The sequence below is a fragment of the Nonomuraea bangladeshensis genome, from assembly GCF_039529455.1.
GTDB classification, from domain to species: domain Bacteria; phylum Actinomycetota; class Actinomycetes; order Streptosporangiales; family Streptosporangiaceae; genus Nonomuraea; species Nonomuraea bangladeshensis.
Genome location: NZ_BAAAMV010000005.1, coordinates 52,804 through 105,975 on the forward strand (window position 1 = coordinate 52,804; position 53,172 = coordinate 105,975).

The following is a 53,172-nucleotide window of genomic DNA, read 5'->3' on the forward strand; positions in this document are numbered from 1 at the left end:
GGCAGGCCCTCAGGCGGGCCCTCAGGTGGACGCCTCGAACGCCTCGGCGACGACCTTGCGGACCTCGTCCATCGAGGCCGTGCCCAGCTCGCGCTGGAGCGAGGTCATGTCGACGTCCGGCATGCCGCAGGCGATCGCCCAGTTCCACGGCGTGAGGTCGCCGTCGACGTTGAGCGCGAAGCCGTGGCTGGTGACGCCGCGGCTCTGCCGCATGCCGATGGAGATGATCTTGCGGCCGGTCTCGGAGGTCCAGACGCCGGTCAGCAGCTCGGAGCCGGGCGGGGTGTCGCGGCGCTCGGCCGGGAGCCCGAGCTTGCCGAGCGCCTCCACCAGGCGCAGCTCCACCTCGCGCACGTAGTCGACGATGCCCTCGTCCTCGGCGAGCTTGACGATGAGGTAGCCGACGAGCTGCCCGGGGCCGTGGTAGGTGAGCTGCCCGCCGCGGCCGGTCTCGGCGACCGGGATGCCGTGCGAGGGGTCGGGCAGGTGGGCGGCCGGGGTGCGGCGGCCGACGGTGTAGACGGACGGATGGCTGAGCAGCCAGAGCGTGTCGGGGCGTTCGTCCCGCTGGCGCTGCCCGACGAGGTCGGTCATGCGTTCCATCGCGGGGTCGTAGTCGACGAGATCGTCCTGGAGGAGTGTCAACGGCCTTGCCCTCATGGTTCGAGGATATGCCGCCGCCGGAACGCCGCGGACGCCAGGGACGCCTGCCAGAATGCCCGCCATGCCGACTTTCGCCGCCCATGACGGCACCACCCTCGCCTACCACGTCCACGGCTCCGGGGGCCGGCCGCTCGTCTGCCTGCCGGGCGGGCCGCAGGCGTCGGCGTACCTGGGCGATCTCGGCGGGCTGTCCGCGCACCGGCGGGTGATCACCCTGGACCTGCGCGGCACCGGTGACTCGGCGACGCCGGCCGACGCGGCGTCGTACCGGTGCGACCGGCAGGCCGAGGACGTCGAGGCGCTGCGCGCGCACCTCGGCGAGGACCGTCTCGACCTCCTCGGTCACTGCGGGGGCGCGAACCTCGCGGTCCGGTACGCCGCCCGCCACCCCGCCAGGATCGCCCGCCTCGTCCTCGTCACCCCCAGCACCCGGGCGGTCGGCGTCGACATCGCCGGGGAGGCGCGGCGCGAGGTCGCCCGCTCGCGCGCCGCCGAGCCCTGGTTCGCCGAGGCGTACGCGGCGCTGGAGCGGATCACGGCGGGCGAGGGCCGGCCCGGCGACGGCTCGCTCATCGCCCCCTTCACCTACGGGCGCTGGGACGCGCCCGCGCGGGCCCACCACGCCGACGGGGAGCGGCGGCTGAGCCGGGAGGCGGCGGCCGGGTTCGGCGCCGAGGGCGCCTTCGACCCGGCGGCCACGCGCGCCGCGCTCAAGGCACTCGACGCGCCGGTGCTCGTGCTGGCCGGCGAGGTGGACGTGGCCGGCCCGCCTGCCGCCATGTCCGAGGTCGCCGGCCTGTTCCCCCGTGCCGGGCTCGTGGTGCAGCCGTCGGCGGGCCACTTCCCGTGGCTCGACGACCCCGCCTGGTTCGCGGAGGCCGTGCGGGCCTGGCTGGATCAGACGGTGCGGTAGCCCTTGGGCTCCTCCGGGACGAGGATCCACATGGCGACGTAGACGACCCACAGCGGTCCGGGGATGAGGGAGAGGAGCAGCCAGAGGATCCGGACCAGCGTGGGGGGCATGCCCGTCTTGTCGGCGATGCCGCCGCAGACGCCGGCGAGGATTCTGTGCTCTCGGGAGCGGTACATGGTGTTCCTTCCGTTTCTCTCGACCTACTGGGCCAACGGACGGGGCCGCGCTCAGGACTCCCGTCAGGAACCCTGAGAAAACCCTGTAAGGGTCAGCCACTCCCATGCAGTGCCCAGATGACCGCTGGTCAGTCCGTGTGCGGGATCCACGTGCACGAGCAGGAAATCGCCGACACCCTGATGGACCCTGAGATACTCCTCGTCCTCGGCCCACACCTGATCGTCGAACCAGACGAACGGCCGCCGCCCCGCGTACGCCGCCACCGCCGGGGTCTTGAACATCTCGCCGTGCTCGCTCACCGGGGCGACGGGGGCATTCACCGTGACGACGGGCAGCGAGGGCAGGCCGATGCGCGGGGCGATCCAGTCGTTGGCGTGCTCCTCCCAGGTCGTCGCCCACACCAGCTCCGCCCCGGTGGCCTCGGCGAGGTCGAGCAGCTGCCGGCCGTGACGGGGGTTGAGGCGCACGACGTACGTCTCGCCGTCGACGACGCAGCGGTAACGCCGGTGGCCCGGGGGCGGGCGGCCGATCGGGTTGAGCACGCCGTCCACGTCGAGCAGCAGCAGCGGTCTCACTCGACGGCTCCGGCCGGCTGCCGCCGGTATTCCTGGGGGCTCACGCCGCGTACCCGTTTGAAGGCCGCGCTCAGCGCGAACGGGCTGCCGTAGCCGACCTTGCGGGCCACCGCCCCGATCGTGGCGTCGGGCTCGCGCAGCAGGTCGGCGGCGAGCGCCAGCCGCCAGCCGGTGAGGAAGGCCATCGGCGGCTCCCCCACCAGGTCGGTGAAGCGGCGGGCGAGCGCCGCCCGCGATACGCCGACCTCGGCGGCCAGCGCGGCGACCGTCCACGGGTGGGCGGGATTGTGGTGCAGCATGCGCAGGGCCTTGCCCACGACGGGGTCGCCCATCGCGCGGTACCACGCGGGGGCCTCGTGGGCGGCGAAGTGCGCCCGCAGCACGGCGATGAGCAGCAGGTCGAGCAGCCGGTCGAGCACGGCCTCCTGCCCCGGCTCGTCCTTGTCGATCTCCGCGCCGAGCAGGCCGATGACCGGGCCGCCCGGCCGCACGACGAGCGGCGGCAGCGCCTCCAGCAGCCGCCTGCTGACCTCGCCCTCCATCGTGTACGTGCCCGTCAGCATCACGGTCCCGCCGTCGGCGGCGTTGCCCCAGGTCCGCACCCCCAGGTTCATGGCCTGGTGGAGGGTGCTGCCGTCGAGCGTGGTGCAGCGCTGGCCGGGGTGGATGACGATCTGCGGCGAAGTGCCGGGCCGGTCGGCCACCACGTACGGCTCCGGCCCCCGGTTGATCGCCACCTCGCCCGGTCCGAGGCGTACCGGCTCGCCGCCGTCGGGCAGCACCCACGCCTCGCCGCGCACCAGCGCGGTCACCGACAGCGGGGCCTCGTCCCGCACCAGGATCGACCACGGCGGGTCGAGGACGCAGCGCAGCAGGAAGGCGCCACGGGCCCGCGGGCCGTCCAGTAGCGCCGCGAGCTGATCCATGGGTTAGACGATCGCATATGCCTGTGCGCTTCTCAACCATGGAGAGTCTTACGGGCAGGCGGCTTACTGGACGCATGACGATTCTGGTTCTGGGCGGCACGGGCAAGACCGGCCGCCGCGTCGCCGACCGGCTCACCGCCCGCGGGCTGAGCGTGCGCGTCGGCTCCCGCTCCGCCACGCCGCCCTTCGCCTGGGAGGACCGCTCGACCTGGCCCGCCGCGCTGGAGGGCGTGACGGCCGCGTACGTCTCCTACTATCCCGACCTGGCCTTCCCCGGCGCGTACGACGACGTGAAGGCGTTCACCGAGCTGGCCGTGCGCTCCGGGGTGCGCCGGCTGGTGCTGCTGTCGGGCCGGGGCGAGCCGGAGGCGCAGGCGAGCGAGCGCACGGTTCAGGAGTCCGGCGCGGAGTGGACGATCGTGCGTTGCAGCTGGTTCATGCAGAACTTCAGCGAGGGCTTCATCCTGGAGCCGGTGCGCGCCGGCGTCATCGCGCTGCCGGCCGCGGACGTGCCGGAGCCGTTCGTGGACGCCGACGACATCGCCGACGTGGCCGCGGCCGCGCTCGCCGGGGACGACGGCCACGCGGGCCAGGTGTACGAGCTGACCGGACCGCGGCTGCTGACGTTCGCCCAGGCGGCCGAGGAGCTGGCGGCGGCCGTCGGCCGGCCGGTCGTCTTCGCCCGGGTGACGCCCGAGGAGTACGTGGCCGGAGCCGTCGCCCACGGCGTGCCGCGAGAGGCGGCGGAAGGGCTGTCGGCGCTGTTCACCGGCATCCTGGACGGCCGCAACGCGAGCGTCGCCGACGGCGTGCCGCGGGCCCTCGGCCGGCCGGCCCGGGACTTCGCCGACTTCGCCCGCGCCAACGCCCACCGGTTCCGCTAGCCTCGCCTTCGTCACTTTGCACGTTCTGGAGGGGTGTCCGCGTGATCGGCTGGCTGGAAGCGGTGATCTTGGGGTTGGTCCAGGGGCTCACGGAGTTCCTGCCGATCTCCTCCAGCGCCCACATCCGCGTGGTCTCCGCCTTCGCCGGCTGGCCCGATCCCGGCGCGGCGTTCACCGCGGTCATCCAGCTCGGCACCGAGGCCGCGGTGCTCATCTACTTCCGCAAGGAGATCTGGGAGATCATCTCCACCTGGACCAGATCCCTGTTCGACAAGGAGCTGCGCGGCCACTGGGCGGCCCGCATGGGCTGGTACGTCATCGCCGGCACGCTGCCCATCGGCATCCTCGGCCTGCTGCTGAAGGACCAGATCGAGGGAGTCTTCCGCGACCTGCGGCTGGTCAGCACGACGCTGATCGTCTTCGCGGTCATCCTGTGGTTCGCCGACCACACGGCCCGCAACAAGCTGACGCTGGAGCGCCATCTCAGCTTCACCCACGCCATCGTCTACGGCTTCGCCCAGGCGCTGGCGCTGATCCCCGGCGTGTCCCGCTCGGGCGGCACCGTCACCGCGGGCCTGCTGCTCGACTACCGCCGCGAGGACGCCGCCAAATACTCGTTCCTGCTGGCCATCCCCGCCGTACTGGCGTCGGGGCTGTTCGAGCTGAAGGACATCGGCGAAGGGCCGGCCCCCGACTGGGGGCCGACCATCCTCGCCACCGTCATCTCGTTCGCCGTCGGCTACGCGGCGGTGGCCTGGTTCCTGCGCTACATCAGCACGCACAAGTTCACCGGTTTCGTGGTCTACCGGATCCTCCTGGGACTCTTCATCCTCTTCGCGGTCAGCATGGGCTGGCTCGACCCTCAGGCGGGCGCGCCCTCGGTCACGGAGGCGGGCACCGGCGCCGGGTAGTACGCCGCCCAGGCCGCGTCCCCCATCCGCAGCACCTTCACGCCCACCCAGCCGAGCGCCGCGGCGGGCGCGACCCAGAACGGCACCGTGAGCGGGCCGTAGGCGACGCCGAACGAGCCGACGTAGCCGACGCCGACGACCAGCGGCACCCACCAGTGCACGGCGCCGGCCCGCCAGACCGCGAGCAGCACCACCGGCAGGCCGAGGAGGCCGAAGAACATCCACGGCATCTGGAAGCCGAAGATGACGCCGGGCAGGTTCAGCATCTCGTCGAGGATCTTCTGCGCCTGCTCGGGGGAGTTGTGCTGCCCGAGGTACCACTCGACGGGGTCGATCATCAGCAGCGCCGACAGCGCGAGGTAGCCGAGGATCGTCAGGCCGCCGCTGACGTGCCCGAGCACGCTGGCCCTGCGCCGGGTGAAGTGCACGAGCCCGAGCACGGCGACGGCCATGAGCATCCACGACCAGTGGTAGAGGGCGGACTGGACCTGCGCGAGCGCGGGGTTGTCGCCGAAGCTGACCGCCTCGCGGTCGTCGCCCCAGGTTCCCGGGTCGACGACGACGGCGATCGCCTGGAGCAGCGGGGCCACGATCAGCAGGACGCCTGCCGTGACGCGGCGGAAGGTCACCTGGTTCTTCAACATGCCGCGAACGGTAGGCGCCGCCTCCGCGGGCGGTCGTCCACCTGCCGGACGATCCGCCGTCCGCTGCCGGAGTGAGAAGATCGCCCGGCGGGCGGGGTCAGGCGGCCGGCACCGGCGTCCGCGCCGGCCGGTACGTGGCCACCGTGACGACCAGCGCCGCCACCCCGAACGCGGTGGCGACCACCGTCACCCCGGTCCTGCCGAACCAGTCGAGCGCCGCGCCGCCCGCCAGCCCCGCCACGAACAGCCCGAGGTACTGCGCGGACGACAGCAGCCCGAGCCCGATCGGCACGTTGTCCGGCACCGCCGCCACGGTCCTGAACTGTTGCGGCGGGGCAATCAGCCAGCCGAGCGCGCCCCACAGGAACGCCCACACCAGCGCGACGGGCAGGGCCAGGTTGGCGACCGGGATGAGGGCCAGGAAGACGGTGGACGCGGCCAGGCCGAGAATGATCATCCGGCGGGGGCCGTACAGGTCGGTGAGCCGGCCGCCGAGCTGGTTGCCCGCGACGCCGCCGAGCCCCCACGCCCAGAGGACGGCCGTCAGCGGCAGGTCGAACAGCGACCCGATGTAGGTGTAGGCGGTGAACCCCGCCGCGAACATCAGCAGCTGCGTCGCCAGCACCGCCAGCACCGGCCGTTCGGCCAGCGGCGCGAAGCGCTCGCGCAGCCGCCCGGACACGGGCATCCTGACCTCGGGCACCACGGCGGCCACCCAGGCGAACCCCAGCACGCCGAGCCCGGTCACCATCCAGAGCGTGGCCCGCCAGCCGGCCTCGCCGCCCAGCCAGGTGCCGAGCGGCACGCCGATCGCCGACGACACGCTCAGCCCGCCCATCACCAGCGCCAGCGCCCGCCCGCGCCGTTCCGGCGTGCTCAGCGCGTTGGCCACGCCGGACGCGGTCGGGGTGAACATGGCCGCGCCCGCCGCCGCGACCACCCGCGTGGCCAGCACCAGCGCGTACGTCGGCGCGAGCGCGGTCAGCACGTTCCCCGCCACGAAGACGGCCATGGCGAGCAGCAGCAGCCGTTTGCGCGGCAGGCGTGCGGTTAAGGCGGCCAGCAGGGGTGAGAGCACCGCGTACGCCAGCGCGAACACCGTCATGAGCTGCCCCGCGGCCGAGCGCGAGACGCCGAGGTCGGCCGAGATGGGCGGAAGCAGCCCGGCGGTGACGAACATGCCGGTGCCGAGGGCGAAGTTCCCGACGGCCAGGGGGTAGAGCCGCGCGCTCAATGAAGCCTCCAACGACACAACTATTGGACGTTCATCAAACTGACTTATAGTTGGATTGTTGTCAAACCATTGGACGAAGGTAGGGTTCCAGCCATGCGCCTGCTGCCTCACCCCGCCACCGAGGACATCGAGCTCACCGAGGTGCTGCGGGCGCTGTCCGACCCCGTACGGCTGGAGATCGTCGCCCGGCTCGCCGTGGCGGGCGAGATGACCTGCACCGTGGCCGGCGACGACCTCGGCGTCCACAAGTCCACGGCCTCGCACCACTACCGCATGCTGCGCGAGGCGGGCGTGGTGCTCACCAAGCAGGTGGGCAGGCTGAAGTACATGAGCCTGCGCCGCGACGACCTCGACAGCCGCTTCCCCGGCCTGCTCGACTCGGTGCTCAACTCCGTGCTGGGCGCGGCCCGCCCGTGACCGCCGGCACGCTGCCCATCCGGCACGTCCTGCCCGATCTGCTGAGCGTTCTCGACGGGCCGGGGACGGCCGTGCTGACCGCGCCGCCCGGCACCGGCAAGACCACCGTGGTCCCGCTCGCCCTGGCCGAGGCCGGGATGCGGGTGCTGGTGGCCGAGCCGCGCCGGCTCGCGGTGCGCGCCGCCGCCCGGCGCATGGGCGTCAGCTACACCATCCGCGGCGAGCGCCACGCCGGGGCCAACCCGATGGTCGAGGTGGTCACCACCGGCGTGCTGCTCCAGCGCCTCCAGCGGGACCAGGAGCTGGCCGGGATCGACGCCGTCATCCTGGACGAGTGCCACGAACGGCACCTGGACGCCGACACCGCGCTCGCGTTCCTGCTCGACGTGCGCGCCACGCTCCGCCCCGACCTGCGGCTCGTCGCGGCCTCGGCCACCGCCGACGCCGGGCGCTGGTCCGGCCTGCTCGGCGGCCCCGTGGTGGCGGCGAGCGGCGTGGCGCACCCGGTCGAGACCGTCTGGGCGCCGCCGCCGCGCCCGGTCGCGCCGCCGCACGGCCTGCGCGTCGATCCGGCCCTCCTCACGCACGTCGCCGCCGTGGTCAGGCGGGCGCTCGCCGAACGCGAGGGCGACGTGCTGTGCTTCCTGCCGGGCGTCGGCGAGATCGCCAGGGTGGCCGGGCTGCTCGCGGGCCTCGACGTGGACGTGCTCCAGGTGCACGGCCAGGCGCCCGCCCACGTGCAGGACGCCGTGCTCGCCGCCGGCGCGGCCCGCCGCGTGGTGCTCGCCACGTCCGTGGCCGAGTCGAGTCTGACCGTGCCCGGGGTGCGGGTGGTCGTGGACTCGGGGCTGGCGCGGGAGCCGCGCACCGACCACGCGCGCGGGCTCGGCTCGCTGACCACCGTACGCGTGTCGAAGGCGGCGGCCGGGCAGCGCGCCGGCCGGGCGGGCCGCGAGGCGCCCGGAGCGGTCTACCGCTGCTGGACCGAGGCCGAGCACGAACGGCTGGCCGAGCAGCCGCGGCCGGAGATCGCGCTCGCCGACCTGACCGGCTTCGCGCTGCAGGCCGCCTGCTGGGGCGATCCGGACGCGAGCGGCCTCGCGCTGCTCGACCCGCCGCCCCCGGCCGCCATGTCGGCCGCCGCCCGCACGCTCGCCGCGCTCGGCGCGCTGGACGCCGCCGGCAAGGTCACCGGGCGGGGGCGGCGGATGGCGCTCGCGGGCGTCCACCCGCGACTGGCCCGCGCGCTGCTCGACGGCGGGCCGCGCGCCGCCGAGGTGGTGGCCCTGCTCTCCGAGCAGCTGCCGAGGGACGCCGGCGACGACCTCGTGGAGGTCTGGCGTACGGCGCGGCGCGGCGGCACCGGCTTCGCCGCCCGCTGGCGCCAGGAGACCCGCCGCCTCCGCCGCACCGCCTCCCCCAGCCCGGAAGCGCCCGACCCGGAGGCGCCCGCCGCTCCCGGCCCGGCGGCGCCCGCCGCTCCCGGCCGGGGGGCGCCCGCCGCTTCCGGCCCGGAGGCGCCCGCCGCTCCCGGCGCGGCGTCCGATGACGTCGTGGCCGGGCTGGTCGTGGCGCTGGCGTTCCCCGAGCGGGTTGCGCGCCGGCGCGGCGGCGGCTACCTGATGGCCTCGGGCACCCAGGCCCTGCTCCCCGACGGCTCCCGGCTCCAGAGCGCGCCGTGGCTGGCCGTCGCGGTGGCCGACCGCCCCACGGGCGCGGCCTCGGCGCGGGTCCGCCAGGCGGTGGCCATCGACGAGGAGATCGCCAGGCTCGCCCATCCGGTCACGTACGAGGACGAGGTCGAGTGGCGGGTGCCGCCCGGCGGGCGGCGCGGCGACGTCGTGGCCCGCACCGTCGAGCGCCTGGGCGCGATCGAGCTGTCCGCCGCCCCGATCGAGGGCGCCGACGTCCGCCCCGCCCTCCTGCACGGCCTGCGTACGGAGGACGTGCTGACCTGGACCAGGCAGGCCAAGGAGCTGCGCGACCGGCTGGCCTTCTGCCACCGGGCGCTCGGCGACCCCTGGCCGCCCGTTGACGACCTCGTGGCCCTGGCCGACCGGTGGCTGGAGCCCGAGCTGTCGCGCGCCCGCCGCCGCGCCGACCTGGAGCGCATCGACGTGGCCCAGGCCCTGCGCCGGCTGGTCCCGTGGAGCGAGCGCCTGGACGTGGCCGCGCCCGAGCGCGTCGAGGTGCCGAGCGGGTCGCACGTGCGCGTCGACTACTCGGGCGAGCAGCCGGTGCTGGCGGTGAAGCTGCAGGAGCTGTTCGGCCTGCGGGAGACGCCGCGGATCTCGGGCGTGCCGGTGCTGGTGCACCTGCTGTCCCCGGCGGGCCGCCCGGCGGCGGTGACGGCCGATCTCGCCTCGTTCTGGGCGGAGGGCTATCGTGCCGTACGCGCGGAGCTGCGCGGCCGTTATCCGAAGCATCCCTGGCCGGAGGACCCGCTGACCGCGCCGCCCACCCGCCGTACGAACCCCAGGAACCGCCCATGAGCATCGCCGAGCTGGCCGCCCGCGACAACGCTGAGTGGTGCGACACCATGTGCCGCGCCCACGGCATCGGCGGCGCGTTCGCCGAACGGGCCTGGACCAGCGCCGTCAGGACGCCGCCGTACTATCCCGACGCGGTGACGCTCTCCCCCGCCGCGACCGCCGCCGACGTGCTCGGCGTCATCGACGCGGGCTCCGGCGCGAGCGTCAAGGACAGCTTCGCCACGCTCGACCTGCCGGGCTTCGACGTGCTGTTCGAGGCCCAGTGGATCCACCACCCCGCGCCGGTGACGCGCCCGTCCCCGGTCGTGTGGGAGGAGGCCACGCCGGACACGCTGCCCGCGTGGGAGCGGGCGTGCTTCGACGGCGAGATGAGCGGGCTGTTCCCTGCCGCGCTGCTCGCCGAGGTGAGCGTCCTGTACGGCCGGATCGACGGCGAGCCGGTCTGCGGCTGCGTGCTCACGCCGCGCGAACGGGTCGTCGGCGTCTCCAACGTGTTCGCCACGGGCTGCGACGAGGACACCGTCTGGGCCGCCGTCGTCGCGGCGGCGGCCGCCCGCTTCCCCGGCCGCCCGGTGGTCGGCTACGAGCGGGACCCGTCCACCCCCCTGCGCCACGGCTTCCGCACCGCGGGCCCGCTGCGGGTCCTGCTGAAGGGCTAGCGCAGGTCGTCCAGCGTGGGGTTCTCGGTCACGGGGAAGGTCCGCGCGCCGACGCCGAGGTCCTTGAACCCGCTGGAGGTCGCGACGCACACCACCGGCCCGTCGAACGCGCGCCCCAGCCTCCGGTACGCGGCCAGCCCCGCCGCCCCCGACAGCTCCTGCCACAGCCCGTGCCGGGCGAGGTCGCACTGGGCCGCCCGCAGGTCGTCGTCGCTCACCCTGACCGCCTCGCCGCCGCTCTCCCGCACGGCCAGCACGCCCCGGTGGCCGCCGACGCCGCTCAGGATGCTGTACGCCGCGCTCGGCCCGGTCTCGACGATCGCGGCGGGGGCGCCGGTGTCGAGGGCGTGCGCGTGCGGGCCGCCGGCCGCGCTCTCGCAGGCGTACATGCGCGGCGTCGCCTCGCTCAGCCCGAGCAGCCGCAGCTCCGTGAAGCCCTTCCAGATGCCGAACAGCAGCTCGGCGTAGCCCGTGGGCGCGAACACCGCCGCGGGCACCGCGCCGAGCTGCAGGAACAGCTCGTAGGCGATGGTCTTGTAACCCTCGGGACCGAACGGGTGCCCGGTGTGGGTGACGGTCTGGTTGCTGACCGGGTGGTAGCCGAGCCGGTCCACGATCTCGCGGAGCAGCGGCCAGCGCCGTTCGACCGGGACGGAGAGGACGCGGGCGCCGTACGCGCGGACGAACGCCTGCACGGCCGGCGGCGACGCGGCCGAGGCGAGCACGATCGCGGGCAGCCCAGCGCGGGCGGCGTAGGCGGCGGCCGAGGCCCCGTGGTTGCCGGAGGAGGCGACGACGACGCCCGGCGCGCCCGCGGCGACGGCGGCGCTCACCGCGACCCGGGTGAGCCGGTCCTTGTGCGACCAGGTCGGGTTGCGGGACTCATCCTTGACGAAAACACCCTCCAGCTCCACCAGCGGGGTGCCGCCCTCGCCCAGGGTGGGCGCCGCGAGCGGCGGCAGCAGCGGCGCCCAGCGCGCGAGGTCGGGGCCGGGCTCCTGGTCGAACAGGCGGCGGTCGACGCGGTCGTAGTCGTAGACGACCTCGAGCGGGTAAGCGAGCTCGCCGGTGCTGGTGGCGGGGCAGCCGCGGGTCAGGGGCGGGAACAGCGGGTGGACGGTGTCGCGGTCGCCGAGTGAGCGCTGGCCGGTGGCGAGCGAGGTGGTGCGGATCACATGTTCGGATCCTATCGGTTGCTATCTGGGGGCCATCTCGCGCAACATCTCGCGACAATGAGTGAAACCCTGCACACTCTAGACATGTTGTGGGCAGGCAGGTCCGCCATCGAGATCGCGACGGCCGTCCGGCAGGGAGAGGTCACCGCCGTCACCGTCGTCGAGGAACATCTGCGCGTCATCGCGGAGCGTGAGCCCGGGATCGGGGCGTTCCGGCTGGTCCGCGAGCAGGTCGTCGAGGAGGCGCAGGCCCTGCAGAAACGGCGCGACCTGGCCGAGCTGCCGCTCGCCGGGGTTCCGGTGGCCGTCAAGGACAACCTGGAGGTCGCCGGCGAGCCCACCCGGCACGGCTCGGCGGCGAGCCCGGACACGCCCGCGGCCGAGGACCACGAGACGGTCGCCCGCCTGCGCGCGGCGGGCGCGCTCGTCATCGGGCTGACGAACCTGCCGGAGCTGGGGCTGGTGGCGGTGGGCGACAGCGCGTACGGCATCGTACGGAACCCGTGGAACCACGAGCGCACCGCGGGCGGCTCGTCCTCCGGCGGCGCGGCCGCCGTGGCGGCCGGCATGGTGCCGCTCGCGCTCGGCAACGACGGCCTCGGCTCCCTGCGCATCCCCGGCGCGGCCTGCGGCGTGCTGGCCGTCAAGCCCGGCCCCGGCCTGGTGCCCCCGCCGGCGCAGGACTGGGGCGGACTGACCGAGAACGGTCCGATCGCCACCACCGCCGCCGACCTGGCGCTCGCGCTGTCGGTGCTGGCCGCCGACCCGTCGCTGGCCGAGGCGTGGCGGACCGGGCGGCGTACGGACCCGAGCCCGCCCATGCTGCGCTCGGTGTGGGCCGACGACGCCGAGGTGTGGCAGCCGCAGCCGCCGCCCTCCGGGCCTGAGCCGTTCGACCTGCGGGTGGCCTACGCCCCGCAGCCGCTGCCGGTCGGCCTGCCGGTGGACAAGGAGTTCCAGGCGGCGGTGCGCGCGGCGGCCGAGACGCTGCGCGTGGCCGGGCACACGGTGGTCGAGCACGCCCGCAGGCTGCCCGCCTGGCTCGGCCCCGCTACGGTGGCCACCTGGCTGCGCCAGGCCGCGCTGACGGCCGAGGGCCTGGACCGGGACGGGCTGGAGCGGCGCACCAGATCACTGGCCCGCGCCGGCCGGGCGCTCGCCGCCATGCGTGCGGACGGTGAGCGGGGCCGCGAGCGCTGGCGCGCCTACGGGGCCGACCAGTGGTTCGACGACGCCGACGCGCTGGTCATGCCGGTGCTGGCGACCCTGCCGCCGCGGGCCGAGCGGTGGGGCGAGCGCGGGCTGCTGCGCAACCTGCTGCTGAACGTGCGCTTCGCCCCCGGCGCAGGGCCGTGGAACATGTGCGGCTGGCCCGCGCTCACCGTGCCGGTCGCCACGCACAGCGGCGGGCTGCCGATCGGCGTGCAGCTCGTCGCCCCGCCGGGCGGCGAGCCGCACCTGCTCGGCCTCGCCGCCCAGCTCCAGGCCGCCCACCCTCTGGTGCGCCCGCCCGGTTACGCCTGAAAGCCGGTCAGACGCCCTTGGGGTGCCAGACCGTCTTGGTCTCCAGGAACCGGGTCATGCGCCCGATCCCGGGATCGGCCGTCCAGTCCTCCTGGACCGGCCGCAGGACCCGCTTGAGGTTCTCCGCCGCCTCCTGCTCGCAGCGCAGCGCCAGGTCGGCGTCCGTCACCCCGGTGAGGTCGAGCCCGTTGACGTCCATGTGGGCCGCCAGCCAGGGCGCCAGCTCCTCCTGCCGCCCGGTGAGCAGGTTGACCACGCCGCCCGGCAGGTCGGAGGTGGCCAGCACCTCCGCCAGGGTGATCGCGGCCAGCGGCGACGGCTCGGAGGCCACCACCACGCAGGTGTTGCCGGTCACGATCACCGGCGCGACCACGGACACCAGCCCGAGCAGCGGATCGGCGGGCGCGACCACCGCGACCACGCCGGTCGGCTCGGGCGACGACAGGTTGAAGTAGGGGCCGGCGACCGCGTTGGCCGCCCCGTGCACCGAGGCGATCTTGTCGGACCAGCCCGCGTACCAGACCAGCCGGTCCACGGCCGCGTCCACGGACTCCAGGGCCGTGCGCTTGCCGCCGCCGTGCTCCTCGGCGAACTGGGCGCGCCGCCCCTCCAGCATCTCGGCGACCCGGTAGAGGATCTGCCCCCGGTTGTAGGCGGTCGCGCCGGACCAGCCGGGGAACGCCTTGCGCGCGGCCACCACCGCGTCGCGGGCGTCCTTGCGCGAGGCCAGCGAGGCGTTGGCGAGGAAGTCGCCCTTGGCCGAGGTCACGGGGTAGGACCTCCCACTCTCCGAGCGCGGGAACGCCCCTCCGATGTAGAGCTTGTAGGTCTTTCTGACGGACAACCTACTCATCGCCCCGCCCCCTCCACGTGGACTCCTGCGACATCTGGACCGGCACGAAGACCTGGCCGCACCGGCTCACGCCGCAGCGGTGGGCGTACCAGCCGGTGCGTACGGGCCGTCCGGCGCGGGCGAAGGCGTGGCCGCGCGTGGCCTGCGCGCGCCGCTTGGCGCGGCCCGCGCGGCGGTGCTCACACGTCAAGGTAGGCCTCCAACCCGAGCAGACCGCCCTCACGGCCGTAGCCGGACTCCTTGTAGCCGCCGAACGGCGAGGCCGGGTCGAACTTGTTGAAGGTGTTGGCCCACACCACGCCGGCACGCAGCCGGTCGGCCATCCACAGGATGCGCGAGCCCTTCTCGGTCCAGATGCCGGCCGACAGCCCGTACGGGGTGTTGTTGGCCTTCTCCACGGCCTCGGCCGGGGTGCGGAAGGTCAGCACGGACAGCACCGGGCCGAAGATCTCGTCCCTGGCGATCGCGTGCGACTGCGCGACGCCCGTGAAGACGGTCGGCGCGAACCAGAAGCCGCGCTCGGGCAGCTCGCACGGCGCCGACCAGCGCTCGGCCCCCTCGGCCTCGCCCAGCTCCGACAGCTCGCGGATCTTGTCTAGCTGCGCGGCCGAGTTGATCGCGCCGACGTCGGTGTTCTTGTCCAGCGGGTCGCCGACCCGCAGCGTCGCCATGCGGCGCTTGAGCGCGGCCAGCAGCTCGTCATGGACCGACTCCTGCACCAGCAGGCGCGAGCCCGCGCAGCAGACGTGGCCCTGGTTGAAGAAGATGCCGTTGACGATGCCCTCGACGGCCTGGTCGAGCGCGGCGTCCTCGAAGACGATGTTCGCGGCCTTGCCGCCCAGCTCCAGCGTCAGCTTCTTGTCGGTGCCCGCCACCGTGCGGGCGATCAACCGGCCGACCTCGGTGGAGCCGGTGAAGGCCACCTTGTTGACGTCGGGGTGCGCGACGACGGCCGCGCCGGTCTCGCCCGCGCCGGTGACGATGTTGACCACACCGGGCGGCAGGTCGGCCTGCCGGCAGATGTCGGCGAACCAGAGCGCGCTGAGCGGCGTGGTCTCGGCGGGCTTCAGCACCACGGTGTTGCCGCAGGCCAGCGCCGGGGCGATCTTCCAGGCCAGCATGAGCAGCGGGAAGTTCCACGGGATGACCTGCCCGGCGACGCCGAGCGGCTTGGTGCCGAACCCGGCGTACTCCAGCTTGTCGGCCCACCCCGCGTAGTAGAAGAAGTGGGCGGCGACCAGCGGCAGGTCCACGTCGCGCGACTCGCGGATGGGCTTGCCGTTGTCGAGCGACTCCAGCACGGCCAGCTCGCGGGCGCGCTCCTGGATGATGCGCGCGATGCGGAACAGGTATTTGGCCCGTTCGGCGCCGGGCAGGGCGCTCCACACGCCGAACGCCTTGCGCGCGGCCTGCACCGCCCGGTCGACGTCGTCGGAGGTCGCCGTGGCGATCTCGGCCAGCGGCTCCTCGGTGGCCGGGTTGACGGTCTTGAACGTGGGGCCGGAGCCGTCGGTGAACTCGCCGTTGATGAACAGCCCGTAGGCCGGCTGAAGGTCGACGACGGCGCGGGACTCGGGGGCGGGGGCGTACTCGAAGATCGCCATCATCAGTCCAACGTGAAGTAGTCGGGGCCGGCGTACCGTCCGGTGGTCAGCTTCTGCCGCTGCATGAGCAGGTCGTTGAGCAGCGAGGACGCGCCGAGCCTGAACCACTCGGGGGTCAGCCAGTCGTCGCCGGCCGTCTCGTTGACCAGGACCAGGTGCTTGATCGCGTCCTTCGTCGTACGGATGCCGCCGGCCGGCTTGACGCCCACCTGCCGCCCCGTGGCGTCGCGGAAGTCGCGCACCGCCTCCAGCATGACCAGCGTCACCGGCAGCGTCGCGGCCGGGGAGACCTTGCCCGTCGAGGTCTTGATGAAGTCGGCGCCCGCCAGCATCGCCAGCCAGGACGCGCGCCGCACGTTGTCGTAGGTGGACAGCTCGCCGGTCTCCAGGATGACCTTGAGGTGGGCCTGCCCGCAGGCGGCCTTGACCGCCACGATCTCGTCGTACACCTTCAGGTAGTCGCCGGACAGGAACGCGCCGCGGTCGATGACCATGTCGATCTCGTCGGCGCCGGCGGCGACGGCCAGGGCCGTGTCGGTCACCTTGACCTCCAGCGAGGTGCGCCCGCTCGGGAAGGCGGTGGCGACCGAGGCCACCTTGACCCCCGAGCCGCGCAGCGCCTCGACGGCCACGGCGACCAGGTCGGGGTAGACGCAGACGGCCGCCACCTTGGGCGCGCCGCCGCCGGGGCGCACGGCCTTGGTGCACATCGCGCGCACCTTGCCGGCCGTGTCGGCGCCTTCCAGGGTGGTGAGGTCGACCATGGAGATGGCGAGGTCGATGGCGGTGGCCTTGGCTGAGGTCTTGATCGAACGGGTGCCGAGCGTGGCCGCCCGCTGGTCGGCGCCGACCCGGTCGACGCCGGGCAGGCCGTGCAGGAAGGCCCGCAGCGTCGCGCCGGACGCGGCGACGTCCGCGAGCGAAGTCGTCATAGTTGACACCATCACAGCATCGCCGACCGGTCCCGCGACCTCCAAACCGATCGCCTAGGGCAGAACGGCGGGATCCCTAGGTATGCCCGGCGGGGGCGGGTCCTGGAGATAAGGCATCCACCCGATGTGCGGGGGTGCACCTTAGCCCGATTCTTGAAGATGTCAGCAAGACACGAAATGTCAGGAGACACGGGCATGAATCCCGAAATCGAGTTCGAGCTCATGAAGAGCCACGCGAACGAGCTGCGCCGGGCCGCCGCCCAGCACCGCCGCGTACGCGAGGCGGAGCGCGTCAACAAGGCCGAGCGCCGCTCGGTCTTCGGCAAGCGCCGCACGTCATGACCATCCCACGAGAGCCCGGCCACCACCTCCCTCGTGGCCGGGCCTCGCTGCCTCCCTGACGCCTCCCTCATCGCTCACAAATCCGTCGAAAGCACTGATAAGGCATGACATGCTGGATGACATGCGGGGACGAAGCGTCAGTCCCGTCTTCGTCGGGCGGGAAGAGGAACTGACGGCCCTCTCGGAGAGCTTCGAGGACGCACTCAAAGGCAAGGTGACAGCCGTCCTGCTGGGGGGCGAGGCAGGCGTCGGCAAGACCCGGCTGGTCCAGCGCTTCGCCGAGCACTGCGCGGCCGGCGGGGCACAGGTGCTGCTCGGCGGCTGCGTCGAGCTGTCCACCGAGGGTCTGGCCTACGCGCCCTTCACCGCCGCACTGCGCCAGCTCGTCCGCGAGCAGGGCCCCGCCGCCGTCGTCGCGCTGCTGCCCGAGGGCGCCGAACGCGACCTCGCCCGGCTGCTGCCCGAGTTCGGCGAGCCGGTCGGCGACGGCGAGACCGACACCGGCCGCGCCCGGCTGTTCGAGCAGATCCTCACCCTCCTGGAACGGCTGGCCGACGCCCGGCCCACCGTGCTCGTCATCGAGGACATCCACTGGGCCGACCGGTCCAGCCGCGACCTCATCGCCTTCCTCGCCCGTAACCTGCACATCCCGCAGGTGCTGATCCTCATGACGTACCGCAGCGACGACCTGCACCGCCAGCACCCGCTCCGGCCCGTGCTGGCCGAGCTCGGCCGGGTGCAGGGCGTGCACCGGCTCGACCTGCCCCGCCTGTCGCGCGACGAGGTAGCCCAGCAGATGACCGCCATCCTCGGCCGCGTCCCCGAGTACGCCAAAGTCGAGAAGGTCTACGAACGCAGCGAGGGCATCCCGCTGTTCGTCGAGGCCATGCTGGAGAGCGGCGAGGACTGCGGCTTCCCCGAGTCCATGCAGGACCTCATACTCAACTCGGTCGAGCGGCTGCCCGAGGAGACCCAGCGCGTGCTGCGCATCGCCGCCGCCGGCGGCATCCGGGTCGGCCACGCGCTGCTGGCCGCCGTGAGCGGCCTGTCCGACGTCGAGCTGGAGACCGCGCTCCGCCCCGCCATCGCCGGCAACGTGCTCCAGGTCGCCGACAACCGGGCCTACGTCTTCCGCCACTCCCTCATCCAGGAGGCCGTGCACGACGAGCTGCTGCCCGGCGAGCACCAGCGCCTGCACTCCCGCTACGCCGAGGAGATCTCCAAGGACCGCGCGCTCGTCCCGCCCGGCCGCGCCGCCGTCGAGCTGGCCCACCACTGGTACGGCGCCCGCAACGACCTCTGGGCGCTGATCTCGGCGTGGGAGGCGGCGCGCAAGTCGTTCAAGGCGTTCGCCTACACCGAGGCCGTGCCGCTGCTCGAACGCGTGCTCATGCTGTGGGACCGGGTGCCCGACGCCGCCGAGCGCATCGGCGCCGACCACACCGCCGTGCTCGAACGCGCCTCCGAGGCCGCGCACGCCGGCGGCGACGTCGACAAGGGCATGAAGTTCGTCAAGGCCGCGCTGAAGCAGCTCGACGAGGCCACGGAGCCGGCCCGCGTGGCGCAGCTCATCGTCCGGCGGGCCGTGTTCAAGAGCTCCAAGGGCCACATGGGCGTCATCGAGGACCTGCGGGACGCCCTCCGGCTCGTCCCGCAGGACAGCCTCGAACGTGCCGAGGTCGTCACCAACCTCGGCCGCCACCTCATGCTGCGCGGCCGGATCGCCGAGGCGAGCGAGCTGATCAACGAGGGCCTGCGCCTGGCCAGGCGGCACGGCGACCGCTGCCTGGAGAGCGACCTGCTGATGAACCTCGCGCTCGGCCACTCGCTCAACGGCGAGACCGAGTCCGTGTTGGCGCTCAACGAGCAGGCGCTGGAGATCGGCCGCGAGGAGCAGTCCCACCGCATCATCCTGCGGGCGATCGCCAACAACATCGACTCCCTCATCGAGATGGGCCGCCACGAGGAGGCCCTGGCCGTGTCCGAGCAGGGCTGGGAGACCGCCAGGAAATGGGGCAGGCTGCGCGGCAGCGGCCTGTTCATCATGAACAACTGGGCCGAGGTCCTGGAGGTCATCGGCCGCTGGGACGAGGCCATCGAGATCGTCGAGGCCGCCCTCGCCTACGGGCCCGCCCTCCGCACCCGCTACGCGCTGCTGCGCGTGCGCGCCGACATCGCGCTCGGGCGCGGCGAGGTGGAGCTGGTCGAGAACATCCTGTCCGAGGTCGGCGTGTTCAAGGACCGCCCCGAGGACTTCGTCCAGGACATCACCAACAACGCGCGGCTGCGCATCGGCTGGCACCTGCTCAGGGGCGAGCCGACGCAGGCGCTGGCCGCGGCCGAGCAGGTGCTCGCCCTTCCCACGCGCTCCAGCAAGGGCAAGCTCGGCTGGCGGCTGCTCTCCCTGCTGCGCAACGTCTGCGACGCCGCCGAGGCCGCCGAGCCCGAGCGCACCGCCGCCGTACGCGCGCGGGCCGCCGAGGTCGCCGCGCAGCTGTCGGTCATCGGGCCGGTGGTGGAGGCGTACCGGCTGTCGTACAGCGGGGACTTCGACGCCGCGGCGGCCGGCTGGGAGCGGCTCAACCGCCCCCACAACCAGGCCAAGGCGCTGCTGCGGGCCGCCGCGGACGCCGCCCGCACCGGCGACCGCGAGGGCGCCGCGGCCCGGCTCAAGGTCGCCCTGCCCCTGGCCCGTTCCCTGTGCGCCACCCCGCTCATCGAGGACGTCGAGACGCTGTCCCGCCGGGTCGGCGGGAGCGCCGCGCCGCAGTCGCAGGAGCCGTCCGAGCTGCTGACGCCGCGCGAGCTGGAGGTGCTACGCCTGGTCACCCAGGGCCGCACCAACCGCGACATCGCCGCCGAGCTGTTCATCTCGGCCAAGACGGTCAGCGTGCACGTGTCGAACATCCTGGGCAAACTCGGCGTCACCACCCGAGGCGAGGCAGCCGCCGCCGCCCACCGCCTCTCGCTACTCGCCTGACCCGCGTTCCTGGGGCAGCACGGACCGCACGGCCTCCTCACTCCGCCCCACCACCGCCGTGCCGTCATCGGCGGTGATGATCGGCCGCTGGATGAGAACCGGATGCGCGGCCAGCGCCTCGACCCACCGCTCCCGCGCCCCGGCGTCCTTCGGCCACTCCCCCATCCCGAGCTCCACCGCCACCGGCTCCCCGGTCCTCGCGATGTCCCACGGCTCCAGCCCCAGCCGCCCGAGAACGTCCCTGATCTCGTCCGCGCCCGGCGGATCGTCGAGATAACGCCGTACGGTGTAGTCGGCCGCCTCGGCATCCAGCACCGACAACGCCGCCCGACACTTCGAACACCCCGGATTGATCCAGATCTCCATACCGCCTGTCACCCTTTCGATGTGGTCGTGCCTGGAGAGAGCCAGACCTCGAGGTCGAGGTCGGGCCCTCTGTGAAGTTGCCGGATGGCTCACCGCCGGCATCAGCAGAGCGAAGTTCCCAGAGTCCGGCGATGTGCTCAGCATCCGACGTGTAGATCGCCGCCTCAGGAGGGGGCAGGGGCCGCGAGCATCCCTGCCGCCATGACGTGCAGCGACGCGGCCAGTCGCGGGGCCTCTCCGCACTCCAGCAGCCGCAGGACCGGTTCGCTTTGAAGGCTGCCCAGCAGGATGTGCGCCAGCAGCTCTCCGTCCAGGTCGGGGCGCCGCTCGGCGATCAGTGCGCTGGTGTGGCCGTGCCAGAACCGGTAGACGGGATGGTCGTCCCGCGAGTCCGGAACGTGGTCACCGCCCCGGTGCTCGCCTTGCTCCTTCCACTCCGGCCTGGGCGCCGCCGTGGCGGCGTGGCCGAGCGCCGCGAGGAGCCCCTTGTTGCGACCGACGACGTCGACGATCGCGTCCAGGAAGGCCATCAGCCGTTCCTCGGGCGGGGCGCCGGGCCCCAGCGGCGGAGGTCCGCTCGCCACGGCCTCCTCCAGCGCGTAGGCCCGCTCCTGCATCAGTGCGACCATCAGTCCCATCCGGCTGCCGAAACGGTGGAACACCGTGCCCTTACCGACCCCGGCCGCGGCGGCGACCTGTTCCATGGAGATCTGCTCGGGCCGGTGTCGGGCCAGAAGGGCCTCGGTCGCCCGCAGGATGGCGCGACGGTTGCGTGCCGCGTCAGCGCGTTCGCGACGCTCCTCGGTCATCGGCTCCCCTTTCCGTGGACAACTGGACCGCCGGTCAAGTACGCTCCCATCGAACTTGACCACTGGTCCACTTTATCCCCGATGAGGGAGGACGGCATGCGCCGAATCCGTTATCACGCCTATGGCGGCCCCGAGGTGCTCACCATGGAAGAGACGGAGATCCCCCGCCCGGGCCCCGGTCAGGTGCGCATCCGCACCGAGGCGATCGGCGCCAACTTCGTCGACGTGAAGTTCCGCCAGGGGCCGGAGACCGGCGGGATCTACCGGCGCGACCTGCCCGCCGTGCTCACCGGCGACGTGGTCGGCACGGTCGACGCGGTGGGGCCCGGCGTCGACCCCGGCCTCACCGGCCGGCGGGTCGCCGCGCTGGCCGAGGACGCCTTCGCCGACCAGGTCCTCGCCGACGCCGAATGGCTCGCGCCCGTACCGGAGGGAATCGACGACGCCACCGCGAGCATGCTGCCGATGGGCGCCCCCGTGGCGCTGGGCACGTTGCGCGCCGCCCGGCTGTCGCCCGGCGAGACCGTGCTCGTTCACGCCGCCGCGGGAGGCATCGGCCACCTGGCCGTACAACTCGCCAAGATCGCCGGTGCCGGCACCGTGATCGCCACAGCAGGCTCCCCCGCCAAGCTGGACTTCACCCGCACGCTCGGCGCCGACGCGGCCGTCGACTACTCAGCGGAGGACTGGCCCGACCAGGTGCGCAAGGCCGCACCAGAAGGGATCGACGTCGTCCTGGACTCCGTCGGTGGCCGCATCCTGGTGCGCAGCCTCGACCTCCTGGCACCGTTCGGCCGGGCCGTCGTCTACGGAGCAGCCGGCGGCGGGGCCACCGACATCCCGCTGACCAGCCTTTTCGCGATGAGATCGGTAGCGGGGTTCTCACTGCTCGCCTGGCGCGCCGCCGCACCGAAGCAAGCACGCGAGGACATGGACCAAGTCACGCAGCACGCGGTCGAGGGGAGACTCCGCGCCAGGCTGCACGCCCGGCTGCCGCTCGACCAGGCGGCCGAAGCGCATCGGATCATGGAAAGTCGCTCCCAACTCGGCCGCGTCCTCCTCGTGCCCTGAGCGCGATCATCGACGCGTACCAAGCCCGGGGCCGTGCGGGGGTGCGACGGCATGGTCCGAAACAGGGGTCCTCGGCGGGCTACTCCGCGTACGGCTGGTCCTTGCCCTGGGCGCTGTAGCCGAGGCTCCAGATGTAGCCGTCCGGGTCGGCGAAGGTGCCGCCGTAGCCGCCCCACGGCAGAGCGCCGGCGGGCTTGAGCACCGTGGCGCCGGCCTTCTCGGCCTCTGCCATGATCTCGTCGACCCGGGCCTCGCTGCGGACGACGTAGGTGAGGACCAGTCCGCTGAAGCCGTGGCCCTCCGGGCTCGTGCCCACCTGCTCGGCCAGGCCTTCCCGGGCGTAGAAGCCGACGGGCGAGGCACCGTCCGACTCGAAGAAGACCGAGATGCCGTAGTCGTTCTTGATCTTCCAGCCGAGGCCGTCCCTGTAGAACCGCTTGGCCCGCTCCATGTCCTGGACGCCGAGCAGGATCGAGCTCACGTGCGCTTTCATGGTGTATCCCCAGTTCGTAGCGTAGGTGGATGTCACATCAGCGTGGATTCGCCGGTCATTTCGTATGACAGGCCGAGACGGAGGAATGTGACACATGGTGGAGCAGGACTGGCTGAGCGAGCGGTTCGCCGAGCACCGGGACCGCCTGCGCGCGGTGGCCCACCGGATGCTCGGATCACCCGGCGAGGCCGAGGACGCCGTGCAGGAGACGTGGCTGCGGGTCACCCGCGCCGACACCGGCCAGGTGGAGAACCTGGCCGGCTGGCTGACCACGATCACGGCCCGGGTCTGCCTCAACATGCTGGAGTCACGCCGGGCCCGGCGTGAGGACGCGGCCGGGGCGCTGCCGCCCGAGCCGCCCACGGACACCCGTGCGGGCGGCCGGGCCGGCCCCGAGGACGAGGCGCTGCTCGCCGATTCGGTCGGGGTCGCGCTGATGGTGGTGCTGGACACGCTCACGCCCGCCGAACGGCTCGCGTTCGTCCTGCACGACGTCTTCGCCGTGTCGTTCGGCGAGATCGGCGAGATCATCGACCGCTCCCCGGCCGCGGCCCGGCAACTCGCCAGCCGCGCCCGGCGCCGGGTGCAGGGCGCGGCGGACGCGTCCGAGGCCGCGCGGTCGGCGAAGCGGGACATCGTCGCCGCCTTTCTCGCCGCCTCCCGTACCGGCGACTTCGCCGCCCTGCTCGACCTGCTCGATCCGGACGCCGTGGCCCTGGAGGTCCGGGGCGCCCACGCGGTGGCGTCGTTCTTCGCGGGCCGAGCTCAGGCCGCCAGGCTCGCCTTGATCGACGGCGTTCCCGGGGCCGTCTGGTCGCACCGCGGCCAGTCGAAGGCCGTCTTCACCTTCACCGTCAGCAACGGCAAGATCACCCACATCGCCATCGACACCGACCCGGACCGGCTCCGCGACCTCGACATCGTCTTCCTCCACGCCGACCACAAGGAACGGCGATGAGCCGGCCTCCCCGGCAGAGCAGGCGGATGCACGCATCGTGGTCTCGCTGCTCGGCTCCACCCATGCGGCTGTGGTGCGAGGACGGCGTGCACCTCCTCCAGGCGGCGGATGTGCTCGTGGCCGCCTGGGTCCTGCGCGGGTGCGAGTACGGCAAGAAACCAGCCCGACCGCGGGTCAGCGGGGTCCGCTCGTCCTGGCGTACTCGGGTCCGAGGACGTTCAGCAGGGCGAGGGCCTCGGCGGCCGGGGATCCCGGCGGCGCGCTGTAGACCACGAGGTGCTGGTCGCGGTCGGTGAGCGTGAGGGCGTCGCAGTCGACCGTGACCTCCCCGATGACCGGGTGGCGGAAGGTCTTGGTGAGGGTGGGCGCGGCCTGGACGTCGTGCCGTTCCCACAGCCGCGCGAAGTCGGGACTGGCCTCGCGCAACTCGTCCACGAGCCCGGTCACCACGGGGTCGGCCGGGTAGCGGGCGACGGTGGAGCGAAGCTGCATGACGACGTGCTGGCGGAACTGCGAAGCGTCGGACACGCCGTAGAGCGGCGCGTCTCCGCGCGCCGGTCCGAGGAAGGCCCGGCGCGCGAGATTGCGGTCCCGTGGCGCGAGTTCGCCGAAGTCCTCCATGAGCGCGGCCGCGAGGTCGTTCCAGGCGAGCACCTCGAACGCGGCGGACGTCACGAAGGCGGCCGTCAGCGGAAGCCGTTCGAGGAGGGTGAGGATGCTCGGGCGGACGTCACGCCGGTGCAGCCCGGTCCGGTTGGGCGCGGTGCCGGCCAGGAGGTGCAGGTGGTCGGACTCGGCGTCGGTGAGCCGCAGCGCGGCGGCGATCCCGGCCAGGACCTCGCCCGACGGCCGCGGCGCCCTGCCCTGTTCGAGCCGGACGTAGTACTCCGTGGAGATGTGCGCCAGGACCGCGACCTCCTCGCGGCGCAGGCCGGGTGTCCGGCGGCGCGGGCCCGAGGGCAGTTCGACGTCCTGAGGACGGAGCCGCTCGCGACGGCTGCGGAGGAACGTCCCGAGTGCCTGTTTGTCCATGTCCCCAGTCTGCATCAGTCGCGGCGGCGGATCCTGGTACCGTCTGTGCCTGCATCCGGCCTGGTGGCCGGCTCGACACTGGCGTCATGACATACGACATCGACCGCGCACCCATCGGCCTGCTCACCGGCAAGGTCGTGTTCATCACCGGCGCAAGCCGCGGCATCGGAGCGGCTGCGGCCCGGCTGTTCGCCCGCGAGGGCGCCGCCGTCGTGCTCGCCTCCCGCGGCGCCGACGCCATGGAGCGGATCGTCACCGAGATCCGCGACGGCGGCGGCGTCGCCGACGCCGTCCCCCTGGACCTCGCCGACCGCGCGAGCATCCGCGCGGCCCTCGACCACGCCACCGACCTGCACGGACGACTCGACGGCGCGTTCAACAACGGCGCGACCATCCAGCGGCCCGGCCCGCTCGACACCACCAGCGACGAGGACGTCGAGACGCAGTTCGCGGTGAACTTCCGGGCGCACTGGACCGCCATGAACGCGCAGGCCGCCATCATGAGGCGCAACGGCGGCGGAGCGATCGTCAACACCTCCAGCATCGGCAGCCGCCGCGCGAACCCCGCCCTCCCCGCCTACGGAGCCATGAAGCGTGCGCTCAACAGCATCACCGAGACCGCCGCGGTGACCTGGGCCCGCGACGGCATCCGGGTGAACGGCATCACCCCCGGCGGCACCGCCACAGACATGATCGACGCGTGGGAGGCGGCGAGCCCCGGCGTCATCGAGCGGCTGACGCCGTCCATCCCGCTCGGCCGGATGGCCGAACCTCACGAGGTCGCCGAGGTGGCGGCGTGGTTGCTCAGCGACCGGGCGTCGATGGTGACCGGCGCGATCGTCCCGGTGGACGGCGGCGCCGGCGCCTGAGAACGGCGGACCATACCAGCCATGATCGGGCGCGTCACCAAGGACGTCACGATCAGCGCGTCGTCCAAGGTCGACGCCTTGCCGGTCTGGCTCACGGAGCCTGGAGCGTCGCGCACCACCGCACGACCTCACGCTCACACCAGGGCCTCGACCAGGAGGACGATGCCGAAGATGGCGAAGGCGGCCGCGGCGCCGTAGCGGATGGCCTTCTCGGGGAGGTGGCGGCCGAGCATACGGCCCACCAGGATGGCGAGGGCGTCGGCGGCGACCATGCCCACCGTCGAGCCGATCCAGGTGCCGACCCAGCCGTGCTGCGTGGCCAGGGTGATCGTGGCCAGCATGGTCTTGTCGCCCAGCTCGCTCAGGAAGAACGCCACGGTCACCGCGATCAGCGCGTTCCTGGTGGTGCGCTGGGCCTTCTTGGACTCCTCCTCGCTCAGCTCGTCGCCGCGCAGCGTCCACACGGCGAAGCCGAGGAACGCCACACCGGCCACGATGGAGATGGCCGTCGTCGGGAGCGCGCTGCCGAGCAGGCCGCCCACGGCGACGCTCAGCAGGTGGACGACGGTCGTCGCGATGGTGATGCCCAGGAGGACGGTGGAGGTCTTGAAACGGGTGGCGAACGTCATCGCCATGAGCTGGCTCTTGTCACCGAGCTCGGCCACGAAGATGGCGACGAGGCTGATCCAGAAGGCTTCCAACGCTTCTCTTCCCGCGCGAACCGGACCGGAAGCACTGAGCCAGGGGATTTCGGGCACGACGGCTTCGGCCCGGCAGCGTCTTGTTCGATAGCTGAACTGACTGCCAGGCCGAAGGTCTCGTCCGCCTCACGAAGAAAGGCCCGCGTGACCGGGCGCCGCGAACGGCGCCAGTGTGTCGACCACGCGATTGGGACTACTCCCCTTCGGTATTACCAACACACCTTAACAGCCGTGCCAAGGTGGCTATTCCCCCAGGGCGCAGCCGACCAGGACCGGCTCGTTGACCAGGGTGACGCCGAACTTCTCGCGTACGCCGTCGCGCACCTCACGGGCCAGCGCCAGCAGGTCGGCGGCCGTGGCGGCGCCGGACGGGTTGGTCAGGGCGAGGGTGTGCTTGGTGGAGATGCGTACGGGCCCGCGCGCGTAGCCCTTCGGGAAGCCGGCCTGCTCGATGAGCCAGGCGGCGGGCACCTTCCGCGCGCCGCCTGGCATCTCCCAGCCGGGGTGGCCGGGCGCGCGGACGGCCAGCTCGGCGGCCTGCTCCGGGGTGAGGACGGGGTTGGTGAAGAACGAGCCGGCGCTGCGGGTGTCGGGATCGTCAGGGTCGAGGACCATGCCCTTGCCGCGCCGCAGCGCGAGCACCGCCTCCCTGGCCCGCTCCAGCGGCACCCGGCCGCCGGGCTCGACGTCCAGCCGCCTGGCCAGCTCCTCGTAGCGCACGGGGCCGGAGCGGTCGGAGAGCTCCAGCGTGTACGTCACCGCCAGCACGACGTAACGGGAGGGATCGCGCTTGAACATGCTGTCGCGGTAGGCGAAGCCGCACTGCCTGGCCTCGATGTCGACGACGTGGCGGGTGCGCCGGTCGTAGGCGCGTACGCACCGCACGGTGTGGGCGACCTCCTGCCCGTAGGCGCCGACGTTCTGGATGGGCGTGGACCCGACCAGGCCGGGGATGCCGGACATGCACTCGATGCCCGACCAGCCCTCCGCGACGGCCCGCCGCACCAGCGTGTCCCAGTCCTCGCCCGCCTCGGCGGTGACGACGAGCTGCTCGCCGTCGCGCGAGAAGGACAGGCCCTCGGTGGCCACCTTCACCACGAGCCCGTCGAAGCCCTCGTCGGCGACCACGACGTTGCTGCCGCCGCCGAGCACGAGCGTGGGCACGGCGGCCGCGTCGGCCTCGGCGATCAGGGACACGAGCTGCTCCGCCGTGGTCGCTTCGGCGAAGTCGCGGGCGGGGCCGCCCAGGCCCAGCGTGGTGTACGGCGCGAGCATCTCCATGGGCCACTAGCTTAGGAGGCCCCCGCCGTGCCCGGCACGCCCCGACCTGAACGCCCGCCTGATCACCCGCCCGATCAGCCGCCCGATCACCTTCGAGTCAGCCGCAGCGCGTCGTCGTAGTTGCGCCGGGCTTCGCGGTCGGCGTAGTCGGCGGGCACGTCGTGGGCGTTCAGCCGCACCAGCGGCGGCGTGCCCTCGGGCACCACCAGCTCGCCGCGCAGGCCGAGCGAGAGCGCCAGGTCGGCGTTGCGGACGTAGTGCGCGTCCTCGGGGAGCGCGCTCAGCGCCGCCTGCCGCCGCACCGCGACGATCTCGCCGGTCAGCGCCTGGACCCGGCCAGGGCCGGCCTCGCGCAGGCCGTCGTCGTAGAGGTCGGCGCCGTGCCAGCCGGCCGCCGTCGCGCCCTCGGCGATGGCCGCGAGCAGCGGGGTCAGCGCGTCGCCGCGCAGCGCGACGGAGGTCTCCATGAGCACGTGCACCTCCGAGTCGTCGAGGCGCAGCAGCTTGGCCCGGCTCTCGCCCCAGGTCGCGGTGCCGCCGCGCCAGTGCGGCTGCTCGGCCACCCGCCAGAGCGTCACGCGGTCGGGATGCCGCTCGGCCAGCCCGGCCAGCACGTCGCCGGCGCCGTCCACGTCGCCGAGGTCCAGGGCGAGCACCTTGACGTGCGTGTGCTCCAGCAGCGACTCGACGCACGCGCGTACGTCCTCCGGCCAGCCGTCCACCAGCAGGCTCACGGCGGCCGTGACGTCCTTGGTCTCCACGCGCTGGCGCTCGGCGTTCAGCCCGGCGTCGTCGAGGCGGTTGGTGGCCAGGGTGCCGTCCCAGATGCGCTGGGCGTGCAGGAGCTCGTCGCCGTGGTCGCCGTGCTGCTCGGGGTCGCCGGAGAAACCCAGCTCGGCGGCCGGGTTGAGGCGGGCGTGCGCGCCCCGGGGGTGCGCGCCCGCCGTGCCCACGCCCGTCGCCGGCGAGCCGCCGGCGCCCGTGTTGCCGGTGCCCGTGTTGCCACCACCCGTGCCGCCGTGCCCGGCGGCGCCGCCCGTTGTGTCACGTCCCGTTCCAGTGCCGCCCGCTGTGTCACGTCCCGTCCCCGCGCCGCCCGCCACCTGCTCCGGACGTGCCGGTCGCAGCCGCCCGTGCGGCTTGGCGTCGGTCACGGCGGAGACGGGGATCGACCGGACCGTGGGCCATACCTGTCGCGCAGCTTCAGTCATAGGCAAACGGGTACCCGAGCGCCGCCCGACTTATCATGAAATGTCAGGCGAGCTGGACGACCGCCCGCGCCTTCGACAACACCTTGGCGTCCCCGGACCGCGCGGTCAGCCCGACGACCACCCGCCCGTCCTCCAGCTTCTCCTCCACGACGCCGCTCACGGAGATCGTCGCCCCCTGGTCGTCGTCCGGCACGACCACCATGGACGAGAACCGCACCCCGAAGTCCACCACCGCGCCCGGATCGCCCGCCCAGTCCGTGACGAACCGCCCGGCCTGCGCCATCGTGAACATCCCGTGCGCGATGACGTCGGGCAGCCCGACCATCTTGGCGAAGCGCTCGTTCCAGTGGATCTGGTTGAAGTCGCCGGAGGCGCCGGCGTACATCACGAGGTTGAGCCGGCGCACGTTGTAGTCGACGGCCGGGATCTCCTGCCCGACCTCCACCTCGTCGTGCTTCACCGTCGCGGCCATCAGCCCGCCCCTCCGCGCTCGACGATCGTGTTGTAGGTGATGCAGACCGGCTCGCCCTCGACGGTCGTGACCTCGCTGCGCACGGTCAGCAACTCGTTGCGCCCGGCGGTGCGGATGTCGGTGATGGTGGCGGTGGTGACGAGCTGATCGCCCGCGCAGATCGGGCGTACGTACTCGAAACGCTGCTCGCCGTGGACCACCATGGCGAAGTTGAGCCCGAGGTCGGGGTCGGCCAGCGCCTCGCCGCCGCTCTGGAGACTGAAGACGATGGGGAACGTGGGCGGCGCGATCACGTCGCGGTAGCCGGCCGCCTGGGCCGCCGCCTGGTCCCGGTAGAGCGGGTTGCCGTCACCGATCGCCGCCGCGAACTCCCTGATCTTCACCCGGCTGACCTCGTAAGGTGCGCTGGGCGGGTAGGTCCTGCCCACGAAGTCACGGTTCAAGGCCATCAGTGCTCCCTCGTGTGTCCGTCATCCGAGCGCTGCTGAGGCCGACGGTAACAGAACAAGGTTCGGCTGTCGTCGCCGATGAACGGGTTTTTACGCGAGCGCGAGCAGTGCGCACACACGACAAACCGGCGCCCACCATGGGGACGCCGGTTGTGCGTGATCAGAGGTTGGGGTGCCCCTGGCGAGCCGCTATCGGGTCTCGCGGTGCGCGCGGTGGCAGCGGCAGTTGGGGCAGTACTTCTTCAGCTCAAGCCGATCCGGGTCGTTGCGCCGGTTCTTCCGCGTGATGTAGTTGCGGTGCTTGCACTCCTGGCAGGCCAGCGTGATCTTCGGCCTAACGTCGGTGGCAGCCACTGGGGAGTGCCTTTCTACGTTCGGGATATGGACATACCCATGCCCAGGTCAGATGACCTGGGGCTGGGCAGTAGCGGAGGCCGGACTTGAACCGGCGACACAACGATTATGAGCCGTTTGCTCTGCCAGACTGAGCTACTCCGCCTTTGGGCCGGTATGAACCCGGCCCCGTAGAGGATACCCGACGCGGCGACCAGAGTCGTAACGCACCTGATCGGGCAAGGGTGGAACCAGTATGCATCAGGAACCCCGATAGCAGAAATCCTATTCCCCGCCGGGGCCCGTTCTGCACGCTTTCGTGATCGCGGACTGGCACGATCGCCTGCCATGAAACGCATGATCATCATCACCCTGTCCGCCGGCGGCGCCCTGCTGCTGGCCCCCTTGCCCGCGCAGGCCGCGGCCCCCAAGGACCCCGTACGCGCGCTGAAAACCAAGCTGGTCGCCGGTCACGGCGTCCGCTTCACCGAGAGCTCCATCCTGGTCGACGGCTCGGACAAGCAGGTGCTGCAGCGCCGTACCGGCACCTTCCAGTTCGGCAAGAAGGGGGTCGCCGCGTCCGACATCACGGCCAGGGGCCTCCAGGGCATGGGCCCGGAGCGGGCCGTCACCATCGGGAAGACCTCCTACCTGTCCGGCGGCATCTGGGCGGACAAGCTGCCCTCCGGCAAGCGTTGGTACCGCACCAGCATGCAGGGCAGCGGCGGCTACTACGGCCAGGTGATCAACCCGGTCGAGCCGGGCACGCTGGCCGCGCTGGTGAAGAAGGGCAAGCGGGCCGGGAACACGCTGACCGGCACGATCACCTTCAAGGAGCTGGACAAGGTCTCGCCGTGGTTCGCGGCCGCGATCCCGCTCCGCTTCCACGACGACACGAAGGTCTCCTACCGCCTCACCCTGAGCGGCGCGGGCCTGGTCACCAGGGTGACCAGCTCGTACGCCGCCACCGGCGTCTTCGACATCTCGGCCTTCGACGGCAAGACGATGACCATCGACACCCGCTTCACCTCGTGGGGCCGCCGGGCGTCGATCAAGGCCCCGTCTCCCGACACAGTGTCCACCAAGGTCGACGACTGACCGTACGAAAACACGAACGCCCGGCCCCGAGTGATCTCGGACCGGGCGTTTTGCCTTGTCAGGATGGAGCCCCCAAACGGAATCGAACCGTTGACCTTCTCCTTACCATGGAGACGCTCTGCCGACTGAGCTATAGGGGCCTGTCCGGCGCTGCGGACAGGTGTAACCATACACGGCACTCAGCGATGACGCGAACTGATCCGAACCTCGGCGATCTTCTCCGGCCCGGCCCGCCGCACGGGCAGCTCGACAACCTCACAAAGGTCGGCCAGCTCGACGTGGCGGGCCACTTCGGCCACGGACGAGCAGTCGGCGACCACCCGGCCGTGCCGGCGCACGCGGAGCACCTGACGCCCGGCCCGCACGGCGCCCACGACCTCGTATCCGTCGAGACCGACCCATCGCCTTTCCATAGCCGCACAGAGTAGCCTCCGGGTCTCTCAATTTCCGCCGGCCACAGGCGTCCCGTTCAGTAGCGGTAGAAACCGGCGAGGTCCTCGCGGCCGGCGAGCCGGTCGACGCGGACCCGCGCGCCGGTCTCCGGGGCGTTCATCATGAGGCCGCCGCCCAGGTAGACGCCGACGTGGTGGGTCCGTACGGTGTCGCCGGCGATGACGCCGAAGAAGACGAGGTCGCCGGGGCGGGGGGCGGAGCGCACGCGGTGCATGCGGCGTACGTGGTCGTCGGTGTTGCCCGGTCCGAGCACGTCGTGGCCGTGCGCGAGGGCGTACACCCAGCGGGTGAAGCCCGAGCAGTCCAGCCCCCGCGTACGGGTGGCCGGGCAGGGCCGGATGCGGCCCTGGTAGCCCTGGCAGGTGCCGGTGGACGGCCCGGGGAGCTCGGCGTGGCCGCCGCCCCACGAGTACTCGATGCCGAGCCGCCCGAGCTCGTACGCCAGGCGCACGACGCGCGGCTGCGTCCAGGTCGAGACCGGCACGGACGCGGCCAGGGTCAGCGCGAGAAGCAGCGCCGTCAGCAGGGCCAGGGCCGTGCGGCGCCGGCTCATCACGTCTCCGTCCCCCGAATCACCAGGTTTCGGAGCTTATGGTGCCTTATCGGACTTTGATGGTGAACTTCGTCGTTCCGACGGTCACGTTCATGCCCACCGTCCCCTTGGCCCTGCGCGGCTTGGTGGTGAACGTCAGCGTCACCTTCGACCCCCGCGCGACCTCGGCGACCGTGCAGCGGACCGCCGTGCCGCTCACCCGGCAGCCGTCCGGCGCGCCGGTCACCCGCTGTCCGCCGAACGTCCGGGCCGCGACCTGGACGTTCGTGACCGGGTACGGGCCGGTGTTCCTGAGCGTCACCGTGTAGGCCTTGCGGCTCTTGGCCGCCGCCGCGACCGAGATCTCGGCCGGCGGGTTGGCCAGGGCCTTGAGCTCGTCCTCGGTGCCGTTGAAGACGTCGCCGCCCCCGGCGAGCGGCCCCTTCTCCGCCGACTGCCAGAAGGTGTGGGACGTCCAGCTCTTCGGCAGCTCGCCGGGGTCGGCGCCCCAGCGGGCCAGCCACAGCGGATTGGCGGCGAAGGCCGCCGAGTCGCCGGTGCACGTCCGCCACCAGCTCGTGGTGGTGTAGATGATCGCCTGGAGGCCGGTGCGCTGTTTGTAGCGCTTGGTGAACGCCTTCAGCCAGGCGACCATGTCCTTCGCGGACAGGCCGTAACAGGAGTTCTTTCCGTTTCTGTCGCGGTACGGATTGTCCTCGACATCGAGCACTCCGGGCAGGGTGCGGCCGTCCGCGATCCAGTCGCCGCCGTTCTGCAGGAAAAAGTCGGCCTGGGTGGCGCCGTCGGATTCATGCGGTTGCGCGAAGTGATAGGCCCCCCGATACAGACCGGCCGACGCGGCGCCGCCGAACTGCGCGTCGAATACGGGATTGCGGACGTTCGTGCCCTCGGTGAGCTGCACGAACGCGAACTTCCCGCCCCCTTCGGCGACATTCGCCCAGTCGATCTCGCCGGTCCAGTTGCTGACGTCGACACCGGGCACCCCGTCGGCCGCGTACGCGGTCGCGCAGCCCCCCATAATCCCCGACACCGCGATTACCGCTAATAGCCCCAGACGTTTCACGCGGGTGATCCTTACGGAATCTGACAGAACTCCGCAAGGCCGGAAATATCAATAAACAGCATCAGGTCGCGCGCGCCCGCCGGAGGACGGCAGCCGAAATCGGCCCCCGCGAACCGGGAAACCGCACGTCAGAGGCCCTGAAATCGCCGTCCGCGACACCCCTCGCCACGTGGTGTTTCCGCAGGTCAGAGCCGTTTATGAACGTGACATTCGCGTTTGCCAAAGCCGCTTCTTCCTGCACAAACTGGTGCAGATCCCGACCAACCGAGCCCCGACCTGGGGTTTCTTCGTCATGCCCGCAGGAGACCGACCGCCATGATCCACGCTCGGGCGTTGACCCGTACGTTCAAAGTCAAGAAGGAGAGGGTGGAGGCCGTCCGCGGCCTCGACCTCGACGTCGAGGCCGGACAGCTCACGGCCTTCCTCGGCCCGAACGGCGCGGGGAAGTCGACCACCCTCCGCATCCTCACCACCCTCCTGCCCCCGACCTCCGGCACCGCCACGGTGGCCGGGCACGACGTGGCCGCCGAGCCGGCCGCCGTGCGCGCCCGCATCGGCTACGTCGGCCAGCGCGGCAGCGCCGGCGAGGAGTTCCGCGTCCGCGACGAGCTGGTGACCCAGGGCCGCTGCTACGGCCTGCGCCCCAGGGAGGCCGCCGCCCGCGCCGACGAGCTGCTCGACCTGCTCGACCTCGCCCCGCTGGCCAAACGGACGCCCGGCACGCTCTCCGGCGGCCAGCGCCGCCGCCTCGACCTCGCGATCGGCCTCGTCCACCGCCCCGACCTGCTCTTCCTCGACGAGCCCTCGACCGGGCTCGACCCGAAGAGCCGCGCCGAGATCTGGCAGCACATCCTCCGGCTGCGCGAGGCGTACGGGACGACGTTGTTCCTCACCACCCACTACCTGGAGGAGGCCGACACCATGGCCGAACGGGTGGTGATCATCGACAACGGCCGGGTCATCGCCGACGGCACCTCGGAGCAGCTCAAGAACGACCTGGCCGGCGACCTCATCACGCTCACCACCGGCACCGCGGACGACGCCGCGCGGGCCGCCGCGGCCGTCGGCGGCACCGCGGAGGGCACGACCGTGCGCCTGCGGGTCCCCAACGCCGCCGCCGCGCTGCCCGAGTGCCTGCGCACGCTCGACGCGAAGCTGATCGAGGTCGTCACGGCCGAGACCGCCCGCCCCACCCTCGACGACGTGTTCCTCGCCCTGACAGGAAGAAGCCTTGCCGATGACGACGTTCCTGCGTGACACCGCCACCGTCTTCTCCCGGGAGGTGCGGCCCGCGCTGCGCAACCCGGTGGCGCTGGTGTTCGAGATGGGACAGCCGCTGCTGTTCCTGTTCCTGTTCGGGGCGCTGCTGGACGGCGCGGTCGGCTCGTCGTGGCAGTGGTTCGTGCCGGGGATCCTCGTGATGATGTGCCTGACCGGGCCCATGTCCTCCGGCTACACGCTGCTGGTCGAGCTGATCGGCGGCTCGATGGAGCGGCTGATGGTGACGCCGCTCAGCCGGACGGCGATGCTGGTCGGCCGGGCGCTCAAGGCGCTCGTGCTGCTGCTGGTCCAGGCCGTGCTGATCATCGTGATGGCGATCCCGCTCGGCTTCGAGCTGCACGCGGCCGGGGTGCTCGCGGGGCTGGCCCAGCTCGTGGTCTTCGGGGTGGGGCTGGGGGCGTTCTCGTTCGTGCTGGCGCTCAGGTCGGCCCCCAGCGGCACCCTGTTCTACGTGGTCAGCCAGTCGATCCTGTTCCCCCTGCTGCTGCTGTCGGGCGTGCTGCTGCCGCTGGAGAGCGCCCCGGCGTGGCTGCGGGCGATCGGGCAGGTGAATCCGGTGACGTACATCGTGGACGCGCAGCGGGCGTTGTTCGCCGGCGACCTCGCCGACCCGTCGGTCCTGTACGGCACCGCGTCCGCCTGCCTGATCGCCGCGGCCGGCCTCGCCCTGGGCGTCAGAGCGATGAGACGAGGCTTGGTCAGCGTCTGATTCTCAGGGGCTGATCGCGAGGAACAGGAACGACGCGAACAGCACCAGGTGCACCCCGCTCTGCATGAGCGTGGCCCGCCCCGGCACCACGGTGAGCGTGGACACCACGACCGTCAGCGCGAACAGCACCAGGTGCGTGCCGCCGAGCCCCAGGAACAGCGGCCCGTCGAGCCAGATCGAGGCCACCGCGATGGTCGGGATGGTCAGCCCGATGCTGGCCATCGCCGAGCCGTGCGCCAGGTTCAGGCTGATCTGGACCTGGTCGCGGCGGGCCGCCCGGACGGCGGCGATGGTCTCGGGGAGCAGGACCAGCAGCGCGATCGCGACGCCGACGACGGCCTGCGGCAGCCCGGCCGCCGACACCGCGGCCTCGATCACCGGCGACTCGACCTTGGCCAGCCCGACCACCGACACCAGCGCGACCAGCAGCAGGCCGAGGCTGGCCAGGGCGGTGCGGCCGGAGGGCCGCGGCGCGTGCTCCTCGGGGTCGAGGGGCGCGCCGTCCCTCGCGACCGGCAGGAAGTAGTCGCGGTGGCGGACCGTCTGCGTGATGACGAAGAGCCCGTACAGCGCGAGCGAGACCACCGCGGCGAAGCCGAGCTGCGGGCCGGAGAAGGCCGGTCCCCCTTCGCTCGTCGTGAACGTCGGCAGCACCAGGCTCAGCGTGCTGAGCGTGGCCACCGTGGCCAGCGCCTTGCCGGTGCCCTCGGCGTTGAACGCCGCGGTCCGGCGTTTCAGCGTGACGGTGAGCAGGGAGAGCCCCACGATGCCGTTGCAGGTGATCATCACGGCGGCGAAGACGGTGTCGCGGGCCAGCGTGGACGTCTGGTCGCCGCCGGAGATCATGAGGCTGACGATGAGCGCCACCTCGATCACCGTGACGGCCACGGCGAGCACGAGCGAGCCGAAGGGTTCGCCGACGCGGTGGGCGATGACCTCGGCGTGGTGCACGGCGGCGAGCACCGCGCCGGCCAGGAGGAGCGCGAGGACGATCACGAGCGGGCCGGCCGGTTCGCGGCCCCAGGAGAGCCCGAGCGAGAGCAGCGCAAGGGCGGGGATGAGTACGGTCCACAGTCGCGCGATGTTACGGATCAGGTACAGGGTGTGCCCCCACTATTGCGGACGGAACGGGACTTTTCCCCCCAATAATGCCTTGACATCTCCAATGCTTTGACGTGAAAGTGTCCTGGTGGCCCACTTGATCGCGACGAGGGTCGTCCCCTGGATCCCCGTGGCGCACCGCCTGGAGGTCATCCGCACCGGCGAGATCCCGCCGCTCGCATCGACCACGTCGGCGTTCGTCCTCGTCACCGACGGGCTCGGCAGGACCCTCATGACGTACGTCGACAGGAAGGGCCGCGGCTGGGACATCCCCGGCGGTCACCTGGAGCCGGGCGAGAGCGCCGTGGAGGCGGCGGTCCGAGAGCTGCGCGAGGAGACCGGGCTGAGCCTGCCGCCCGCCGCGCTGACCGCGTTCGCCTGGCAGCGCATCGAGCTGCTGGAGCCGCCGCCGGCCGGTTACGGCTACCCGTCACTCGCCCACATGGCCATGTTCCGCGCCGTCGTCCCCGGCCCCGGCGCTCCCACCGCGCCGCCCCCGGGCTCCGAGAGCACCCGCGCCGACTGGCTGCCGCGCGAGGAGATCGCGCGCGTGTGCCCCGACCACGTCTGGCGGGTCCTGCTCTAGAGGGATCTAGAGGGACCTGGCCCGCTCCAGGTCGTCCGGGCGGTACATCCGCTCAGGAATGGTGGCCAGGGTCGACGGGTGGACCTGCGGCCCCAGCCCGTAGAGCTTCTGGAAGCTCATGATGAGCGGACGCCAGGCGTCGGGGTCGATGTGGTCGTCCGTGCCGGCCAGCCTGATCCCCTCGTGCGCCCACACGCGCTGCACCCGCACCTCGAAGGCGAGCGTGCCGCCGTCCTCGCCGATCGGGTGCACCGCCTCGACCACGGCCTCCATGGCGACCGGGCACTCGGCGGCCCGCGGCGGCCCGACCGTCTCCGACGGCACCGGCGTCAGCCCCGCCCGGCCGAACTTGTCGGCGACATGCCGGTAGCCCCGCTCCCACTTGCGCTCGGGGACGGGGTCGCTGCCGGTCGTCAGCGCCAGCCGGTCCACGGCCGGGGCCAGGGCGTCGGACGGCAGGTTCAGCACGCACTCGCGGGCGCGCAGCAGATTCTGCGCCGTCCTGGCGCGCGCGCCGAGGCCCAGCAGGCCGCGCCAGCCGAGCCAGAAGGCGGACGACATCGGGGCCAGGTTCGGGGTGCCGTCCTCGTTGAGTGTCGAGATGAGCACGACCGGGGTGCCGAAATAGAGGATGTTCGGCTCGATGCGGACGTGCTCGTCGACAAGGGTGGTGGTTTCGGTCATACGTCCCACTGTCGCGGCCGGTCACCTCCGCTCGCTGGCGGCGATCGGACGTCTCAGCGGGAGGGTCCGGTGGGCTCGGGGCGGTCCGGCGCCGGGCCGGAGGCGCCCCGGGCGCTCACTGCTGGTGGCCATCCGGCGGCGGCGCGAACTGGCCGTAGCGGACGTCACGGGTGGGGTCGGCGGGGTGCTGGCTGGGCTGGCCGTACTGGTCGTACTGGCCCTGCTGGCCGTAGTAGCCCTGCTGGCCGTACTGGCCGCCGGGGCCGTACTGAGGACCGGAGCCGTACTGGGGGCCCGAGCCGTACTGGGGGCCGGAGCCCTGCTGGGGGCCGGGGCCGTACTGCGGGCCTGAGCCGTACTGGGGGTCGTGCTGCGGGCCGTACTGCGGGCCGGAGCCGTACTGCGGGCCTGAGCCGTACTGGTGGTCGTGGCCGTTGACGTGCTGGCCGGGGCCGGAGCCGGCGGGGAGCTGGTGCTGCTGCCACGGGGGCGAGGGCACCGCGTTGTACGCGGGCTGCGCGGGCGGGCCGTAGGAGACGGCGGGCCGCTTGCGCCGGGTCAGCACCCGGGCCAGCACCAGGCCCAGCACCAGGAGGACCAGCACGCCGCCGCCGAGCAGCACCCACATCATCATGGGCTTGGGCGACTCGTCCTTGCCCGCCGTGATCGCCGTCTGCGATTCGCTGATGTACTTGGCCACGTACGGGTGGTTCGGGAAGAGCGCCTGCACCTCGCGGAACTTCGGCAGCGCGTCCTCGTAGTAGTTGCGGAAGTAGTCGTTCAGCGCCTCGTTGTAGCGCGTGGTCGTGGTCGCCTGGGCGGCCTTGATGTTCTTCTCGCCGAGCTTCTCCTTGATGATGCTGACCGGCAGCACGAAGCTCTCGCTCTCCGACGCCTCGCCGCCCTCGCTCACCGTGCCCGCGATCAGCATGCCGATGACCTTGCCGTCCTTGCTGAACACCGGACCGCCGGAGTTGCCGTGGTAGGACGGGGCCTGGGTCTGGATGTACGGCACGCCGGTCTGCGTGGAGCGCTTGGCGTTGTACGGGCCCTCGGTCAGCGCCGGCTCCAGCTTCGACTCCAGGCTGAAGAACGGCGTGTTCGTGACCAGGCCGGGGAAGCCGCTGATGTAGAGCGTGTCACCGGTGCGCACGTCGGCGTCCTCGCCGAGCGGCACGGTCGGCAGGTTCTGCTGCCCGTTCACCTTGAGCAGCGCGAAGTCCTTGCCCGGGTAGCTCTCGCCCACCGAGACCAGCTCGGCCGGGACGGCCTTCGCGGTCTTGTCCACGCCGCCGCCGGGCAGGCTCTGCAGCACCGACAGGCTCTGCTTGAGCCCGCGCAGCCGCATGTGGGTGCTGTTGAAGGTGATGTAGATCTGCTGGGCGAGCTTGACCATCTCCTCGTCGGCCTCGATGCCCTGGAGGCCCTTGATGATCTCCTTCGCGTCCTGCTCGTTGAACTTCGCCAGCGCCTGCTGCGCGAAGAGCTGGTTGAGCTCGGTGTCGCCGACCTGGACGCAGTGCGCGCCGGTGACCATGTAGCCGTCCGGGGTGACCCACCAGCCGGTGCACATGCCGCCGACCTCGGCCTCGACCGTACGCTCCGGGGTCGTCTCGACGAGGTAGGCGTCGACGTTGGCCGCGATGCGCTGGAAGAGCCACTTGGCGATGCTGCGCTCGTCAGAGGCGATCTTGCCGTTCTGCACGGCGATGACGGCCTGCTGGGTCAGCTGCTGGAAGGCGTTCTCGTTGATCGTGCTCGTCGGGACGGCGACGGTGCCGGTATAGGAGAAGCTGGTCAGCTGGACCGCCGGCTGCGTGCGCGCGGCCAGCCAGGTGCCGACGGCGACGTCGGGCCGCTGGTCGGGCGACTCGTCGGCCGCCGCGGGGGCCGCGGGCAGCGCGACCGCCATGACGACCGCCGTACTCGCGGCGATCTTCGCGAAGGTTTTTCTGAAATATCCGCTCACGGTCGGCCATGGTGCGGTATCGCTCTTGTCCATGGCTTGGAGCCGACTTGGGAACCAAGACGGCGGGCGGATCGGGCCGCGGCCGGATCAGGGCGCGGGCGGCGGGGACGTGCTCACCACATCGTAGAGCGCGTGGAAGAGCGGCCAGGTCAGCGCGGCCATCCGGGCGGGCGGCTCGGGGCATCCGCGCTGCAGCCAGTCGGCCGCGACGCCGTAGATCGCCCCCGCCGTGAACGCGGCCGGCACGTCGTGCGCCTCGCGGACGTGCTCGCGCACGCCGTCGGTCAGCCGGCGGCGGATGTGGTCGGCCACCCGCGCGCTGCCCTGCGGCCCGAGCAGGCTCCGGTAGAGCCCGGCGTGCTCGGCCAGGCTGGCGAAGAACGCCTCCAGTGACCGCGTCGCCTCCCCCTGGAGGTCGGCCGAGTCGCGGCGGGGCTTGGGCAGCGACCTGGTCAGGCCGTCGATCATCGCCGTGCAGGCGGCCTCGGCCAGCTCGTGGACGTCGCGGTAGTGGTCGTAGAAGGCCGTGCGGCTGACGCCGGCGCGCTCGGCCACGTCGGACACGCCGATCCTGGACAGCTCTCGCTCCTCGACCAGCGTCAGGAGCGCGCGGGCCAGGGCCGACCGCGTACGGAGGACACGCCGGTCCACGGATGGGGCTCTGCTGTCTTTCATGCCGGACACATCCGTGAGTTTACCTTTAGCCGACATGTGTCAGTTAACTTGCAGTTGTAAGGTACTGTGGTCAAGTCCGACCGCCGGGAAGGATCATCGCGATATGCGCATTTGTGCAGGTCAAGCCAGCGTACGCGAGCAGGGAGAGGCCCTGTGGACGTTCTGATCGTCGGCGCGTCCGCCGCCGGGCTGAGCACCGCGGAGGCGCTGCGCCGGCTCGGCCACGACGGCCGGCTGACGCTGCTGGACGCCGAGCCCCACCTCCCCTACGACCGGCCGCCGCTGTCGAAGCAGGTGCTGGCCGGAGCCTGGGAGCCCGAGCGCGCCCGGCTGCGCGGCCAGGCCCAGCTCGACGCCCTTGAGGCGGAGTTCGTCCGGGGCGAGCGCGCCGTGGCGCTGGACGTCGCCGGGCGCGCGGTCACCACCGCCTCGGGCCGCGTCCTGCGCGCCGACGCCGTGGTGCTCGCCACCGGTCTCACCCCGTGCCGGCTGCCGGGCCAGCACGTCCTCGCGGGCGTGCACGTGCTGCGCGGCCTGGACGACGCCCTCACCCTGCGCGCCCAGCTGACCGCCGGCACCCGGCTCGTGGTCGTCGGCGAGGGCGTGCTGGGCGGCGAGATCGCCGCCACCGCCCGCGGCCTCGGGCTGGAGGTCACCCTCGCGGGCCTCGGCCCGGCCGTGCTCGGCGACCCGCTCGGCGGGTTCGTCAGCGGCCTGCTCACCCGTACGCACGCCGCGCGCGGCGTCAGGCTGCGGCTCGGCGTCGCGGTGGAGAGCCTGGAGGGCGAGGGCGGCCGGGTCACCGGCGTGCGGCTGGCCACCGGCGAGACGCTGCCCGCCGACGTCGTCGTGGTCGCCATCGGCTCCCGCCCGGCCACCGGCTGGCTCGACGGCAGCGGCCTCGCCCTGGGCGACGGCGTCGAGTGCGACTCCCGCTGCCGCGCCGCCGAGGGCGTCTACGCGGTCGGCGACCTGGCCTCCTTCCACCACGAAGTACTCGGCAGGCGGCTGCGCCTGGAGAACCGCACCAACGCCACCGAGCAGGCCCAGACGGTCGCGGCGAACGTGCTCGGCGCGGACCGCCCGTACACCCCGATCCCCTACTTCTGGACCGACCAGTACGACGTCAAGATCCAGGCCCACGGCCTGCCGTCGCCGGCGGCCGAGGTGACCGTCGCCGAGGGCGACCCCGAGCAGCACCGTTTCGCCGCCCTCTACCGGGAGGGCGGCCAGGTCACCGCCGTGCTCGGCTGGAACATGCCCAAACAGGCCCGCCTGCTGCGCCAGCAGGTCCTGCTCCAGCCGCTCACGCCCGCGTGACGAGATCGTCCGACCACTCAAGGAGAAGCGAATGAGCATCGACGAGCAGGTCCTGCCCTACCCCATCCCGAACGACGCGGCGCTGCGGCCGCCCGCGGAATGGGCCGAGCTGCGCGGGAAGTGCCCGGTGGCGCACGTCGAGCTGCCGAGCGGCGACCGGGCCCGGCTGCTGACCCGCTACGAGGACGTCCGGCAGGTGCTGGCCGACCCGCGCTTCACCCGCCAGCTCAACGCGCCCGACGCGGCCCGGCTCTCGGCCGACGGCGGCGGCGTGTTCAACAGCGAGATGGCGATGATCATCCCCGACAGCGGGGAGGAGCACCAGCAGTGGCGGCGGCTGGTCAGCAAGTGGTTCACCGCCAAGCGGATGAACGCCATGCGGCCCGCGATGGCCAGAATCGCCGAGGACCTCATCGACGAGATGGTCGAGCGCGGCGCGCCGGGCGACCTCAAGGCGTCGCTGGGCTTCCCGCTGCCGGTGTACGTCATCTGCGACATGCTGGGCGTGCCGGCCGAGGACCGCGACCGGTTCTCGTACTGGTCGGACACCCTGCTCAACCTCACCCGCTACGGCAAGGACGAGACCGAGGCCGCCCAGGCCGAGTTCTTCCAGTACATGACCGACCTGCTGGCCGGCAAGCGCGCCGAACCCGGCGACGACCTGCTGAGCGAGCTGATCGCGGCCGGCGGCCCCGAGAACGGCGGGCTCAACGACCTGCAGATCCTGGTCACCGGCATGGCGCTGCTGGTCGCCGGGCACGAGACCACCGCCAACATGATCGGCAAGATGGTCTCCATGCTGCTCGCCGACCGCAGCCGCTGGGAGGCGCTGCTGGCCGACCCGTCGCTGATCCGCACAACGGTCGAGGAATCGCTGCGTCTCGACGCCAACTCCGGCTTCGGCCTGCCGCGCTACCTCAAGGAGGGCACCGAGGTCAGCGGCGTCGAGCTGCCCAAGGGCACCACGGTCATCTGCAGCATGGCCGCCGCCAACCGGGACGAGAGCGCCTTCGAGGCCGCCGAGGAGTTCGACCTGACCCGCAGCCCCAACCCGCACCTGGCCTTCGGCGCGGGCGCGCACTCCTGCCTCGGGCAGGCGCTGGCCCGTACCGAGCTGCAGGTCGTGCTGGAGGTGCTGCTGCGCAAGCTGCCCACCCTGGAGCTGGCCGCCCCCGAGGCGGAGCTGGAGCGGGTCGAGGGGCTGGCCGTCGGCGGCCTCCGTACCGTTCCGGTCCGCTGGTAACCGTTCGGATCTCGTTCAAGGAGACATCTGCCATGAAAGTGACCGTCGACGAGGACAAGTGCTGTGGCGCTGGGCAGTGTGTGCTCATCGCGCCGGAGGTTTTCGACCAGCGTGACGAGGACGGCATCGTCGTCCTGCTCGACGCCGAGCCGGGCGCCGACCGGCACGCCGCCGTGCGCGAGGCGGCCGCGGTCTGCCCCGCGTTCGCGATCGAGGTGAGCGAATAGCGGCAAGAGGGCTTGTTTCCGCTTTGCGCAAATGGGCAGCACTCGACTGTCAGGTTATGAAGCGTTGACCTGCCCCAGGGTCAGGTCGCCAAGCGACAGGAGCGTGCAGCGTGGCAGTCACCGGCATCATCTCCGCCCTCATCATCGGGCTCGTCATCGGTGTTCTCGGCCGTCTGGTCGTCCCCGGACGCCAGAACATCCCGATCTGGCTCACCATCGTGATCGGCATCGTCGCCGCGCTGATCGGCACCGCCCTCGCCGCCGCGTTCGGGGTCGCCGACACCAGGGGCATCGACTGGATCGAGCTGGTCCTCCAGGTGGTCCTCGCCGGTGCCGGTGTGGCGCTGGCCGCCGGGATGTACGGCCGACGCCGCCACCTGCGGTAACAGCCCGACCGTGTCCCCCTCGCCGCCCGCACCGCACGGCGGCGAGGGGGCTTTTCCTTTATGGTGATTCGACCAACTTGTACGTGTTAAGCGATCTGCAACCGTTCGGCACGTTCACGCGCGACACTTGAGTGTGTGAACGGCGTCCGGGGGCTGCTCGCGGGGACATGTCCGAGAGCCGTTCCGCCGACGTCGAGGACGGAGGAAGGATGGACAGACCGGCCGCCATGACGCTGCCGATCGACGCCGACCTGGCCGGGACCCGCCAGGCGGTGCGCGGCTTCGCCCAGGAGGCGGGGCTGGCGGGTGAGCGGCTCCAGAACCTGGTGCTCGCGGTCAACGAGGCCGTCACCAACGTCCTCGACCACGGGGCCGGCACCGGCTCGGTCCATCTGTCGCGGGCCGATCACGGCGTACGCGTGCAGATCGTCGATCCGGCGGGGCGGCTCCGACCGGCCGACCTGGACCGCTCGCCGCCCTGGCCGCCCACCCACGGCATGGGGCTCTGGGTGATCCGCCAGGTGTGCGACGAGGTACGTCTGGACCATCCGGAAGGCCACTCCCGGCTGGAGCTCTTCATGGCCTACCGGCCTGTCGCGGCGCCGGTCGCCGACACGCCCCCGCACGACACCCGACAGCCGACGCCGCGGCACCTGCTGCGGCTGCACCGCCGCCGCGAGACGCCCGGCCCGGACGACTCCCCCGAGGACGGCCCGGGGCACTCCCGTTTCCAGGACGCCGCCGGCCAGCCCTGACCCGTCACCGACCGGCGGAGGCGTGGTCCGGCTCGACCACGATGTGGGGCGCCAGCGCCGCCAGGAAGTCCGCCGCGTCGAAGATCTCCCCCGCCGAGGCCACCCCGACGGCCCTGGTCCGCCCGGTGAGGATCCGCTGCACGGCCTCCACGGCGAGCGGGGCGCTGACGGCGTAGATGTCCTGCCCACTGGCCACGGCCCGCCGCTCGGCCGCGCCGGCGCGCACCCGTACGTCCACGACGAACGACTGCGCCGAGCGCCCGAGCTCGTCCACCGCGACCGGGGCCGGCGTGTCGGCGCCCGAGAGGTCCTTGGCCGCCTCGACCGTCATGTACGAGACCACCTCGGGGATCGCCAGGTGGCTCGGCACGGTCACGATGTCGGCCATCGAGAACTCCCCGATCACGTCCCGCTCGCCGGCCGGCTCGGGGAACGACCACGTGCCGGTCGGCGCGGCGTCGTCGCGGTACTCCAGCCGCCCGCCCGCGTAACGCACCCGCCGGCCGCCTCGCCGCCGCCGGGAGACCGCGCCCGCGTCACGGGTGCCGGTCGTCGGGTGCCAGCTGTCCAGCCCGTACGCCACGTGCGCCGAGTCCGCCTCCCGCCAGTCGCCCATGGCCGCCGTGACCAGCAGGTCGCCGAGGCCGCCGTAGAAGGCCATCGCGGGCACGACCACGGCCCCCGCCTCCTTGGCCCGCTCGGCGTACAGCCGGAACGTGTCCAGGTTCGCCTCGATCTCGGCCGCCACGTCCACGTAAGGAACGCCGGCGCGCAGCGCCGCCTCGATCACGGGACCGGCGGTGTCGGCGAACGGCCCGGCAGCGTTGATCACCGCGTCGGCCCCGGCCAGCGCCCGGTCCAGCGCCGCCGGGTCGTCCACCGACGCCTCACGGACCTCCAGCTCCGGGTATTCGGCGGCCAGGTCACGCAGCTTGCCGCCGTTCCGCCCCGCGAGGACGGGCACGAGCCCGCGCCGCAGCAGCTCCGCCACCACGAAGCGGCCCGTGTGCCCGTATGCGCCGTAAACCGTGATCATCACAACTCCCTTGCCGCAGGAAAGCCTCACCCCCACATCGTGGCGCGACAGGTGGTCACCGCACGAGCGTCCGGAACGACATGATGCGTACAATTCCGGACGTGAGCACAGTAGCGATAGCCGTCGCCGACGGGATCCTGCACTTCGAGCTGGCCCTGGCCTACGAGCTGTTCAGCGGCGCGCCGCCGATGCCGGTCAGCCACTGGTACGAGCCCGTGATCTGCGGCGCGGCACCCGTACGCGCCGACGGCCGCTTCCTGCTCGAACCCGACTGCGGGCTCGACCGGCTGGCGAGCGCCGACACCGTGATCGTCCCCGGCTGGGCCGAGGTCGACGTGGACCCGCCGGCCGACCTCGTCGCCGCCGTCCGGGCCGCGTACGACGCCGGCGCGCGGGTGGCCTCGCTCTGCACCGGCGCGTTCGTGCTGGCCGCCGCCGGGCTGCTGGACGGGCGGCGGGCCACCACGCACTGGGCGCACGCCGAGGCGCTGGCCGCCCGCCACCCCGGCATCGAGGTCGACGCCGACGTCCTCTACGTGGACGAGGGCCGCGTGCTCACCGCCGCGGGCAAGGCCGCCGCCCTCGACCTGTGCCTGCACCTCGTCCGCCGCGACCACGGCTCGGCGGTCGCCAACGCGATCGCCCGCCGGCTGGTCGTCGCGCCGCACCGGCCCGGCGGCCAGGCCCAATTCGTCGCCACCCCCGTGCCCGAGCCGGACGGCCACCCGCTCGGCGAGCTGCTCGGCTGGACCGTCGAGCACCTCGACCAGCCGCTGACCGTGGAGGACCTCGCGCGCCGGGCCAACCTCAGCTCGCGCCACCTCGGCCGCCACTTCAAGTCCATGACCGGCACCACGCCGCTCCAGTGGCTGCACACCCAGCGGATCCGGCGCGCCCAGGAGCTCCTGGAGACCACGGACGACAGCGTGGACGCCATCGCGGCGGCCACCGGCATGGGCACCGCGGCCACGCTGCGCCGCCACTTCAACCGCACGGTCGGCGTCCCGCCCGACGCCTACCGGCGTACCTTCCGCAGCGGCCGGATCGCCGGCTGAGCGCGTACGCTGCTGATCATGACCGTTCCGCTCAGCGACGCCGTCCGGCGGCTCCTCGACGCGCCCAACGTCGGCGTCCTCGCCACCGTCAACCCCGACGGCAGTCCGCAGACCTCCGTCGTCTGGATCGGCACCGACGGCGACGACGTCGTCATCTCCTCCCAGGCCGGCCGGCGCAAGATCCGCAACCTGGAACGCGACCCGCGCGCCAGCCTGTGCGTCTTCGACCTCGCCGACTCCGACCGCTACGTCGAGGTCCGCGGCACGGCCACGGTCACCGTGGACGAGGGGCGGCGGCTGGCGGTGTCGCTGGCCGAGCGCTACGAGGGCGAGGGCGCCGGCGAGGAGTATCTTCAGCTCCCCCCGGAGGCCGTCCGCGTCGTCATCCGGCTCACCCCGCAGCGCGTGCTGAGTTAGCGTAAAGGAGTGAGGCGATACCGTAACGGCCGTCTGGCGGCGGTCCTCTCCGGCGGGTACGCCGCGCTGGTGGCGCTCCTCGGCGTCGTCTCGGTGGTCATCCTGCTGACCGTCCAGGACCCGATCCTGCTCACCGGCGTCGCCCTCGTGGTCGTCACCTTCCCCCTCGGGCCGCTCGTGTGGTGGGCCTGGGACGCGGCCGGGCAGCCCGTCCTGCTGATCGTGATCCTCACCGCCGTGGGGCTGCTGCAGGCTTACCTGCTCTGGCGCCTCATACGGGGCCGGGCGCTGGAAGCGGGCCGTTAATCCGTTTGCCCGGCGGGCGCGCGGTTCGTCATGCTTCACAGGCATGAATGTGCCGTACCGGCAGATCCGTGCCGCCTTCACCGATGACGCGATCACCTTCTACCAGGCGTACGCCCCGGCCATCGCGGCTCCCGCCGTGGCCGCGCAGCGCTTCGTCCCGCCCTTCAAGCGCGAACGGATGACCTGGATCAAACCGTCCTTCCTGTGGATGATGTACCGCTGCGGATGGGCCACCAAGCCCGGCCAGACCAGGGTTCTCGCCGTGGACATCACGCGGGAGGGGTTCGAGTGGGCGCTCCGGCACTCCTGCCTCAGCCATCCGGACCCCGGGACCGACCATGACGTGTGGAAGAGGCGGCTGCGCGAAAGCCCGGTCCGGATCCAGTGGGACCCCGAGCGCGACCCCCACCACAACGCCCTGCCGTACCGGTCCCTTCAGGTGGGACTGTCCGGCGACGCCGTCGCCGGCTACGTCGACCGGTGGACCCTGCGGATCACCGACCTGACCGATCGCGTCGAGGACATCCGGCGGGCCCTGCGCGCCGGGAACGACGTCACCGGAATGCTCCCCACGGAACATCCGTATCCCCTGCCCGTGGAGCTCGCCGAGACCATCGGCGCGAGCACCCCATGACCCTGCCGGGTGACCACGACAGGCGGGGCACCACGGCCGACACCCACCCATGGAACGCCTGGATCCCGTTCCCCGTCGGAGCCGCGTCGGGCCGGCGGGAGACCGGCTGAGCTTGCGTTCAGGCTGGTCGGCCGGCTCGGACCCGGTCGTGGTGCTCGCGTACGACGGCGAAGCCGGCCGAGCGGTACAGCGCCACGGCGGCCTCGTTCGCGGCCGGCGTCACCACGGCGACCGCGCTCGCCCCGCGCTCGGCGAGGGCCGCGCACGCGCCCAGCACGGCGTCGCGGCCGTAGCCGTGCCCGCGGTGGTCGGGGTGGGTGCCGACCGGTTCGAGCAGCCCGCACCTGCCCGCGCCCGCGAACCAGCCGGTCGCGGCGGCGGCGGGCTCCCCTTCGGGCGTGCGCACGAGCGTCTCCACGGCCAGCTCGCCCGCCGGCGACCGCTTCATCGCGTGCCACCGCTCGACGGTGAACGTCGAGCCCTCGAACGCGGCCCGCTGCACCAGCACCCGATCGGCCGCGTCGTCCGCGCCGACCGGCTCCCCGTGGTCCGGCACCGGGCGCGGCGTCCACGACATGACCAGCCACGGCGCGTCCTGGTCGAGCTCCCATCCGGGCATCGGCAGGCCGTCGCACCAGTCGTCGCCGGGCCCCAGCGCCTCCTCGGCGTCGGCGGCGAGCGCCTCCAGGTCGGCGCCGGGCGCGGCCGTCACGCGCAGCACGGGGCCGTCGAGGAAGCCGGCCGCCACCGGCTCACCGTCATCGAGCCAGAGCAGGACGGCCGCGTCGTCGAAGCGCAGGTACCAGCCCACGTCCCCGGGATGGAGGCCCCCGCCCGGCACGTCGGCGGGCGTCCACGCGCACAGCGCCCGCAGCGCCGGGCCGGTCTCCGCGGGGGTCAGGCGACGGCGTACGAGCGAGGGCATGGACGGCAGCCTAGCCCGGCCTGCTCTCCTGAGACAGGGGCGCACAGTCCGGCACGTGGTCCCGCAGGCCCAGACGGCTCTCGTAGATGCCGACCTTGTAGGTGATCAGCTTGAGGCATTCGTCCAGCTCGTGCCTCTGGGCGAGCACGCGTTCGCGGTGTTCGCGCAGCACCTCGAGCCGTTCGGCCTCGTTGCCCTGGCCCGCCCTGACGAGCTCGGTGTAACGCCGGATGTCGGTCAGGGGCATGCCGGAGGCCCGCAGCCGGATGCACACGCCGAGCCAGTCGACGTCGTCCTCGTCGTAGACGCGGTGTCCCGCGGCGCCTCGGCGTACCGGCTGGGCCAGCAGCCCCTCCCGCTCGTAGAACCGGAGGGTGTGCACGCTGAGCCCGGTGCGTTCGGCGACCTGGCCGATGCTCAAACCCGACATGTCATTCAGTTTGCCTTAGAGTGCGCTCTAGATCCTACGGTTCGGATCATGAGATATCGCATCCTCGGCGGCACCGGCATCGAGGTCAGCACCTACTGCCTCGGCACCATGATGTTCGGCGCGGCCGGCAACCCCGACCACGACGACAGCATCCGCGTCATCCACACCGCGCTCGACCACGGCGTCAACTTCGTCGACACCGCCGACATGTACTCGGCGGGCGAGTCGGAGGAGATCGTGGGCAAGGCGCTGCAGGGCCGGCGGGACGACGTGGTGCTGGCGACCAAGGTGCACTTCCCGATGGGCGAGGGGCCCAACCGGGGCGGCAACTCGCGGCGCTGGATCACGCGCGCGGTCGAGGCGAGTCTCAGGCGGCTGCGTACGGACTGGATCGACCTCTACCAGATCCACCGCCCCGACCACCGTACGGACATCGAGGAGACCCTCGCCGCGCTGACCGACCTGGTGCGCCAGGGCAAGATCCGGGCCTTCGGCAGCTCGGCCTTCCCCGCGCACGAGACGGTCGAGGCCTACCACGTGGCCCGGCAGCGCGGTCTGTACCGGTTCCGTACGGAGCAGCCGCCGTACAACATCCTGGCCCGCGGCATCGAGGGCGACGTCCTTCCCACGGCGCAGCGGCTCGGCATGGGCGTGCTCACCTACAGCCCGCTGGGCTGGGGGTTCCTGACCGGCCGCTACCGCAAGGGCCGGGAGATCGACCTGTCGCGGGGCCGCGCCGCCCGCGCTCCCGAGCGGTTCGACCCGTCGATCCCGGTCAACGCCGCCAAGCTGGAGGTCGTCGAGGGGCTGGTGAAGCTGGCGGACGAGCTCGGCCGCACCCTGCCGGAGCTGGCCGTCGCCTTCGCCGCCTCGCATCCGGCGGTCACCTCGGTGATCCTCGGCCCTCGTACGATGGAGCAGCTGGAGGGCCTGCTGAAGGGCGCCTCGCTGGTGCTCGACGACGCCGTGCTCGACCGGATCGACGAGCTCGTGCCGCCCGGCGCCAACGTCTACCAGCCGATCGCCCTCTGGAACCCCGCGCCCCTGACCGACCCCGCGCTGCGCCGCCGCCCGCTCGGCGACCGCGCGGCGAGCTGACGTCAGGCCCCCTTCAGCGGGAACTCGGCGCGCCGGTGCCACCGGTCGCCGTCGCAGACGAAGAGGGCGATCGACGCGACGGACGCGGTGAGCGGCAGTCGCGCGGTCAGCGCGGCCTCCACCTCGTCGTAGACGTGTTCCTCCTGGCGGTGGGCGACGGTCAGGTGCGGGACGATGTCCGCGAAACGACCCCCGTAAGGCGGCGCTTCCGGCCACCGCGCGGCGACGGCCTCGGTCAGCTCGCGAAAGGGCCGGTCGGGCGTCGGCGCGAGATAGAGCGCATCAGGGAAGCGCCCGCACCTGTCGAACCGGACGGTGAACGGTCCGTGCTCGCCGATCAGAGCACTCAGGTCGTTCATGGTCGCGGCGTCGAGGCGGCCGAGGTCGAGGAACGGCACGAGCACGGTCACGTGCGCGGGCACCCCCGCCGCGGCCACCGCGTCGAACCGCCGCCGCCAAGGCCCCACCAGCGGCTCGGCCTCTCCCAGCACGGCCAGCAGGGCCGTCTCGCCCGCTCGGTACTGTTCTGCAGCACTGTCCGACATAACCGAATAGTGACAGCTAATCGAGCAGTTGACGCGGCACTAGGCTGGGGCGATGACCGCGTCCCCGCCGCCCGGCGGCGTTGTGTTCGAGGCGGGCGAACTGGAAGCCCGCTGGGCGGACGCCTGGCACCCGCGCCAGGTCGCGGAGCGGCTGGACGGGATCGGCACGCCCTGGTACGTCGCCGCCGGATGGGCGCTCGACCTGTTCCGCGGCGTACGGTCGCGGCCGCACGGCGACCTGGAGATCGCGGTGCCCGCGGCGAGGTTCCCGGAGATCCGTGCCCGCTTCCCCGAGTTCGCGTTCGACGCGATCGGCTCGGGGCTGGTCTGGCCGGAGGCGGGAGCCGACGCGCTGGCGGCCACGCACCAGACCTGGCTGCGCGACCCGGCGACCGGCCGGTTCCTGCTGGACGTCTTCCGCGAGCCGCACGACGGCGGGACGTGGATCTGCCGGCGGGACGAGCGGCTGAGGCTGCCGTACGAGGCGATCATCGAGTGGACGGCGGACGGGGTCCCGTACCTGGTGCCGGAGCTGGTGCTGCTGTTCAAGGCGAAGGCGGTGCGGCCCAAGGACCAGGCGGACTTCGACGGGGTGCTGCCGCTGCTGAGCCGGGCGCGGCGGGACGCCCTCGGCGAGTGGCTGCAGCTCGTGCACCCCGGGCATCCGTGGCTGGCGAAGCTGACGGGGTGAGTGCGCGATCGGCGTGCGACCCCGGCTCGTACCATGTCGACGTGGGATCGACCAGGCCGCCATGGAAGATCACGCTCCCGTCGCGTCCCGCCGGCCTGCCCGGGGTCACGATGGCGGGCTTCAGCGACCGCGCCAACGAGCTCACCGACATCGCGCTGGTGCCGCACCCCGCCGTCACCGTGCTGTTCGACCTCGGTGACGAGCCGTTCGTCGTCGAGGACGGCCGCGGCGCGCGGCAGCGGGAGCGCGTCGTCGCCGGCCTCGCGCCCGACCGGGCCCGCGGGCGGGGGCCGGCCAGGAGCGCGGAGTGCCTGCAGGTACGCCTCTCGCCGATCGTCGCCCATGCCGTGCTGGGCGGCGCGTCCACGGAGCTGGGCGGGACGGTGGCCGCGCTCGACGACCTGTGGGGACGCGAGGCCCTGCTGACCCAGGAACGCCTGCGCGAGGCCCGCTCCTGGCAGGAGCGCTTCGCGATCGCGGAGAGCGCGCTCGTCCGCAGGGCCGACCCGCGCCGGGCGGTCGACCCGGAGGTGGCCTTCTCCTGGCGGCGGATGGTGGCCGGTCGAGGCCGGGTACGCGTCGGGCGGCTGGTCGCCGAGACCGGCTGGAGCCGTAAGCGCCTGTGGTCCCGCTTCCGCGGCCAGATCGGCCTCACACCCAAACGGGTCGCCCAGCTCATCCGCTTCGACCACGCGGCCCACCGCCTGGCCGCCGGGCAGCGGGCCGCCTCGGTGGCGGCCGAGAGCGGCTACGCCGACCAGTCCCACCTGAACAGGGACGTCATGGCCTTCGCCGGGATGACGCCGACGGCGGTCGCGCGCTCGCCGTTCCTCGCGATCGACGACGTCGCCTGGCCCCCGTACGCGTGGCCGGAAAAGGGTTGGACGGGATGACGGCCGGGCTTGTAGCGTGCAGGCGACCGTGACGCCGCCCGAGGAGGTGAGACCCATGAACGCTGTATCGCCGTGGGTGCTCCCCCTTCCCGTCACGGCCGGGCGATTGACGTAGGTGTCGCCGGGAGCGCCCTGCCAACAAGGCACTCCCCGAAAGGCAACACCTATGCACGCTTCCCCCTTCGACGTGATCATCGCCGGGTGCGGTCCGACCGGCGCGATGCTGGCCGCCGAGCTGCGGCTGCACGACGTACGGGTCCTCGTCCTGGAGAAGGAGACCGAGCCCAAGTCGTTCGTCCGCATCGTCAGCCTGCACGCCCGCAGCCTGGAGCTGATGGCGATGCGCGGACTGCTGGACCGCCTGCTCCCGCACGGGCGACGGCGTCCGGCCGGCGGCGTCTTCGCCGCCATCGCCAAACCCGCGCCCAAGAGCCTCGATTCCGCGTACGCCTACCTGCTGGGCATCCCGCAGCCCGTCGTCGAACGCCTGCTGGAGGAGCACGCGACCGAGCTGGGCGCGCAGGTCCGGCGCGGCTGCACGGTCACCGGTCTCAGCCAGGACGACGAGGGCGTGACCGTCGAGCTGGCCGGCGGCGAACGGCTGCGTACGCGCTATCTGGTCGGCTGTGACGGCGCGCGCAGCACGGTACGCAAACTGCTCGGCATCGGCTTCCCCGGTGAGCCCTCACGGTCCGACACGCTGATGGGCGAGATGGAAGTGGGCGTCCCGCCGGAGGAGGTCGCCGCCAGGACGGCCGAGCTCCGCGAGACCCATCGGCGATTCTGGCTCCGGCCCTTCGGCGAACGGGTCTACAGCGTCCTGGTCCCCGCCGCGGAGGTCAGCGACCGGGCGCAACCGCCCACCCTCGACGATTTCCGGCAGCAGTTGCGCGCCATCGCCGGCACCGACTTCGGCGTGCACTCCCCGCGCTGGCTGTCCCGCTTCGGGGACGCCACCCGGCTGGCCGAACGCTACCGGGCCGGGCGGGTGCTGCTGGCCGGCGACGCGGCGCACATCCACCCGCCCATCGGCGGCCAGGGCCTCAACCTGGGCGTCCAGGACGCCGTCAACCTCGGCTGGAAACTGGC

Annotated in this window: 61 protein-coding genes and 2 tRNA genes (1 of these 63 only partly in view); 29 read left to right on the plus strand and 34 right to left on the minus strand. The window is 72.5% G+C overall.

Annotated features, from left to right (window positions below):
• Window positions 1-21: 21 nt before the first annotated feature.
• On the minus strand, window positions 22-660 hold the full coding sequence (gene lipB / locus ABD292_RS15990; protein WP_344208028.1) for a lipoyl(octanoyl) transferase LipB: 639 nt from the start codon (window positions 658-660) through the stop codon (window positions 22-24).
• A 64-nt stretch (window positions 661-724) separates the two neighbouring features.
• Between lipB and ABD292_RS15995 the strand changes: the two genes are divergently transcribed.
• On the plus strand, window positions 725-1,576 hold the full coding sequence (locus ABD292_RS15995) for an alpha/beta fold hydrolase (RefSeq protein WP_344208029.1): 852 nt from the start codon (window positions 725-727) through the stop codon (window positions 1,574-1,576).
• Here ABD292_RS15995 and ABD292_RS16000 read toward each other — a convergent pair.
• From ABD292_RS16000 to ABD292_RS16010, 3 genes are all read right to left on the minus strand, one after another.
• Window positions 1,561-1,752, minus strand: coding sequence for a PspC domain-containing protein (locus ABD292_RS16000; protein WP_091080088.1), 192 nt, complete (start codon window positions 1,750-1,752; stop codon window positions 1,561-1,563). The two genes, ABD292_RS15995 and ABD292_RS16000, sit on opposite strands and share 16 nt — an antisense overlap.
• 63 nt (window positions 1,753-1,815) lie before the next feature.
• A complete protein-coding gene (locus ABD292_RS16005) occupies window positions 1,816-2,328 on the minus strand; it encodes an HAD domain-containing protein (RefSeq protein ID WP_344208030.1) in 513 nt (170 codons plus the stop codon).
• Window positions 2,325-3,254 (minus strand): AraC family transcriptional regulator, encoded by a 930-nt coding sequence (locus ABD292_RS16010; protein WP_344208031.1) that lies wholly within the window; start codon window positions 3,252-3,254, stop codon window positions 2,325-2,327. The genes ABD292_RS16005 and ABD292_RS16010 overlap by 4 nt, the downstream gene beginning before the upstream one ends.
• A gap of 74 nt (window positions 3,255-3,328) precedes the next feature.
• Here ABD292_RS16010 and ABD292_RS16015 point away from each other — a divergent pair, with 74 nt between their 5' ends.
• Together ABD292_RS16015 and ABD292_RS16020 are read left to right on the plus strand one after the other, a co-directional pair.
• Window positions 3,329-4,138, plus strand: coding sequence for an NmrA family NAD(P)-binding protein (locus tag ABD292_RS16015; RefSeq protein WP_344208032.1), 810 nt, complete (start codon window positions 3,329-3,331; stop codon window positions 4,136-4,138).
• 41 nt (window positions 4,139-4,179) lie between these two features.
• Entirely contained in the window at window positions 4,180-5,049 is an 870-nt protein-coding gene (locus tag ABD292_RS16020) for an undecaprenyl-diphosphate phosphatase (protein WP_344208034.1), read from the plus strand.
• On the opposite strand, the gene ABD292_RS16025 is transcribed toward ABD292_RS16020, so the two are convergent.
• Both ABD292_RS16025 and ABD292_RS16030 read right to left on the minus strand, forming a co-directional pair.
• Window positions 5,001-5,693: a hypothetical protein gene (locus ABD292_RS16025; RefSeq protein WP_344208035.1), complete on the minus strand. Its 693-nt coding sequence runs from the start codon at window positions 5,691-5,693 to the stop codon at window positions 5,001-5,003. The genes ABD292_RS16020 and ABD292_RS16025 overlap by 49 nt on opposite strands.
• 97 nt (window positions 5,694-5,790) lie before the next feature.
• Window positions 5,791-6,927 (minus strand): MFS transporter, encoded by a 1,137-nt coding sequence (locus tag ABD292_RS16030; protein WP_344208036.1) that lies wholly within the window; start codon window positions 6,925-6,927, stop codon window positions 5,791-5,793.
• A 93-nt stretch (window positions 6,928-7,020) separates the two neighbouring features.
• On the opposite strand from ABD292_RS16030, the gene ABD292_RS16035 reads away from it, so the two are divergent.
• The 3 genes from ABD292_RS16035 to ABD292_RS16045 are packed head-to-tail and all read left to right on the plus strand — an operon-like array spanning window position 7,021 to window position 10,495.
• Window positions 7,021-7,344 carry an ArsR/SmtB family transcription factor gene (locus ABD292_RS16035; RefSeq protein ID WP_344208037.1) on the plus strand — a complete coding sequence of 108 codons (324 nt, stop codon included), beginning with the start codon at window positions 7,021-7,023 and terminating at the stop codon, window positions 7,342-7,344.
• Complete coding sequence (hrpB, locus tag ABD292_RS16040; RefSeq protein ID WP_344208038.1) at window positions 7,341-9,836, plus strand: ATP-dependent helicase HrpB; 2,496 nt, start codon at window positions 7,341-7,343, stop codon at window positions 9,834-9,836. Before ABD292_RS16035 ends, hrpB begins: the two co-directional genes overlap by 4 nt.
• A complete protein-coding gene (locus tag ABD292_RS16045; protein ID WP_344208039.1) occupies window positions 9,833-10,495 on the plus strand; it encodes a hypothetical protein in 663 nt (220 codons plus the stop codon). The genes hrpB and ABD292_RS16045 overlap by 4 nt, the downstream gene beginning before the upstream one ends.
• Here the strand turns inward: ABD292_RS16045 and ABD292_RS16050 are convergent.
• Complete coding sequence (locus ABD292_RS16050) at window positions 10,492-11,670, minus strand: threonine synthase (RefSeq protein WP_344208040.1); 1,179 nt, start codon at window positions 11,668-11,670, stop codon at window positions 10,492-10,494. The genes ABD292_RS16045 and ABD292_RS16050 overlap by 4 nt on opposite strands.
• 84 nt (window positions 11,671-11,754) lie before the next feature.
• Here ABD292_RS16050 and ABD292_RS16055 point away from each other — a divergent pair, with 84 nt between their 5' ends.
• Window positions 11,755-13,194 carry an amidase gene (locus ABD292_RS16055; RefSeq protein ID WP_344208041.1) on the plus strand — a complete coding sequence of 480 codons (1,440 nt, stop codon included), beginning with the start codon at window positions 11,755-11,757 and terminating at the stop codon, window positions 13,192-13,194.
• Between the two features lie 7 nt (window positions 13,195-13,201).
• Here ABD292_RS16055 and ABD292_RS16060 read toward each other — a convergent pair whose 3' ends face one another.
• From ABD292_RS16060 to deoC, 4 genes are read right to left on the minus strand one after another with little or no spacing between them, the layout of a single operon-like run.
• Entirely contained in the window at window positions 13,202-14,047 is an 846-nt protein-coding gene (locus ABD292_RS16060; RefSeq protein WP_344208042.1) for an aldehyde dehydrogenase family protein, read from the minus strand.
• Window positions 14,040-14,237, minus strand: a complete 198-nt coding sequence (locus ABD292_RS16065; RefSeq protein WP_344208044.1) for a hypothetical protein — start codon at window positions 14,235-14,237, stop codon at window positions 14,040-14,042. Before ABD292_RS16065 ends, ABD292_RS16060 begins: the two co-directional genes overlap by 8 nt.
• Window positions 14,227-15,654 carry an aldehyde dehydrogenase family protein gene (locus ABD292_RS16070; protein ID WP_425565096.1) on the minus strand — a complete coding sequence of 476 codons (1,428 nt, stop codon included), beginning with the start codon at window positions 15,652-15,654 and terminating at the stop codon, window positions 14,227-14,229. The genes ABD292_RS16065 and ABD292_RS16070 overlap by 11 nt, the downstream gene beginning before the upstream one ends.
• Window positions 15,654-16,583 (minus strand): deoxyribose-phosphate aldolase, encoded by a 930-nt coding sequence (gene deoC / locus ABD292_RS16075; protein WP_344208046.1) that lies wholly within the window; start codon window positions 16,581-16,583, stop codon window positions 15,654-15,656. The genes ABD292_RS16070 and deoC overlap by 1 nt, the downstream gene beginning before the upstream one ends.
• A 195-nt stretch (window positions 16,584-16,778) precedes the next feature.
• On the opposite strand from deoC, the gene ABD292_RS16080 reads away from it, so the two are divergent.
• Entirely contained in the window at window positions 16,779-16,925 is a 147-nt protein-coding gene (locus ABD292_RS16080; RefSeq protein WP_344208047.1) for a hypothetical protein, read from the plus strand.
• A 121-nt stretch (window positions 16,926-17,046) separates the two neighbouring features.
• Window positions 17,047-19,905 (plus strand): ATP-binding protein, encoded by a 2,859-nt coding sequence (locus ABD292_RS16085; protein ID WP_344208048.1) that lies wholly within the window; start codon window positions 17,047-17,049, stop codon window positions 19,903-19,905.
• On the opposite strand, the gene ABD292_RS16090 is transcribed toward ABD292_RS16085, so the two are convergent.
• Together ABD292_RS16090 and ABD292_RS16095 are read right to left on the minus strand one after the other, a co-directional pair.
• Complete coding sequence (locus tag ABD292_RS16090) at window positions 19,894-20,271, minus strand: arsenate reductase family protein (protein ID WP_344208049.1); 378 nt, start codon at window positions 20,269-20,271, stop codon at window positions 19,894-19,896. The two genes, ABD292_RS16085 and ABD292_RS16090, sit on opposite strands and share 12 nt — an antisense overlap.
• A 164-nt stretch (window positions 20,272-20,435) precedes the next feature.
• On the minus strand, window positions 20,436-21,080 hold the full coding sequence (locus tag ABD292_RS16095) for a TetR/AcrR family transcriptional regulator (RefSeq protein ID WP_344208050.1): 645 nt from the start codon (window positions 21,078-21,080) through the stop codon (window positions 20,436-20,438).
• Between the two features lie 96 nt (window positions 21,081-21,176).
• Between ABD292_RS16095 and ABD292_RS16100 the strand changes: the two genes are divergently transcribed.
• A complete protein-coding gene (locus ABD292_RS16100) occupies window positions 21,177-22,151 on the plus strand; it encodes a quinone oxidoreductase family protein (protein WP_344208051.1) in 975 nt (324 codons plus the stop codon).
• A 79-nt stretch (window positions 22,152-22,230) separates the two neighbouring features.
• On the opposite strand, the gene ABD292_RS16105 is transcribed toward ABD292_RS16100, so the two are convergent.
• The gene (locus ABD292_RS16105) at window positions 22,231-22,644 is read right to left on the minus strand and encodes a VOC family protein (RefSeq protein WP_344208052.1); all 414 of its coding nucleotides are present in this window, start codon (window positions 22,642-22,644) and stop codon (window positions 22,231-22,233) included.
• A 94-nt stretch (window positions 22,645-22,738) separates the two neighbouring features.
• Here ABD292_RS16105 and ABD292_RS16110 point away from each other — a divergent pair, with 94 nt between their 5' ends.
• Window positions 22,739-23,602, plus strand: a complete 864-nt coding sequence (locus tag ABD292_RS16110; RefSeq protein ID WP_344208053.1) for a sigma-70 family RNA polymerase sigma factor — start codon at window positions 22,739-22,741, stop codon at window positions 23,600-23,602.
• 174 nt (window positions 23,603-23,776) lie between these two features.
• Here the strand turns inward: ABD292_RS16110 and ABD292_RS16115 are convergent, their stop codons facing one another.
• Window positions 23,777-24,634, minus strand: coding sequence for a helix-turn-helix transcriptional regulator (locus ABD292_RS16115; protein WP_344208054.1), 858 nt, complete (start codon window positions 24,632-24,634; stop codon window positions 23,777-23,779).
• An 86-nt stretch (window positions 24,635-24,720) separates the two neighbouring features.
• Here ABD292_RS16115 and ABD292_RS16120 point away from each other — a divergent pair, with 86 nt between their 5' ends.
• Window positions 24,721-25,503 (plus strand): SDR family NAD(P)-dependent oxidoreductase, encoded by a 783-nt coding sequence (locus tag ABD292_RS16120; RefSeq protein ID WP_344208055.1) that lies wholly within the window; start codon window positions 24,721-24,723, stop codon window positions 25,501-25,503.
• A 134-nt stretch (window positions 25,504-25,637) separates the two neighbouring features.
• Here the strand turns inward: ABD292_RS16120 and ABD292_RS16125 are convergent, their stop codons facing one another.
• The 7 genes from ABD292_RS16125 to ABD292_RS16155 form a co-directional block, all read right to left on the minus strand.
• Window positions 25,638-26,204 carry a TMEM165/GDT1 family protein gene (locus tag ABD292_RS16125; protein WP_344208056.1) on the minus strand — a complete coding sequence of 189 codons (567 nt, stop codon included), beginning with the start codon at window positions 26,202-26,204 and terminating at the stop codon, window positions 25,638-25,640.
• Window positions 26,205-26,447: 243 nt separating this feature from the next.
• Complete coding sequence (locus ABD292_RS16130) at window positions 26,448-27,485, minus strand: UDP-N-acetylmuramate dehydrogenase (protein WP_344208057.1); 1,038 nt, start codon at window positions 27,483-27,485, stop codon at window positions 26,448-26,450.
• An 86-nt stretch (window positions 27,486-27,571) separates the two neighbouring features.
• Window positions 27,572-28,639 (minus strand): hypothetical protein, encoded by a 1,068-nt coding sequence (locus ABD292_RS16135; protein ID WP_344208058.1) that lies wholly within the window; start codon window positions 28,637-28,639, stop codon window positions 27,572-27,574.
• Window positions 28,640-28,739: 100 nt separating this feature from the next.
• Window positions 28,740-29,168 carry a MaoC family dehydratase gene (locus ABD292_RS16140; RefSeq protein ID WP_344208059.1) on the minus strand — a complete coding sequence of 143 codons (429 nt, stop codon included), beginning with the start codon at window positions 29,166-29,168 and terminating at the stop codon, window positions 28,740-28,742.
• Window positions 29,168-29,617 carry a MaoC family dehydratase N-terminal domain-containing protein gene (locus ABD292_RS16145; protein WP_344208060.1) on the minus strand — a complete coding sequence of 150 codons (450 nt, stop codon included), beginning with the start codon at window positions 29,615-29,617 and terminating at the stop codon, window positions 29,168-29,170. Before ABD292_RS16145 ends, ABD292_RS16140 begins: the two co-directional genes overlap by 1 nt.
• A 189-nt stretch (window positions 29,618-29,806) precedes the next feature.
• Entirely contained in the window at window positions 29,807-29,971 is a 165-nt protein-coding gene (gene rpmG / locus ABD292_RS16150) for a 50S ribosomal protein L33 (protein ID WP_019632658.1), read from the minus strand.
• A gap of 71 nt (window positions 29,972-30,042) precedes the next feature.
• A tRNA-Met gene (locus ABD292_RS16155) sits at window positions 30,043-30,116 on the minus strand.
• A gap of 191 nt (window positions 30,117-30,307) precedes the next feature.
• Between ABD292_RS16155 and ABD292_RS16160 the strand changes: the two genes are divergently transcribed.
• Window positions 30,308-31,048 (plus strand): hypothetical protein, encoded by a 741-nt coding sequence (locus tag ABD292_RS16160; RefSeq protein WP_344208061.1) that lies wholly within the window; start codon window positions 30,308-30,310, stop codon window positions 31,046-31,048.
• Between the two features lie 64 nt (window positions 31,049-31,112).
• Here ABD292_RS16160 and ABD292_RS16165 read toward each other — a convergent pair.
• The 4 genes from ABD292_RS16165 to ABD292_RS16180 form a co-directional block, all read right to left on the minus strand.
• Window positions 31,113-31,188, minus strand: a tRNA-Thr gene (locus tag ABD292_RS16165).
• A 39-nt stretch (window positions 31,189-31,227) separates the two neighbouring features.
• Window positions 31,228-31,461, minus strand: a complete 234-nt coding sequence (locus tag ABD292_RS16170; protein WP_344208062.1) for a transposase — start codon at window positions 31,459-31,461, stop codon at window positions 31,228-31,230.
• A 56-nt stretch (window positions 31,462-31,517) separates the two neighbouring features.
• The gene (locus tag ABD292_RS16175; protein ID WP_344208063.1) at window positions 31,518-32,054 is read right to left on the minus strand and encodes a C40 family peptidase; all 537 of its coding nucleotides are present in this window, start codon (window positions 32,052-32,054) and stop codon (window positions 31,518-31,520) included.
• A 46-nt stretch (window positions 32,055-32,100) separates the two neighbouring features.
• Entirely contained in the window at window positions 32,101-33,117 is a 1,017-nt protein-coding gene (locus ABD292_RS16180; protein ID WP_344208064.1) for a GH25 family lysozyme, read from the minus strand.
• 315 nt (window positions 33,118-33,432) lie between these two features.
• Here ABD292_RS16180 and ABD292_RS16185 point away from each other — a divergent pair, with 315 nt between their 5' ends.
• Window positions 33,433-34,374, plus strand: a complete 942-nt coding sequence (locus tag ABD292_RS16185) for an ATP-binding cassette domain-containing protein (protein ID WP_344208065.1) — start codon at window positions 33,433-33,435, stop codon at window positions 34,372-34,374.
• Window positions 34,355-35,107, plus strand: a complete 753-nt coding sequence (locus ABD292_RS16190) for an ABC transporter permease (protein ID WP_344208066.1) — start codon at window positions 34,355-34,357, stop codon at window positions 35,105-35,107. The genes ABD292_RS16185 and ABD292_RS16190 overlap by 20 nt, the downstream gene beginning before the upstream one ends.
• Before the next feature lie 3 nt (window positions 35,108-35,110).
• Here the strand turns inward: ABD292_RS16190 and ABD292_RS16195 are convergent, their stop codons facing one another.
• A complete protein-coding gene (locus tag ABD292_RS16195; protein WP_344208067.1) occupies window positions 35,111-36,103 on the minus strand; it encodes a calcium:cation antiporter in 993 nt (330 codons plus the stop codon).
• A 193-nt stretch (window positions 36,104-36,296) separates the two neighbouring features.
• On the opposite strand from ABD292_RS16195, the gene ABD292_RS16200 reads away from it, so the two are divergent.
• Window positions 36,297-36,794: an NUDIX domain-containing protein gene (locus ABD292_RS16200; RefSeq protein ID WP_344208068.1), complete on the plus strand. Its 498-nt coding sequence runs from the start codon at window positions 36,297-36,299 to the stop codon at window positions 36,792-36,794.
• A gap of 6 nt (window positions 36,795-36,800) precedes the next feature.
• Here the strand turns inward: ABD292_RS16200 and ABD292_RS16205 are convergent, their stop codons facing one another.
• The 3 genes from ABD292_RS16205 to ABD292_RS16215 form a co-directional block, all read right to left on the minus strand.
• Window positions 36,801-37,478: a flavin reductase family protein gene (locus ABD292_RS16205; RefSeq protein WP_344208069.1), complete on the minus strand. Its 678-nt coding sequence runs from the start codon at window positions 37,476-37,478 to the stop codon at window positions 36,801-36,803.
• A 115-nt stretch (window positions 37,479-37,593) separates the two neighbouring features.
• Window positions 37,594-39,447, minus strand: coding sequence for a S1 family peptidase (locus ABD292_RS16210; RefSeq protein ID WP_344208070.1), 1,854 nt, complete (start codon window positions 39,445-39,447; stop codon window positions 37,594-37,596).
• Between the two features lie 87 nt (window positions 39,448-39,534).
• Window positions 39,535-40,098, minus strand: coding sequence for a TetR/AcrR family transcriptional regulator (locus tag ABD292_RS16215; RefSeq protein WP_344208071.1), 564 nt, complete (start codon window positions 40,096-40,098; stop codon window positions 39,535-39,537).
• Window positions 40,099-40,275: 177 nt separating this feature from the next.
• On the opposite strand from ABD292_RS16215, the gene ABD292_RS16220 reads away from it, so the two are divergent.
• From ABD292_RS16220 to ABD292_RS16240, 5 genes are all read left to right on the plus strand, one after another.
• The gene (locus tag ABD292_RS16220; RefSeq protein WP_344208072.1) at window positions 40,276-41,442 is read left to right on the plus strand and encodes an NAD(P)/FAD-dependent oxidoreductase; all 1,167 of its coding nucleotides are present in this window, start codon (window positions 40,276-40,278) and stop codon (window positions 41,440-41,442) included.
• Between the two features lie 31 nt (window positions 41,443-41,473).
• Entirely contained in the window at window positions 41,474-42,685 is a 1,212-nt protein-coding gene (locus ABD292_RS16225; protein WP_344208073.1) for a cytochrome P450, read from the plus strand.
• A gap of 32 nt (window positions 42,686-42,717) precedes the next feature.
• A complete protein-coding gene (locus ABD292_RS16230; protein WP_344208074.1) occupies window positions 42,718-42,912 on the plus strand; it encodes a ferredoxin in 195 nt (64 codons plus the stop codon).
• A 110-nt stretch (window positions 42,913-43,022) separates the two neighbouring features.
• On the plus strand, window positions 43,023-43,298 hold the full coding sequence (locus ABD292_RS16235; protein ID WP_344208075.1) for a GlsB/YeaQ/YmgE family stress response membrane protein: 276 nt from the start codon (window positions 43,023-43,025) through the stop codon (window positions 43,296-43,298).
• 209 nt (window positions 43,299-43,507) lie between these two features.
• Complete coding sequence (locus ABD292_RS16240) at window positions 43,508-44,053, plus strand: ATP-binding protein (protein ID WP_344208076.1); 546 nt, start codon at window positions 43,508-43,510, stop codon at window positions 44,051-44,053.
• Between the two features lie 4 nt (window positions 44,054-44,057).
• On the opposite strand, the gene ABD292_RS16245 is transcribed toward ABD292_RS16240, so the two are convergent.
• Window positions 44,058-45,089: a saccharopine dehydrogenase family protein gene (locus tag ABD292_RS16245; RefSeq protein WP_344208077.1), complete on the minus strand. Its 1,032-nt coding sequence runs from the start codon at window positions 45,087-45,089 to the stop codon at window positions 44,058-44,060.
• Between the two features lie 101 nt (window positions 45,090-45,190).
• Here ABD292_RS16245 and ABD292_RS16250 point away from each other — a divergent pair, with 101 nt between their 5' ends.
• Genes ABD292_RS16250 through ABD292_RS16265 form a run of 4 tightly spaced genes read left to right on the plus strand, consistent with a single transcriptional unit; the run spans window position 45,191 to window position 47,501 of the window.
• Window positions 45,191-46,144 carry a helix-turn-helix domain-containing protein gene (locus tag ABD292_RS16250; protein WP_344208078.1) on the plus strand — a complete coding sequence of 318 codons (954 nt, stop codon included), beginning with the start codon at window positions 45,191-45,193 and terminating at the stop codon, window positions 46,142-46,144.
• An 18-nt stretch (window positions 46,145-46,162) separates the two neighbouring features.
• Entirely contained in the window at window positions 46,163-46,561 is a 399-nt protein-coding gene (locus ABD292_RS16255; RefSeq protein ID WP_344208079.1) for a PPOX class F420-dependent oxidoreductase, read from the plus strand.
• Window positions 46,562-46,570: 9 nt separating this feature from the next.
• Window positions 46,571-46,867, plus strand: coding sequence for an SCO4225 family membrane protein (locus tag ABD292_RS16260; protein ID WP_344208080.1), 297 nt, complete (start codon window positions 46,571-46,573; stop codon window positions 46,865-46,867).
• Window positions 46,868-46,910: 43 nt separating this feature from the next.
• Window positions 46,911-47,501 (plus strand): DUF4291 domain-containing protein, encoded by a 591-nt coding sequence (locus ABD292_RS16265; protein ID WP_344208081.1) that lies wholly within the window; start codon window positions 46,911-46,913, stop codon window positions 47,499-47,501.
• Window positions 47,502-47,619: 118 nt separating this feature from the next.
• Here ABD292_RS16265 and ABD292_RS16270 read toward each other — a convergent pair whose 3' ends face one another.
• Window positions 47,620-48,426: a GNAT family N-acetyltransferase gene (locus ABD292_RS16270; RefSeq protein WP_344208082.1), complete on the minus strand. Its 807-nt coding sequence runs from the start codon at window positions 48,424-48,426 to the stop codon at window positions 47,620-47,622.
• Window positions 48,427-48,436: 10 nt separating this feature from the next.
• A complete protein-coding gene (locus tag ABD292_RS16275; RefSeq protein WP_344208083.1) occupies window positions 48,437-48,856 on the minus strand; it encodes a MerR family transcriptional regulator in 420 nt (139 codons plus the stop codon).
• A 48-nt stretch (window positions 48,857-48,904) separates the two neighbouring features.
• Between ABD292_RS16275 and ABD292_RS16280 the strand changes: the two genes are divergently transcribed.
• Complete coding sequence (locus tag ABD292_RS16280) at window positions 48,905-49,954, plus strand: aldo/keto reductase (protein WP_344208084.1); 1,050 nt, start codon at window positions 48,905-48,907, stop codon at window positions 49,952-49,954.
• Between the two features lie 2 nt (window positions 49,955-49,956).
• Here ABD292_RS16280 and ABD292_RS16285 read toward each other — a convergent pair whose 3' ends face one another.
• Window positions 49,957-50,499 (minus strand): 2'-5' RNA ligase family protein, encoded by a 543-nt coding sequence (locus ABD292_RS16285; RefSeq protein WP_344208085.1) that lies wholly within the window; start codon window positions 50,497-50,499, stop codon window positions 49,957-49,959.
• Window positions 50,500-50,551: 52 nt separating this feature from the next.
• Between ABD292_RS16285 and ABD292_RS16290 the strand changes: the two genes are divergently transcribed.
• The 3 genes from ABD292_RS16290 to rox all read left to right on the plus strand — a co-directional run.
• Entirely contained in the window at window positions 50,552-51,190 is a 639-nt protein-coding gene (locus ABD292_RS16290) for a nucleotidyltransferase domain-containing protein (protein WP_344208086.1), read from the plus strand.
• 41 nt (window positions 51,191-51,231) lie between these two features.
• Window positions 51,232-52,083 carry an AraC family transcriptional regulator gene (locus ABD292_RS16295; RefSeq protein WP_344208087.1) on the plus strand — a complete coding sequence of 284 codons (852 nt, stop codon included), beginning with the start codon at window positions 51,232-51,234 and terminating at the stop codon, window positions 52,081-52,083.
• A gap of 166 nt (window positions 52,084-52,249) precedes the next feature.
• Window positions 52,250-53,172, plus strand: the 5' portion of a protein-coding gene (gene rox, locus ABD292_RS16300; RefSeq protein WP_344208088.1) for a rifampin monooxygenase. The gene runs 532 nt beyond the window's last position; only the first 923 of its 1,455 coding nucleotides appear in the window; the start codon lies at window positions 52,250-52,252; its stop codon lies off the right edge, out of view.

Excerpts from the sequence above, each read along its gene's own strand:
- ABD292_RS16045 (WP_344208039.1), top strand. The coding sequence starts at position 9,833 with ATGAGCATCGCCGAGCTGGCCGCCCGCGACAACGCTGAGTGGTGCGAC.
- ABD292_RS16270 (WP_344208082.1), bottom strand. The coding sequence starts at position 48,426 with ATGCCCTCGCTCGTACGCCGTCGCCTGACCCCCGCGGAGACCGGCCCG.
- ABD292_RS16265 (WP_344208081.1), top strand. The coding sequence starts at position 46,911 with ATGAATGTGCCGTACCGGCAGATCCGTGCCGCCTTCACCGATGACGCG.
- ABD292_RS16290 (WP_344208086.1), top strand. The coding sequence starts at position 50,552 with ATGACCGCGTCCCCGCCGCCCGGCGGCGTTGTGTTCGAGGCGGGCGAA.
- ABD292_RS16070 (WP_425565096.1), bottom strand. The coding sequence starts at position 15,654 with ATGATGGCGATCTTCGAGTACGCCCCCGCCCCCGAGTCCCGCGCCGTC.
- ABD292_RS16100 (WP_344208051.1), top strand. The coding sequence starts at position 21,177 with ATGCGCCGAATCCGTTATCACGCCTATGGCGGCCCCGAGGTGCTCACC.
- ABD292_RS16240 (WP_344208076.1), top strand. The coding sequence starts at position 43,508 with ATGGACAGACCGGCCGCCATGACGCTGCCGATCGACGCCGACCTGGCC.
- ABD292_RS16115 (WP_344208054.1), bottom strand. The coding sequence starts at position 24,634 with ATGGACAAACAGGCACTCGGGACGTTCCTCCGCAGCCGTCGCGAGCGG.
- ABD292_RS16130 (WP_344208057.1), bottom strand. The coding sequence starts at position 27,485 with ATGGAGATGCTCGCGCCGTACACCACGCTGGGCCTGGGCGGCCCCGCC.
- ABD292_RS16190 (WP_344208066.1), top strand. The coding sequence starts at position 34,355 with ATGACGACGTTCCTGCGTGACACCGCCACCGTCTTCTCCCGGGAGGTG.
- ABD292_RS16055 (WP_344208041.1), top strand. The coding sequence starts at position 11,755 with ATGTTGTGGGCAGGCAGGTCCGCCATCGAGATCGCGACGGCCGTCCGG.
- ABD292_RS16105 (WP_344208052.1), bottom strand. The coding sequence starts at position 22,644 with ATGAAAGCGCACGTGAGCTCGATCCTGCTCGGCGTCCAGGACATGGAG.
- ABD292_RS16140 (WP_344208059.1), bottom strand. The coding sequence starts at position 29,168 with ATGGCCGCGACGGTGAAGCACGACGAGGTGGAGGTCGGGCAGGAGATC.
- ABD292_RS16280 (WP_344208084.1), top strand. The coding sequence starts at position 48,905 with ATGAGATATCGCATCCTCGGCGGCACCGGCATCGAGGTCAGCACCTAC.
- ABD292_RS16095 (WP_344208050.1), bottom strand. The coding sequence starts at position 21,080 with ATGACCGAGGAGCGTCGCGAACGCGCTGACGCGGCACGCAACCGTCGC.
- ABD292_RS16160 (WP_344208061.1), top strand. The coding sequence starts at position 30,308 with ATGATCATCATCACCCTGTCCGCCGGCGGCGCCCTGCTGCTGGCCCCC.
- ABD292_RS16120 (WP_344208055.1), top strand. The coding sequence starts at position 24,721 with ATGACATACGACATCGACCGCGCACCCATCGGCCTGCTCACCGGCAAG.
- ABD292_RS16245 (WP_344208077.1), bottom strand. The coding sequence starts at position 45,089 with ATGATCACGGTTTACGGCGCATACGGGCACACGGGCCGCTTCGTGGTG.
- ABD292_RS16025 (WP_344208035.1), bottom strand. The coding sequence starts at position 5,693 with ATGTTGAAGAACCAGGTGACCTTCCGCCGCGTCACGGCAGGCGTCCTG.
- ABD292_RS16000 (WP_091080088.1), bottom strand. The coding sequence starts at position 1,752 with ATGTACCGCTCCCGAGAGCACAGAATCCTCGCCGGCGTCTGCGGCGGC.
- ABD292_RS16080 (WP_344208047.1), top strand. The coding sequence starts at position 16,779 with ATGAATCCCGAAATCGAGTTCGAGCTCATGAAGAGCCACGCGAACGAG.
- ABD292_RS16230 (WP_344208074.1), top strand. The coding sequence starts at position 42,718 with ATGAAAGTGACCGTCGACGAGGACAAGTGCTGTGGCGCTGGGCAGTGT.
- ABD292_RS16110 (WP_344208053.1), top strand. The coding sequence starts at position 22,739 with ATGGTGGAGCAGGACTGGCTGAGCGAGCGGTTCGCCGAGCACCGGGAC.
- ABD292_RS16275 (WP_344208083.1), bottom strand. The coding sequence starts at position 48,856 with ATGTCGGGTTTGAGCATCGGCCAGGTCGCCGAACGCACCGGGCTCAGC.
- ABD292_RS16060 (WP_344208042.1), bottom strand. The coding sequence starts at position 14,047 with ATGAGTAGGTTGTCCGTCAGAAAGACCTACAAGCTCTACATCGGAGGG.
- deoC (WP_344208046.1), bottom strand. The coding sequence starts at position 16,583 with ATGACGACTTCGCTCGCGGACGTCGCCGCGTCCGGCGCGACGCTGCGG.
- ABD292_RS16205 (WP_344208069.1), bottom strand. The coding sequence starts at position 37,478 with ATGACCGAAACCACCACCCTTGTCGACGAGCACGTCCGCATCGAGCCG.
- lipB (WP_344208028.1), bottom strand. The coding sequence starts at position 660 with ATGAGGGCAAGGCCGTTGACACTCCTCCAGGACGATCTCGTCGACTAC.
- ABD292_RS16225 (WP_344208073.1), top strand. The coding sequence starts at position 41,474 with ATGAGCATCGACGAGCAGGTCCTGCCCTACCCCATCCCGAACGACGCG.
- ABD292_RS15995 (WP_344208029.1), top strand. The coding sequence starts at position 725 with ATGCCGACTTTCGCCGCCCATGACGGCACCACCCTCGCCTACCACGTC.
- ABD292_RS16255 (WP_344208079.1), top strand. The coding sequence starts at position 46,163 with ATGACCGTTCCGCTCAGCGACGCCGTCCGGCGGCTCCTCGACGCGCCC.
- ABD292_RS16285 (WP_344208085.1), bottom strand. The coding sequence starts at position 50,499 with ATGTCGGACAGTGCTGCAGAACAGTACCGAGCGGGCGAGACGGCCCTG.
- ABD292_RS16015 (WP_344208032.1), top strand. The coding sequence starts at position 3,329 with ATGACGATTCTGGTTCTGGGCGGCACGGGCAAGACCGGCCGCCGCGTC.
- ABD292_RS16035 (WP_344208037.1), top strand. The coding sequence starts at position 7,021 with ATGCGCCTGCTGCCTCACCCCGCCACCGAGGACATCGAGCTCACCGAG.
- ABD292_RS16090 (WP_344208049.1), bottom strand. The coding sequence starts at position 20,271 with ATGGAGATCTGGATCAATCCGGGGTGTTCGAAGTGTCGGGCGGCGTTG.
- ABD292_RS16010 (WP_344208031.1), bottom strand. The coding sequence starts at position 3,254 with ATGGATCAGCTCGCGGCGCTACTGGACGGCCCGCGGGCCCGTGGCGCC.
- ABD292_RS16145 (WP_344208060.1), bottom strand. The coding sequence starts at position 29,617 with ATGGCCTTGAACCGTGACTTCGTGGGCAGGACCTACCCGCCCAGCGCA.
- ABD292_RS16175 (WP_344208063.1), bottom strand. The coding sequence starts at position 32,054 with ATGAGCCGGCGCCGCACGGCCCTGGCCCTGCTGACGGCGCTGCTTCTC.
- ABD292_RS16185 (WP_344208065.1), top strand. The coding sequence starts at position 33,433 with ATGATCCACGCTCGGGCGTTGACCCGTACGTTCAAAGTCAAGAAGGAG.
- ABD292_RS16085 (WP_344208048.1), top strand. The coding sequence starts at position 17,047 with ATGCGGGGACGAAGCGTCAGTCCCGTCTTCGTCGGGCGGGAAGAGGAA.
- ABD292_RS16170 (WP_344208062.1), bottom strand. The coding sequence starts at position 31,461 with ATGGAAAGGCGATGGGTCGGTCTCGACGGATACGAGGTCGTGGGCGCC.